Source organism: Hydrogenimonas thermophila, assembly GCF_900115615.1.
In the GTDB taxonomy this organism is placed as follows: domain Bacteria; phylum Campylobacterota; class Campylobacteria; order Campylobacterales; family Hydrogenimonadaceae; genus Hydrogenimonas; species Hydrogenimonas thermophila.
This window is the reverse complement of the sequence record NZ_FOXB01000005.1, coordinates 1-57,671: the sequence shown is the minus strand read 5'-3', so window position 1 is coordinate 57,671 and position 57,671 is coordinate 1. Positions and strand designations below refer to the sequence as shown.

56 protein-coding genes are annotated in these 57,671 nt (G+C 33.9%); 28 read left to right on the top strand and 28 right to left on the bottom strand.

The features are described from left to right. Positions 1-18: 18 nt before the first annotated feature. The 3 genes from kdsA to BM227_RS02890 are packed head-to-tail and all read right to left on the bottom strand — an operon-like array spanning position 19 to position 2,481. A complete protein-coding gene (kdsA, locus tag BM227_RS02900) occupies positions 19-828 on the bottom strand; it encodes a 3-deoxy-8-phosphooctulonate synthase (RefSeq protein ID WP_281244292.1) in 810 nt (269 codons plus the stop codon). Between the two features lies 1 nt (position 829). Further along, positions 830-1,678: a DMT family transporter gene (locus BM227_RS02895; protein WP_092911154.1), complete on the bottom strand. Its 849-nt coding sequence runs from the start codon at positions 1,676-1,678 to the stop codon at positions 830-832. Between the two features lie 44 nt (positions 1,679-1,722). Then, on the bottom strand, positions 1,723-2,481 hold the full coding sequence (locus BM227_RS02890) for a DUF3108 domain-containing protein (protein WP_092911016.1): 759 nt from the start codon (positions 2,479-2,481) through the stop codon (positions 1,723-1,725). 78 nt (positions 2,482-2,559) lie between these two features. Between BM227_RS02890 and der the strand changes: the two genes are divergently transcribed. Beyond that, positions 2,560-3,951, top strand: a complete 1,392-nt coding sequence (gene der, locus BM227_RS02885) for a ribosome biogenesis GTPase Der (protein WP_092911014.1) — start codon at positions 2,560-2,562, stop codon at positions 3,949-3,951. Between the two features lie 13 nt (positions 3,952-3,964). Here der and BM227_RS02880 read toward each other — a convergent pair whose 3' ends face one another. Both BM227_RS02880 and BM227_RS02875 read right to left on the bottom strand, forming a co-directional pair. Beyond that, complete coding sequence (locus BM227_RS02880) at positions 3,965-5,671, bottom strand: potassium channel family protein (RefSeq protein WP_092911012.1); 1,707 nt, start codon at positions 5,669-5,671, stop codon at positions 3,965-3,967. 6 nt (positions 5,672-5,677) lie between these two features. Then, positions 5,678-6,055, bottom strand: a complete 378-nt coding sequence (locus BM227_RS02875) for a DUF6394 family protein (RefSeq protein ID WP_092911010.1) — start codon at positions 6,053-6,055, stop codon at positions 5,678-5,680. Positions 6,056-6,162: 107 nt separating this feature from the next. Between BM227_RS02875 and trpS the strand changes: the two genes are divergently transcribed. The 6 genes from trpS to BM227_RS02845 all read left to right on the top strand — a co-directional run bounded on the left by trpS (position 6,163) and on the right by BM227_RS02845 (position 11,813). Further along, the gene (gene trpS, locus BM227_RS02870) at positions 6,163-7,149 is read left to right on the top strand and encodes a tryptophan--tRNA ligase (protein WP_092911008.1); all 987 of its coding nucleotides are present in this window, start codon (positions 6,163-6,165) and stop codon (positions 7,147-7,149) included. Positions 7,150-7,154: 5 nt separating this feature from the next. Further along, positions 7,155-7,505 carry a DUF190 domain-containing protein gene (locus BM227_RS02865; protein ID WP_092911006.1) on the top strand — a complete coding sequence of 117 codons (351 nt, stop codon included), beginning with the start codon at positions 7,155-7,157 and terminating at the stop codon, positions 7,503-7,505. Beyond that, positions 7,505-7,885, top strand: a complete 381-nt coding sequence (gene crcB, locus BM227_RS02860) for a fluoride efflux transporter CrcB (protein WP_092911004.1) — start codon at positions 7,505-7,507, stop codon at positions 7,883-7,885. Before BM227_RS02865 ends, crcB begins: the two co-directional genes overlap by 1 nt. A gap of 27 nt (positions 7,886-7,912) precedes the next feature. After that, positions 7,913-8,128, top strand: coding sequence for a hypothetical protein (locus tag BM227_RS02855; RefSeq protein WP_092911002.1), 216 nt, complete (start codon positions 7,913-7,915; stop codon positions 8,126-8,128). Between the two features lie 100 nt (positions 8,129-8,228). Further along, entirely contained in the window at positions 8,229-9,473 is a 1,245-nt protein-coding gene (gene serS / locus BM227_RS02850) for a serine--tRNA ligase (RefSeq protein ID WP_092911000.1), read from the top strand. A gap of 9 nt (positions 9,474-9,482) precedes the next feature. Then, the gene (locus tag BM227_RS02845) at positions 9,483-11,813 is read left to right on the top strand and encodes a tetratricopeptide repeat protein (RefSeq protein ID WP_092910998.1); all 2,331 of its coding nucleotides are present in this window, start codon (positions 9,483-9,485) and stop codon (positions 11,811-11,813) included. Positions 11,814-11,846: 33 nt separating this feature from the next. On the opposite strand, the gene BM227_RS02840 is transcribed toward BM227_RS02845, so the two are convergent. From BM227_RS02840 to BM227_RS02800, 9 genes are all read right to left on the bottom strand, one after another. Beyond that, complete coding sequence (locus BM227_RS02840) at positions 11,847-13,397, bottom strand: 2-isopropylmalate synthase (RefSeq protein ID WP_092910996.1); 1,551 nt, start codon at positions 13,395-13,397, stop codon at positions 11,847-11,849. 199 nt (positions 13,398-13,596) lie between these two features. Then, positions 13,597-14,322 (bottom strand): CDP-diacylglycerol--serine O-phosphatidyltransferase, encoded by a 726-nt coding sequence (gene pssA, locus BM227_RS02835; RefSeq protein ID WP_092910994.1) that lies wholly within the window; start codon positions 14,320-14,322, stop codon positions 13,597-13,599. Further along, a complete protein-coding gene (locus tag BM227_RS02830) occupies positions 14,309-14,938 on the bottom strand; it encodes a phosphatidylserine decarboxylase (protein WP_092910991.1) in 630 nt (209 codons plus the stop codon). The genes pssA and BM227_RS02830 overlap by 14 nt, the downstream gene beginning before the upstream one ends. Further along, positions 14,938-16,941, bottom strand: a complete 2,004-nt coding sequence (gene ftsH, locus BM227_RS02825) for an ATP-dependent zinc metalloprotease FtsH (protein ID WP_092910989.1) — start codon at positions 16,939-16,941, stop codon at positions 14,938-14,940. Before ftsH ends, BM227_RS02830 begins: the two co-directional genes overlap by 1 nt. Before the next feature lie 2 nt (positions 16,942-16,943). Continuing rightward, a complete protein-coding gene (locus tag BM227_RS02820; protein WP_092910987.1) occupies positions 16,944-17,774 on the bottom strand; it encodes a 50S ribosomal protein L11 methyltransferase in 831 nt (276 codons plus the stop codon). Next, a complete protein-coding gene (locus BM227_RS02815; protein WP_092910985.1) occupies positions 17,774-18,151 on the bottom strand; it encodes a chemotaxis response regulator CheY in 378 nt (125 codons plus the stop codon). The genes BM227_RS02820 and BM227_RS02815 overlap by 1 nt, the downstream gene beginning before the upstream one ends. 60 nt (positions 18,152-18,211) lie before the next feature. Further along, the gene (hisA, locus tag BM227_RS02810) at positions 18,212-18,919 is read right to left on the bottom strand and encodes a 1-(5-phosphoribosyl)-5-[(5-phosphoribosylamino)methylideneamino]imidazole-4-carboxamide isomerase (RefSeq protein WP_092910983.1); all 708 of its coding nucleotides are present in this window, start codon (positions 18,917-18,919) and stop codon (positions 18,212-18,214) included. Positions 18,920-18,940: 21 nt separating this feature from the next. After that, entirely contained in the window at positions 18,941-19,552 is a 612-nt protein-coding gene (gene hisH / locus BM227_RS02805) for an imidazole glycerol phosphate synthase subunit HisH (RefSeq protein WP_092910981.1), read from the bottom strand. Positions 19,553-19,565: 13 nt separating this feature from the next. Then, positions 19,566-20,465, bottom strand: a complete 900-nt coding sequence (locus BM227_RS02800; RefSeq protein ID WP_092910979.1) for a PDC sensor domain-containing protein — start codon at positions 20,463-20,465, stop codon at positions 19,566-19,568. A gap of 122 nt (positions 20,466-20,587) precedes the next feature. On the opposite strand from BM227_RS02800, the gene BM227_RS02795 reads away from it, so the two are divergent. Genes BM227_RS02795 through BM227_RS02755 form a run of 9 tightly spaced genes read left to right on the top strand, consistent with a single transcriptional unit; the run spans position 20,588 to position 28,495 of the window. Continuing rightward, on the top strand, positions 20,588-21,508 hold the full coding sequence (locus BM227_RS02795) for a hypothetical protein (protein WP_092910975.1): 921 nt from the start codon (positions 20,588-20,590) through the stop codon (positions 21,506-21,508). Beyond that, positions 21,462-22,451 (top strand): hypothetical protein, encoded by a 990-nt coding sequence (locus BM227_RS02790; RefSeq protein WP_092910973.1) that lies wholly within the window; start codon positions 21,462-21,464, stop codon positions 22,449-22,451. The genes BM227_RS02795 and BM227_RS02790 overlap by 47 nt, the downstream gene beginning before the upstream one ends. Beyond that, a complete protein-coding gene (locus BM227_RS02785) occupies positions 22,448-22,858 on the top strand; it encodes a hypothetical protein (RefSeq protein WP_092910971.1) in 411 nt (136 codons plus the stop codon). Before BM227_RS02790 ends, BM227_RS02785 begins: the two co-directional genes overlap by 4 nt. After that, a complete protein-coding gene (locus tag BM227_RS02780; RefSeq protein ID WP_092910969.1) occupies positions 22,855-23,382 on the top strand; it encodes a hypothetical protein in 528 nt (175 codons plus the stop codon). The genes BM227_RS02785 and BM227_RS02780 overlap by 4 nt, the downstream gene beginning before the upstream one ends. Next, entirely contained in the window at positions 23,366-24,175 is an 810-nt protein-coding gene (locus BM227_RS02775; protein ID WP_177201962.1) for a PDZ domain-containing protein, read from the top strand. The genes BM227_RS02780 and BM227_RS02775 overlap by 17 nt, the downstream gene beginning before the upstream one ends. Beyond that, positions 24,162-26,009, top strand: a complete 1,848-nt coding sequence (locus BM227_RS02770; RefSeq protein ID WP_092910965.1) for a type II secretion system protein D — start codon at positions 24,162-24,164, stop codon at positions 26,007-26,009. The genes BM227_RS02775 and BM227_RS02770 overlap by 14 nt, the downstream gene beginning before the upstream one ends. After that, entirely contained in the window at positions 25,996-27,510 is a 1,515-nt protein-coding gene (locus BM227_RS02765) for a GspE/PulE family protein (protein ID WP_092911152.1), read from the top strand. The genes BM227_RS02770 and BM227_RS02765 overlap by 14 nt, the downstream gene beginning before the upstream one ends. Positions 27,511-27,512: 2 nt before the next feature. Next, the gene (locus BM227_RS02760) at positions 27,513-27,980 is read left to right on the top strand and encodes a type IV pilus modification PilV family protein (protein WP_092910963.1); all 468 of its coding nucleotides are present in this window, start codon (positions 27,513-27,515) and stop codon (positions 27,978-27,980) included. After that, the gene (locus BM227_RS02755; protein WP_092910961.1) at positions 27,977-28,495 is read left to right on the top strand and encodes a prepilin-type N-terminal cleavage/methylation domain-containing protein; all 519 of its coding nucleotides are present in this window, start codon (positions 27,977-27,979) and stop codon (positions 28,493-28,495) included. Before BM227_RS02760 ends, BM227_RS02755 begins: the two co-directional genes overlap by 4 nt. Positions 28,496-28,570: 75 nt before the next feature. Here the strand turns inward: BM227_RS02755 and BM227_RS02750 are convergent, their stop codons facing one another. Continuing rightward, positions 28,571-29,599, bottom strand: coding sequence for a hypothetical protein (locus tag BM227_RS02750; RefSeq protein ID WP_092910959.1), 1,029 nt, complete (start codon positions 29,597-29,599; stop codon positions 28,571-28,573). Between the two features lie 212 nt (positions 29,600-29,811). On the opposite strand from BM227_RS02750, the gene BM227_RS02745 reads away from it, so the two are divergent. Continuing rightward, positions 29,812-31,794: a S8 family peptidase gene (locus BM227_RS02745; RefSeq protein ID WP_092910957.1), complete on the top strand. Its 1,983-nt coding sequence runs from the start codon at positions 29,812-29,814 to the stop codon at positions 31,792-31,794. A 174-nt stretch (positions 31,795-31,968) separates the two neighbouring features. Here the strand turns inward: BM227_RS02745 and BM227_RS02740 are convergent, their stop codons facing one another. Continuing rightward, complete coding sequence (locus BM227_RS02740; protein WP_092910955.1) at positions 31,969-32,364, bottom strand: VanZ family protein; 396 nt, start codon at positions 32,362-32,364, stop codon at positions 31,969-31,971. 131 nt (positions 32,365-32,495) lie between these two features. Here BM227_RS02740 and BM227_RS02735 point away from each other — a divergent pair, with 131 nt between their 5' ends. The 6 genes from BM227_RS02735 to BM227_RS02710 all read left to right on the top strand — a co-directional run bounded on the left by BM227_RS02735 (position 32,496) and on the right by BM227_RS02710 (position 41,464). Further along, entirely contained in the window at positions 32,496-34,676 is a 2,181-nt protein-coding gene (locus tag BM227_RS02735) for a TonB-dependent receptor (RefSeq protein ID WP_177201960.1), read from the top strand. 142 nt (positions 34,677-34,818) lie between these two features. Continuing rightward, positions 34,819-37,125, top strand: coding sequence for a 4Fe-4S binding protein (locus tag BM227_RS02730; protein ID WP_092910952.1), 2,307 nt, complete (start codon positions 34,819-34,821; stop codon positions 37,123-37,125). Beyond that, a complete protein-coding gene (locus BM227_RS02725) occupies positions 37,118-38,098 on the top strand; it encodes a 4Fe-4S binding protein (RefSeq protein WP_092910950.1) in 981 nt (326 codons plus the stop codon). Before BM227_RS02730 ends, BM227_RS02725 begins: the two co-directional genes overlap by 8 nt. Beyond that, on the top strand, positions 38,085-39,392 hold the full coding sequence (locus tag BM227_RS02720; protein WP_092910948.1) for a double-cubane-cluster-containing anaerobic reductase: 1,308 nt from the start codon (positions 38,085-38,087) through the stop codon (positions 39,390-39,392). Before BM227_RS02725 ends, BM227_RS02720 begins: the two co-directional genes overlap by 14 nt. After that, positions 39,392-40,183 carry an acyl-CoA dehydratase activase gene (locus BM227_RS02715; RefSeq protein WP_092910946.1) on the top strand — a complete coding sequence of 264 codons (792 nt, stop codon included), beginning with the start codon at positions 39,392-39,394 and terminating at the stop codon, positions 40,181-40,183. The genes BM227_RS02720 and BM227_RS02715 overlap by 1 nt, the downstream gene beginning before the upstream one ends. 318 nt (positions 40,184-40,501) lie before the next feature. Then, positions 40,502-41,464, top strand: coding sequence for a hypothetical protein (locus tag BM227_RS02710; RefSeq protein WP_092910944.1), 963 nt, complete (start codon positions 40,502-40,504; stop codon positions 41,462-41,464). A 9-nt stretch (positions 41,465-41,473) separates the two neighbouring features. Here BM227_RS02710 and BM227_RS02705 read toward each other — a convergent pair whose 3' ends face one another. The 9 genes from BM227_RS02705 to BM227_RS02665 form a co-directional block, all read right to left on the bottom strand. Next, the gene (locus BM227_RS02705) at positions 41,474-42,514 is read right to left on the bottom strand and encodes an AI-2E family transporter (protein ID WP_092910942.1); all 1,041 of its coding nucleotides are present in this window, start codon (positions 42,512-42,514) and stop codon (positions 41,474-41,476) included. 52 nt (positions 42,515-42,566) lie between these two features. Further along, positions 42,567-43,907: a sodium ion-translocating decarboxylase subunit beta gene (locus tag BM227_RS02700; RefSeq protein ID WP_092910940.1), complete on the bottom strand. Its 1,341-nt coding sequence runs from the start codon at positions 43,905-43,907 to the stop codon at positions 42,567-42,569. Positions 43,908-44,006: 99 nt separating this feature from the next. After that, positions 44,007-45,821 carry a biotin/lipoyl-containing protein gene (locus BM227_RS02695; RefSeq protein WP_092910938.1) on the bottom strand — a complete coding sequence of 605 codons (1,815 nt, stop codon included), beginning with the start codon at positions 45,819-45,821 and terminating at the stop codon, positions 44,007-44,009. An 18-nt stretch (positions 45,822-45,839) separates the two neighbouring features. Further along, positions 45,840-46,070, bottom strand: a complete 231-nt coding sequence (locus BM227_RS02690) for an OadG family protein (protein WP_092910936.1) — start codon at positions 46,068-46,070, stop codon at positions 45,840-45,842. A gap of 82 nt (positions 46,071-46,152) precedes the next feature. Then, positions 46,153-47,019 carry a 1-aminocyclopropane-1-carboxylate deaminase gene (locus BM227_RS02685; protein ID WP_218147903.1) on the bottom strand — a complete coding sequence of 289 codons (867 nt, stop codon included), beginning with the start codon at positions 47,017-47,019 and terminating at the stop codon, positions 46,153-46,155. A 22-nt stretch (positions 47,020-47,041) separates the two neighbouring features. Continuing rightward, positions 47,042-48,118 carry a class II fructose-bisphosphate aldolase gene (fbaA, locus tag BM227_RS02680; protein ID WP_092910934.1) on the bottom strand — a complete coding sequence of 359 codons (1,077 nt, stop codon included), beginning with the start codon at positions 48,116-48,118 and terminating at the stop codon, positions 47,042-47,044. Between the two features lie 17 nt (positions 48,119-48,135). After that, a complete protein-coding gene (locus BM227_RS02675; RefSeq protein ID WP_092910932.1) occupies positions 48,136-48,954 on the bottom strand; it encodes a peptidylprolyl isomerase in 819 nt (272 codons plus the stop codon). Between the two features lie 60 nt (positions 48,955-49,014). Then, the gene (locus BM227_RS02670) at positions 49,015-49,728 is read right to left on the bottom strand and encodes a YebC/PmpR family DNA-binding transcriptional regulator (RefSeq protein ID WP_092910930.1); all 714 of its coding nucleotides are present in this window, start codon (positions 49,726-49,728) and stop codon (positions 49,015-49,017) included. A 74-nt stretch (positions 49,729-49,802) separates the two neighbouring features. After that, positions 49,803-50,336 (bottom strand): Uma2 family endonuclease, encoded by a 534-nt coding sequence (locus tag BM227_RS02665; protein ID WP_092910928.1) that lies wholly within the window; start codon positions 50,334-50,336, stop codon positions 49,803-49,805. A 100-nt stretch (positions 50,337-50,436) separates the two neighbouring features. Between BM227_RS02665 and nth the strand changes: the two genes are divergently transcribed. Continuing rightward, a complete protein-coding gene (nth, locus tag BM227_RS02660) occupies positions 50,437-51,084 on the top strand; it encodes an endonuclease III (protein WP_092911148.1) in 648 nt (215 codons plus the stop codon). Here the strand turns inward: nth and BM227_RS02655 are convergent, their stop codons facing one another. Both BM227_RS02655 and BM227_RS02650 read right to left on the bottom strand, forming a co-directional pair. Further along, the gene (locus BM227_RS02655; RefSeq protein WP_092910926.1) at positions 51,085-51,540 is read right to left on the bottom strand and encodes a host attachment protein; all 456 of its coding nucleotides are present in this window, start codon (positions 51,538-51,540) and stop codon (positions 51,085-51,087) included. It lies immediately after the preceding gene. A gap of 51 nt (positions 51,541-51,591) precedes the next feature. Next, a complete protein-coding gene (locus tag BM227_RS02650; RefSeq protein ID WP_092910924.1) occupies positions 51,592-52,872 on the bottom strand; it encodes a M20/M25/M40 family metallo-hydrolase in 1,281 nt (426 codons plus the stop codon). Between the two features lie 60 nt (positions 52,873-52,932). Between BM227_RS02650 and BM227_RS12620 the strand changes: the two genes are divergently transcribed. Then, on the top strand, positions 52,933-53,163 hold the full coding sequence (locus tag BM227_RS12620; RefSeq protein WP_143089681.1) for a hypothetical protein: 231 nt from the start codon (positions 52,933-52,935) through the stop codon (positions 53,161-53,163). A gap of 5 nt (positions 53,164-53,168) precedes the next feature. On the opposite strand, the gene BM227_RS02645 is transcribed toward BM227_RS12620, so the two are convergent. Further along, complete coding sequence (locus BM227_RS02645) at positions 53,169-55,154, bottom strand: EAL domain-containing protein (RefSeq protein WP_092910923.1); 1,986 nt, start codon at positions 55,152-55,154, stop codon at positions 53,169-53,171. 457 nt (positions 55,155-55,611) lie between these two features. Here BM227_RS02645 and BM227_RS02640 point away from each other — a divergent pair, with 457 nt between their 5' ends. The 3 genes from BM227_RS02640 to BM227_RS02630 form a co-directional block, all read left to right on the top strand. Then, positions 55,612-56,781, top strand: coding sequence for a methyl-accepting chemotaxis protein (locus tag BM227_RS02640; protein ID WP_092910921.1), 1,170 nt, complete (start codon positions 55,612-55,614; stop codon positions 56,779-56,781). Positions 56,782-56,935: 154 nt separating this feature from the next. Beyond that, on the top strand, positions 56,936-57,361 hold the full coding sequence (locus BM227_RS02635) for a nitrate- and nitrite sensing domain-containing protein (RefSeq protein ID WP_092910919.1): 426 nt from the start codon (positions 56,936-56,938) through the stop codon (positions 57,359-57,361). A 33-nt stretch (positions 57,362-57,394) separates the two neighbouring features. Further along, positions 57,395-57,671 (top strand): transposase family protein (locus BM227_RS02630; RefSeq protein ID WP_143089680.1); only part of this gene is annotated, 277 nt, incomplete at its 3' end.

Genomic DNA, 57,671 nt, shown 5'->3' with positions numbered 1-57,671 from the left:
TTTTGCTATTTTACCATACTACTGCACTATTTCTCTAATAGCTTTAATCTGTTCAATAAGCTTTTCCAACTCTTCCAATCGTACCATATTTGGACCATCGCTTAAAGCAGATGCCGGATCAAAATGTGTTTCAAAGAAGAAACCATCTACTCCGGTTGCTGCAGCTGCACGAGCTAAGTAAGGAACAAATGAGCTGTCACCGCCTGTTTTTCCACCCTGCCCTGGCATTTGAACACTGTGAGTAGCATCAAAAACTACCGGTGCAAACTTTCGCATAATAGGAAGAGAGCGCATATCTACAACCAAGTTTCCATAACCGAAAGTAGAACCTCTTTCAGTCAACCAGACACCCGCTTTTTTACTTGTTTCATAATCGCACGTTTCAAAACCTCTGGTTTTAAGAACTTTAAGTACAGAATACTGCATATCTGCAGGAACCATAAACTGTCCCTTTTTAATGTTCACAATGCAGTCAGTCTTTGCTGCTGCTACCAACAAATCTGTTTGACGACACAAAAAAGCGGGAATCTGTAAAACATCGACAACTTCACTGACTCTTTGAACCTGATGTGATTCATGTACATCTGTCAATGTTTTGTATCCAAACTCTTTTTTTATCTCTTCAAATATCTTCATTCCCTCTTCAAGACCTGGTCCACGGTAACTCTCTAGTGATGTACGGTTTGCCTTGTCAAAACTGGCTTTAAAATAGAAATCTATAGTCTCATCTTCATCATACTTTTTTAACGATTCTGCAATACGAAAAACAGAGTCTCTACTCTCAATTACACAAGGTCCTGCTATTAAAATCATCTCATTCCTTTCTATACTACTTTTTTCTTGCAACAATAATCCCCGCAGTAACAATTAGAGCTATTCCTCCCCAAGTAATTGGATCAGGAAAAGGATCTCCAATTAATAATCCAACCATAATAGAAAATAGAATATTGCTATAACTTACTGCCCCAACAATTCCAGCCTGTGTTGCTGCATAAGCTTTAGTCATATATATTTGAGCAAGTGTTGCAAACAGCCCCAGCATAATAATATATCCCCACTCTACTCCTGATGGCATAACAAAAGAAGCAAATAGCATATCAAGCTCTTCTGTTGCTACATATGGGGAGAGTGCCATTAAAACAAGTGGTCCAACAGTACCTACGCCCATAAATGAGAGAACAATTGCACGTGTATCGTAATACTGTCTTAATTCTCGCACCGCTGTGTATGCAAGTGCTGCTCCTACTCCGCTGAAAATTCCAAGCCATGCAGTTTTATCTAACATCATGCCAGTTGGCTTTGCTATTAAAACAATGCCGATAAAACCTATAGCAAGAGCAAGCCACCCACGAACACCCAGTGCCTCTTTCAAAAAGATCCAAGCAAACAGAGCTGTAAATATTGGTGAAGTTTTTGAGTATGTCATTGCATCACCCAAAGGGATATGACCAATATTGTAAAAGAATGCCAAAAGTGCCAAAAAGCCCATCAATCCTCTAAAGAGAAGTAAAAATGGCTTTCCACCGGTATGTGTCATAGGTTTTTTAAGAATAGTAGCAGCTACTAAAAAAAAGCCAAAGACATTGCGAAAAAAGACTACTTCAATAGAAGGAAGATGAGAACTCAACATTTTTGCAAATGCACCCATTAATGCAAACATTAAAGATGCAAAAAGCATATACCGAACACCGGCATCAATTTTTAAAAGTCTTGCTTTCACTTTCAGTTGTGCTTAGAAAACTGAGTCAAGTTACCGCGAATATCGCCAAACATAATAACATCTTTTAAAACTGCTTTTTTAACTACAAAATCTGGTCTCAATCCAAGATACAACTCTCCACCTTTAGAGCCAAAAAGCTTTTGATAAACAGTTACTTTAAGATAACAGGAAGCTTCACCCAATAAATCTTTAACCTTTTTAATATCATCACCAACTACAGTAGAAACCCGAACATTTCCACTGTTTTTCTGTGCACCTACAGCTTTTAACATCTTATCAAAAGGCTTTTGGCAGTTTTTTAAAATAGTCTTTACATTGAAATAGAGTGAAATTATATCATTCTCAGCAAAATAAGGAAGTATGCCACTGCTTTCGCTTTCTAATTTGCCATCTCTAAATCTTTCTTCTTTATACTCAATTTTTTTATCTTTTCTATTAAATGTATAGATTTTAATACGCTTTTTACCCTTACGGCTTATATCTTTACGAAAAACATCTGGTCTTAATGTACCATCAGGCATAATGGTACCTTCACTCTCATACACTTCAACACGTCCTCCGCTAAGAACCTTTGCCAAACCTGTAGCATATGCTATCATCTTTATCTTGTAATGACCATCTTTTTTTACAAGTCTAGCCTCAGACTCACCCATTTTACCAAAAATTCCATACTCTATCTTATATTTGGCATCAATAGTTTCAGCCTGTAAAATCGATACTAAAATAATTAAACTTGCTAACCATTTCATAACTTTACTCATACTATTTTCCTTTAATCAGTGTATTTAAACATAATATTTGATAAAATCCTATTAAATTCTTGCAAACAAAAGAGAGAGATGAAAAAAATAGCAATTTTAGGACAACCAAACGTAGGAAAAAGCTCACTTTTTAACAGATTCGCAAAACGTCGAATAGCCATTACTTCAGATATGGCAGGAACAACACGTGATGTAAAAAAAGAGTTAATAGACTTTGACGGCAAAGAGGCAGAGATAGTAGATACCGGCGGAATAGATGAGAGCACAGAGCTGTTTCGAAGTGTAAAAAACAAAGCAATAGAAGCAGCAGAAATTGCCGATATAATCATCTATATGGTAAATGGAAAGAGTTTGCCAGATGGTCGTGACAAACAGCTCTTTTACAAACTTCAAAGCCTTGGAAAACCAATAGCATTGGTAATCAATAAAATAGATAATGATAAAGAGGAAGAGAGAGCCTGGGAGTTTAGTGAATTTGGTGCACAAAACCAGTTTGCAATCTCTGTATCACATAATCGTCGTGTAGGTCAATTGATAGAGTGGATAAAAAGTCATTTGGATGAACCTGAACTTGTTTTAGAACTTGATGATGAAGATGATGCATTGGAAAATCTCATTTCCCGTTTTGATGAAAGCGGTACTCTCAAAGAAGAAGAGAACCTTAATGAAATCGGCGTTGCTATCATAGGACGTACCAATGTTGGAAAAAGTTCTCTTCTTAACGCACTGCTGGGAAGCGAACGTGCTGTTGTAAGTGATGTTGCAGGAACTACAATAGACCCTGTTGATGAAAAGATTATAGTAAAAGATAAAACAGTTACTTTTATAGACACTGCTGGTCTGCGTCGTCGTGGAAAAATTCAAGGTATTGAGCGGTATGCATTGGGTCGTACAAGACAAATGCTGGAAAAAGCAGATATTGCTCTGCTGGTATTAGATGCAAGCGCACCTTTGAGTGAACTTGATGAAAAGATTGCAGGACTTGTAGATGAGTACAAACTTGGCTGTATAATTGTTCTAAATAAATGGGATGAAGCTTTAGGAACTTATGATGAAATTGTAGAGGAGCTGCGCTACCGATTTAAATTCCTTAGTTGGGCACCAGTTATAACTGTATCGGCAAAATCGAAAAAGAGAGTACATAAAATCACCGATATGCTTTTAAAAGTTTATGAAAACTATACTCGTCACATTCCTACACGAGAGCTTAATGATGTTATCAAAAATGCTACAATCAAACACCATATTCCAAGTTTTAAAGGAAAAGCTGTAAACATACTGTTTGCATCACAATATGAAATCAAGCCTCCTAAAATAGCACTAATATCAAATAGACCAAAAGGAATTCATTTCAGCTATATACGCTATTTAAGCAACCAAATAAGAGAAAATTTTGATTTGGAAGGAACACCTCTGATTCTTATTCCTAAAAAACGTGGAGAAAGAGAAGAGGATAACAGTGAAGATTAAGAGCTAACTTATTTTAGCACTTAAATTTCAACATTAGCTTCCGGGCAATGGGTAGCTCACACTCTTTGCCTTTCAATACATAGTAGAGTTCATAAATATTTTCCATAATGTACTCTACATCTTCAAAAGCATCTTTTGTACCGGCTATCAATACTTCATCTCCAATTTGTATTGGAATATTTGGTTCAGGAAGTAAAATCTCTTCCTCTCCCCTTCTAATATATAAAATTAACAGCGTATTGCTCTTTGTACAATCATCTCTTCTTCTATACAAAATGGAGTATGGCAACTCCTCTTTTCCCTCTTTTAAATACTTAACAAGAGCATAAGCATGATTTTCATCTATTACTGTCTCCAGAGTTTCAGGATTATTATTAATATGCTCTTTTAAAAGAGTAATAACACGTTTTCCCCACTCTTCACCTCTGTAACCCATTAAACGTATAAATCTGTCTGCCAAAGGTCTTGCAATAATATTGTAAGTCTTTTTTACCATTAAAGTTTCTATCATAATTACACGATTTATTTTGGCAGCTTTAAAAACAATACTATCATTCAAACGATTTTCACGTGCAACAGTATAGATCTTTGGATTGATTCTCTTTGCAGCCATTATGATTGAAAGATTTAACAAGTCATCTTTTGTTGCAGCAATTATACAAGATGCTTCTTGCACATCTGCCTTTAAAAGTATCTTCTTATCATCAGCATCTCCAATGATCACCTTTTCACCACGCTTAGCTTTCGCAGCTTTTTCAGGACTAGCTTCAATAAAAACATAATCTATGCCTGCACGTTTTAGACCAACTTCCAGTGCTGTTCCCATACGGCCATAGCCACAAACTATATATTTTCCGCTTTTTGGAAGGCGATCTTTTTTTCTTAGAACTAAAGGATCGCCATATAACCACTGTTCAAGCATCAAAAGAGATGGTGACTTCAGTGCCAAATAGATACGTTTTGCAACTATTTTAAAAGGGTTTTCAACTATATCAGCACCTATTGTCTTAAGGTTTTGTGCATACTCCTCTTCTGTAGCTTCAACAATAACAGTTACATTTTTATTCATCAATTTTGCAGAGAGAGCAACTTGCAAATTCATTGCATCATCATTAAAAAGAGAAACAACAGCCTTGCAATTATGTTTATGGATTCCCGCTATTCTAAAGACTTCTGGGTCTTCAACATCACCGACAAGTGCAGGAACTTCAATAGCATAATTTTGCAAAGAGAGCATTTTGATCTTATCTTCATTTTTTTCAATAACAACACTTCTAATGCCATCAACAGTTAATCTGTCTATAATAGCTTTGGTCATAGAGTTATAACCAACAAAGATAATAAAAGGATCTTCCATTTTTCTTATTTTTCTTTGAAATTGAGCCAAAGCTATCTGTGCAGCCAATACTTTATCTTGTACTAATGAAATTATTGAACCTATAGCATAGAACCAACCTACAACAGTCAGGTAGATACAAAAACCTACCCATAAACGCTGAGGATATGTAAACTCATATGGTGATTCTCCAAACCCTATAGTTGTTGCCATATAAGATACAAAGTAAAATGCATCAAAAAAGCTTAAATGGTATGTATTACCCTGATCATCAACACCAGGAATGAGAACCATTCCAAGAATTGAAATAGAGAAAGTCACAACCAATACGTACATAGGAGTACGCATACGTTTAATGATCAGATATAATGAGTTATTTTGCAACGTATGTTACCTTTTAGATTTTAGAACATCACCTGTAAAGAGTATAACTGAAATAATATTTGCCAACAATGCACCGCCAGAAAAAGAGATAATAGCAGTTACCGTCTCTACATTCATTCCAGTTACATACTCACCTAATGCCCATATAGATGCAGCTCCAATCAACTGTATGTCTGCAACAAGACTAGTAGCAAGAAGTACCGCTCCAAGCTGTGTTTTATCTCCAAGTTTATAGATTGTAGCAATCAAGTTTACAACAATTGCAGCAAAAAGTTCATATCTGTTATGCTGTTCAAGCACTGAAGGGTCACCATAAAAGAAACCAAAATTCAGTGTAAGAGCCATAATAATAAAAAAGCCTGAAATGACTTTCTCTAAATTCATAAGAAAACCCTTTTTAAAAATTTGTGTCTAATTTTAATCCGATGCAAATTAAACCCTTCTAAAATGATGATTGGCTATAATTGCCAAAAAAATTTTAAGGATGTTTGATGCGAATTGTCAGCGGCATGCGACCTACCGGAAAACTTCACCTAGGACACTATTTGGGTGTTTTAAAAAACTGGGTAAATTTACAAGAAAATAATGAATGTCACTTTTTTGTAGCTGACTGGCATGCTCTGTCTACAAGCTATGAAGATAAACTGAACCTACGCCTTTTGGGAAAAGAGTTAGTAAAAGATTGGATTGCTGCAGGTATAGACCCTGAAAAGAGCGCTCTTTTTGTACAAAGTGCCATTAAAGAGCATGCAGAGCTGTATGTTCTTTTAAATATGATTACCCCTCTTGGATGGTTGGAGAGAAACCCTACATATAAAGATCAGTTGGCACAAATGCAACATAAAGATATACATACTGCTGGATTTTTAACATATCCTGTACTTCAAGCAGCTGATATCATACTTTATCAAGCCGATGTTGTACCTATTGGAGAAGATCAAAAACCTCATTTAGAGATTACAAGAGAGATTGTTCGCCGTTTTCATCACCTCTTTAACTGCGAAGTATTTAAAGAGCCTAAAGAGATGCTGACACAAACATCCAGACTTCTTGGATTGGATGGAAGAAAAATGAGCAAAAGTTACAATAATGCTATTTTCCTTTCAGATACTCCTGAAGAGGTATGGCAAAAGCTTAGAGGTGCAAAAACAGATACCCAGCGTGTACGACGAAATGATCCGGGCAATCCTGATGTTTGTTTGGTATATGACTATCATAAAGCATTGACTGATAATGCTACAGTAGAGCAAATAGCAAATGAGTGCCGAGCAGGTACAATTGGATGTTTTGACTGTAAAAAGATTTGTGCCAATAGCATAGAAAATCTACTAGAGCCAATGAGAGAAAGACGTGCAAAACTTGACGATGATACTATTGATGGAATCATAGAAAAAGGAAATAAAATCGCAAAAGAGGAAGCTGCAAAAACTATGGAAAAAGCCAATAAAGCAGTTTTTGAAATCTCTTGTGAAATATAAAAGTTATGAAACATTACATAGGTAAACGAAAATTACTTCGCATCTATATTGGCAGTGAAGATAAACTAGATGGCAAGCCTTTATGGGAAGTGCTTCTATCAAAATGTAAAGAAAACAGTATTGCCGGTGCAACAGTCTATAAAGCTGTTGCAGGCATAGGAGCTCACTCTGAACTGCACTCATTTAATATTTGGAGTTTAAATCAAAAACTGCCTCTTGTTATTGAAATAATAGATACCGAAGAGAAAATAGACTCTTTCCTTGATTCTGCAGATAAAATTATTGAAGAGGGATTAATGACAATCAGTGAGGTAGATGTTGTATCTTACAAGCACAGTTGTAAGGAAGATTTTTAATGCAACTGTCTCTTCTTTTAGCTATAGGTACCGGTGGATTTATAGGTGCAATATTACGCTTTACCATTAGCACTTGGATACAAAAACTATTTTCTCCCCTATTTCCTATAGGAACACTGACTGTAAATATTTTAGGCAGTTTTATTATAGGCTTTATGGCTCTTTACTTTGAAAATGTTATCTCTCCTCATCAAAAAGCACTCATTATAACCGGTATGCTAGGAGCACTTACTACATTCTCCACATTTTCACTAGAGACAGTAACAATGCTGCAAGAAGGGCTGTGGGGTAGAGCTTTTGCTAATATTACTCTTAATACATTTTTATGTATTTTAGCAACAACCATAGGAATGACACTTTTTAAGCGCATATATGGATAATTTAACAAAACAAAAAAAGGAGAGTCCATGTATACAGTTAACATTGAAAAAATGTGTGGTTGTGCAAAACAAGATAAAGAGCTTAATCTACCTCAATCATTTGAATCAGCAGAAGAAGCAGAATATACTGCTCTTAAAATTGCCAATCATATGAATAAAGATTACTGCAAAAAGCACCGATTTCATATAGAAAAAGAGGAAAATAACTTTACAATTAAGCTTGAACTATCTTGTAAACAGTAATTTTAACGAATAAACAGAGAGACTATCGTTTCAACAATATGAATATAATCTATTTTTGAGTAAAATAGAGCTAATAAAAATATCTATATTAAGGAAACGCATGGTCGATCTTCGGCAATTAGAAAAAGAGTTCGATACCGTTGCTACTTCTCTAAAACGGCGTGGTATCGACGAAAAACTGCTAGAAAAACTAAAAATAGTCTTTGAAGAGAAAAAAGGTGTTCAAAAAAGATTAGAAGCTGCACAGGCTGAACAGAACCAAAAAAGCAAACTCTTTGGTCAATATAAGCGTGAAGGTAAAGATATTACCGAACTTCAAAAAGAGGTTGCTGAAAATAAAATTCGTATATCTGCTTTAAACGATGAACTCCGTACTCTTGATGAGAAACTTTTAGAGTTAGCTGCAACTATTCCAAATATACCAGACAATGATGTACCAGATGGAGTTGATGAGTCAGATAATGTTGAAATAAAACGTGTTCTAGAGCCAACAACTTTTGACTTCAAACCAAAAGAGCACTGGGAGTTGGCTGAAGCAAATGGTTGGATAGATTTTGAACGTGGTGTCAAAATTGCAAAAAGCCGTTTTAGTGCACTACGTTTTATGGGTGCAAGATTGGAAAGAGCTCTTATAAACTATATGCTAGACTTCAACCGTGAGCGTGGATTTGAAGAGGTTTATGTACCATTTATGACAAACGAAGAATCTCTTTTTGGTACAGGCCAACTTCCAAAATTTGCAGATGACCTATTTAAAATTGAGGGTGAATCTTTATATATGATCCCAACTGCAGAAGTTCCTCTTACAAACCTCTTTCGTGATGAAATCCTAAAAAAAGAGGATCTGCCTCTAAAACTTACTGCATATACTCCTTGTTTTAGAAAAGAGGCTGGCTCTGCAGGACGCGATACAAGAGGAATCATCAGACAGCACCAGTTTGACAAAGTTGAACTTGTATCTATTACTACTCCGGATCAAAGTGAAAAAGTTTTCAATGAAATGGTCAATTGTGCATCAGAGCTTCTAACTTCACTTGGTCTGCCGCACCGTCATATGCTTCTTTGTGCTGGAGATATGGGATTTAGTGCTGCTAAAACAGTTGATCTTGAAGTATGGCTGCCAGGACAAGGCAAATATAGAGAGATCAGCTCAATCTCAAATACAAAAGATTTCCAAGCAAGGAGGGCAAAAATCAGATACAAAGATGAGAAGAAAAACAGATTGGTGCATACACTTAATGGCTCTAGCCTTGCTGTAGGTAGAACACTTATAGCTATAATGGAAAATTACCAACAAGCAGACGGTTCTATTACTATTCCAGAAGTATTGAAAAAGTATCTGTAAAGATTTGTCATGGCTGAGGAAGAAGAAGAGGTAATCATTATTGAAGAAGACGAGTCTGATGAGTCTTCAAAAGATGATGAATCACTTCAAAACCAAGATGATGAAAAGAAAAAAAAGAGGCTTATACTCATAATAATTGGAGTAATAATATTAGTTTTATTAATATTATTGCTTATTTTTTTTATAAAAAATAATAACAATAAAAGTGAAATAGGTAAATCTACAGATGAACTTGTTTCAAAAATAAAAACTGCTGAAAAAAAATCAATCGTTAAAATAAAATCTCAAATAGAAACCATGATAAAAAAAGCAAATATTTTATATGCCCGTGGCAATAAAAAAGAGGCTTTAAAACTTTTTGAACAGATTGCAACTTACAGTGAATCTATATCAAACTACAACCTTGGTGTGGCACAAATGCGCAAAGGACGCTACAAAGAAGCAATTGACTCTTTTAAAAAAGCTATTCAAAATAATGAAAATCAATGTATCAGTGCATTAAATGCAGCAGTATGTTCTCTTCATTTAAAAGATAAAAATCTATTTTCGTACTATATACAAATGGCTGAAGCCTATCTTCCCGATACATACAACTCTTCTTTATACAGCTATCTATTTGCTTTAATAAATTACTATAAAGGCAACTACTATGATATTCTAAGTGCTATCAATCATTCTACTACAAACAGCTATGCATATGAACAAAATCATATTGCAGCTGCATCTTATCTTATATTATCTTATCCTTTGAAAGCAATTGATCATATTGAAAAAGTTGTAGGACCGGATGATTATCTTATTTTAGGACAAATGTATGCAAGAATTGGAGACTATTCATTAGCGGCAAATTACCTTAAAAAAGCACTTACAAACTCTAACTATCCACTGCAAAGCAAAAAATCATTAGCACTTGTCTATCTTAAAAACAGAATGACTTCAAAGGCAGCAAAACTGCTAAAAGAGCTTGAAAGTGACTATAAAGAAAAGGTTAATGAGGTATATCCAATTCAAACAAAATTATCTTCTGCAGTTACAGATGTTGATGCAGCCCAGCAGAAAATTTCACTCAATGAGTTGATAAAAAGTCCAACTTCATATAAATTAATCTTTGAATTTGCACCATTTAAAGTTTTTAATGCAACACAAACTCTTAATTATATTAAAAAGGGAAATGCTGCAATTTATGTAGATGAAGAGGAAGAAGCTTCAAAGTATCTCTCTCGCAGTTCTAGTCTATCAAGAGCAAACCTTATGATTTCAAAAGCTATCAAATATGCAATAGAAAATCGTCTTTTAAAAGCTAATGAGATATTTAACAAAGCACTTAAGCACTATCCAAACCACTCTATTTTACACTATAATCTTGCATTAACATATGCCAAACTAGGAAACTATACCAAAGCACATGAACATTTTTTAAGAAGTTATCATTTGGATTCATCAAATTTTCTTTCTGGAATTTTTTCTCTTTTTTGTGAAGCATTAATTCACAAACATATTCCTCAAGTAGAAAAATTTTTACAAGAAGATTTACGTAAGTTTATAGACCCTACAACTCTTCAACTATTTTATCAATCACTATTTTACTACTACAAAGGAAATATTACTGCAGCATCTAAATGGCTTGATTCAAAACATGAAAATCGCCCAATATTCTTGATACTAGATATACTTATAGCATCAAATCTAGGCGATCACCATCGCGCAAAGCTAAAAACTACAATTTTGTATAACAGTATGCCAAGAAATGTCATTACCAATATGCTAAACCTCATAATGATGTCCAATGAAACAGACATTAAGACATTTTCAGCAAAAGCAATAAATTACTTAAAGCATCATACTATCGATTTAAATTCTGTATATTATGGAAGCACATTTATTCGTGAAAATTTTATTCTTTTACGATTTATAACTGGTACGTTATATCCATTTGTCAAACAGCTTGAAGAGCAATTAATGAAAGAGACTGAAGAGCCATCTGGAATTATTGAAGCATTGGCTCAAAGCAATATCTATCTTAAACGATTTGAAGAGGCTTATGTTCTATTTAACCAACTGGTTGATCAATACAAACATCAAGACAGCAGAACACTCTTTCTTGCAGGAATTGCAGCAATTGGATCTAAACATACTGCAAACGCTGTAGCACTCTTTGAACTTGCAAAACTGGAAGATCCAAATAATTATGAAAGCCGATACGCTTTGGGGCTTCTATATCTTGAACAAGAAAACATAAAAGCAGCAGCCATTCAGTTTGGAAAAATTCCTGACGGCATATTTCAATCTAAGTTTTTTGATTTTGATATTGTAAAAAAAGAGTTAAGAGCTAGGAATTAAGAGTTAGGAAATGCGCCCAATGGGGCGCAAAATTTAAACTCCCTCACAACTATCTATTTGACAATCTGAAGGAAGCATAGAGAGGTAACTGTTTAAAGCTCCTATATATGCCTTTGCACTTGCAAGCATTGTATCTATACTTAATCCATGTCCTATAACAGCACTTTTACTATCATCAAACTGTACATTGACAACAACTTTTGCCAAAGCATCTTTGCCCTGACTAACAGCTTCAACTCTATAATCTTTTAAAAGTCCTGTGTGTCCGCTTATTCTATCTATTGTTTTAAAAATTGCATCTATTGTACCATCACCTATACCTGCATCGGTAATCTCTTTATCATTATGTCGTATGGTAACAGCAGCACTTGGAACGCCAGCAGAGCAGTCTGCTATTTGAAGTCCAACCAATTCAAAAGTTTGTGGAATATTTGTAATCTCATTGGCAATAAGCATTCGTATATCATCATCAAAAATCTCTTTTTTCTTATCTGCAAGAACTTTAAACCGTTCAAATGCTCTGTTTAAATCCTCCTGACTCAAATCAAACCCTAACTCTTCAAGTCTCTCTTTAAAGGCATGTCGTCCAGAGTGCTTACCTAAAACGATTCTATTTTTCTCTAAGCCGATATCTTCGGCTTTCATAATTTCATATGTCTCTTGACACTTAAGAACACCATCTTGATGAATTCCACTCTCATGTGCAAAAGCATTCTTACCAACAATTGCCTTGTTAGGTTGAGGCTCTATGCCTGTAATTGCAGATACAAGCCTGCTTGTAGGATATATCTCTTTTGTATTGATTCCTGTTTCAACAAACCCAAAAACATCTGAGCGTGTCTTCATAGCCATAACAATCTCTTCAAGAGCAGCATTTCCGGCACGCTCTCCCAAACCATTAATGGTACACTCTATCTGTCTTGCTCCATTCATTACAGAAAAAAGAGAGTTAGCTACAGCAAGACCCAAATCGTTGTGGCAATGAACAGATATAATTGCTCTGTCACCAACATGCTCATGCAACTCTTTTATCATCTCCCCCAACTCTTGAGGAAGTCGGTAACCTACTGTATCTGGAATATTTAAAGTAGTTGCACCTGCTTCTATGACTGCATCTAAAATCTCTTTTAAAAATGGCATTTCACTACGCCCGGCATCCTCACAGCTGAACTCCACATCATCTGTAAAACTCTTTGCAAGTTTAACAGCTTCTACTGCACGCTCTATCACCTGATCAGGTGTCATTTTAAGCTTATGTTCCATATGAATAGGGCTGGTAGCTATGAATGTGTGAATTCTTTTATTAGCTGCATCTTTAAGAGACTCTCCAGCTTTAACAATATCTCTTTCAACTGCTCTAGCAAGTGAACAGACAGTGCTCTTTTTTACAACTTCACAAATTCGTCTTATTGCATCAAAATCTCCAGGACTTGCAGCTGCAAACCCTGCTTCAATAATGTCAACACCAAGACGCTCAAGCTGAGCTGCAATTTTAATCTTCTCTTCTGTATTCATAGATGCACCAGGGCTTTGCTCACCATCTCTTAATGTGGTATCAAATATATAAACTCTCTCTTTTTGCATTGTATATCCTTGAGTTATTTTTTTGTATGAAAATAGTATTTTAAAAAATTGGTATTAGAAGAAGAGGTGCAGAAGTGTGTTTTTAATCTCTATTTTAGGTAAGTATTTGATCGCTTTGATCCGACCTATGTCGGTTCCAAACATAATGTCTCCTCTTTTTAAATCTTGTAAGTATACCATATAATATAGCATAACAGGATCAAGAATGCAAAGGCAGCTTTTTTCTAGCAAGAGTATAAACAGCTCTTACAACTCCCCACAACATATAGAGTGTAACGATTAGCGTAAAACCTTCAACAGGATATAGATACATCAAAGATGAAAAACTAATTAGTGCAATTAGAATCTTTGTCAGCATTGGTTTTTTTAAATTTATCTTTTTAAAACTTGGATACCTAATATTGCTTACCATCAATAATGAAATAAAAAGTGTTCCAACAAGAAGAAGCCAGTTATAATTATTCAGTGAGTCATATCTTAGAAACATTAAAACCCAAATCGATACAAATATAGCAGCAGTTGGAATAGGAATACCTATGAATACGGTAGGATCAACATTTGGACTCATTACATTAAATCGGGCAAGTCTGATTGCACCAAAAATTATAAAAAGTGCCATCACAAGAGTACCAAACTTGCCATAATCTTGTCCAACATAAAAGTATAGAAGCATAGCAGGAGCAACACCAAATGCGACTATATCGGCAAGTGAGTCAAACTCAACACCAAATTTACTGGTTGTATGCGTTAGTCTGGCAATTCTACCATCTAAACCATCAAATACAAGCGAAAGAAAAATCAACCAAGCAGACTTTTCAAAATCTCCATTAATAGCAGCTGTAATCGATATTACAGCTGTAAAAATTGATGCTGCAGTAAAGAGATTTGGGAGCAGATAAATAATCTGAAAATTACGCGATGTCATCTCGTCCGTAAGCTATAACAGAATATCCGCCTAATACTTTATCACCAAAAGATACTTCAGTTTTTACATTTTCAGGTAACTCTATCTCTATTACACCATCACTCATCTGTAATTGAAATTCTCCGGCAAGAACTCTCTCTTTTTGTGAAAAAGATGCAAGTCCCCAAGAGTAAAAGCCACATTTAAGAGATATATTTACAATATCATCTCCCCATTGATAAGAGATAGTTGCTTGTTCATTTAAATCTTTAGCTTTAGGATCTAACTTATCAAGAAAAATTCCTCGTCTTATATCTTTTACCATAACTGAACCATTGACAGGAGCACGAACAGCACTTGAGCCGAATAGACTCTTTTCAATTGTAATAACTGTCTTTCCATTAACCTGATTTACTTTGCTTACAACACCATCCACTGGTGCAATAACAGCTGAAGAAGATGTTTCAAAAGGAGTGCGCTCAGGTATATAAAAAATATAGCCGGCTATAAAACTAATAGCCAGCAAAAATAGATTTAAAATTACTTCATCACTAAAAATCAGAATAACTAAAGTTATACCCCATAATGGTATAAGAAATTGCCACCCATTTGGGAGGAAAAAGCCGTTTTTAGTCATTATTTATCCCTCTTATCATCACCCTTTTCATCATCTTCACCCTGATCTTTTTCAAGAAGTTCATCTTTCAAACTCTCTTTGTTCGCAACCAGTTTTGTAGGAATCCCCTCTTTTTTTTCAAACTCACTGATTATTTCACGAACTTTTGTACCTTCAATAGTTTCTGCTTTAAATAACTCTTTAACAATTTCCTCTATTGCTTCAGAGTACTCTTTAAGTCTATTCACTACATGCTTATAACGCTCATCAAGAAAGTTTTTAATAAACTCATCTACTCCCTCGGCAGTTTTGTCGCTGTAATCTTTTTGACTCATTCCATTACCAAGGAAGAGGTTTGTCTGTTTTTCAAGAACCATCAGTCCAGCTACATCACTCATACCATAAAGACTTACCATAGCTTTTACAATATCTGTAGCTCTCTCCAAGTCATTGCTTGCACCAGTTGAAATCTCTTTTATAAAGACCTCTTCAGCAGCTCTACCACCAAGAAGAGTATCTACTTCAGCAATCAATTCATGTTTTTGCATCAAATATTTATTCTCTTCAGGTGTATTTAGAGTATACCCCAATGCAGCAAGACCACGAGGAATTATTGAGACTTTAGAGACACTCTTTGCACCAGGTGTTGTTTCAGCAATCAATGCATGACCACTCTCATGGTATGCAACTATATGCTTCTCTTTTGGTGAAATTCGTCTAGACTTCTTCTCAAGACCAGCAATTGCTCTCTCTACTGCTTCAATAAAATCTTCTTGCTCTACTTGATCTTTATTTTTTCGTCCTGCAAGCAAAGCAGCTTCATTAACTATATTTGCAAGGTCAGCACCAGCCAATCCGGCAGTAAGTCTTGCAATCTCTTCAATACTTGTATCTTCAGACATTTTTATATGTTTAACATGTACTTTTAAAATCTTAATTCGTCCCTCAAAATCAGGTTTATCTACAAGAACCTGACGGTCAAAACGTCCAGGACGGAGTAGCGCAGGATCAAGAACTTCAGGGCGGTTTGTAGCCGCTAATACTATAATAGGTGTATCTGAACTAAATCCATCCATTTCAGCTAAAAGCTGATTAAGCGTCTGTTCACGCTCATCATTACCACCTATTTGACCATTTGCAGCACGACTTTTACCAATAGCATCAATCTCATCTATAAAAATAATAGCCGGAGCATCTTTTTTTGCCTGTTCAAACAAGTCACGTACTCTTGCAGCACCAACTCCTACAAACATTTCAATAAAACTTGATCCACTTACAGAGAAGAATGGAACATCAGCTTCCCCTGCTACAGCTTTTGCTAGAAGTGTCTTACCAGTTCCCGGAGGTCCTACAAGTAAAACTCCTTTAGGAATTTTTGCTCCAAGCCTAATGTAACGCTCAGGAAATTTAAGAAACTCAACTATCTCCATTACCTCTTCTTTTGCCTCTTCTACACCGGCAACATCATCAAATTTGACATTAGGCTTTTCTGCATTTACCAGTTTTTTGGCACTGCCCATTCCTAAAATTCCGCCACCCATGCTTTTTTGCATACGGCTTGCAAGGAACATCCAGATACCAAAAAAGATGAGTATTGGAAGTACCCAGCCAAAAAGTACCTCTCCAAGCCAGTTACTTTCTGAGTATCCGCTGTACTCAACACCCATCTTATCAAGTAAAGGAATAAGAGTATTGTCTTCACCAACTTTTTTAGCAATATAGAGGATCTTAAATCCACCCTCATTTGAAACTGCTTTTATTAATGTCTGACCAATTGAGACATATTTTATTCGTCCCTCTTTGATCATCTTTTTAAGATCGCTATACGGAATAGTCTTTGTTTGTGTAACAGGTGCCGCTCCAAATGCAGTCTGATTTTGAGAACCAAACTGCCCCTCTTGTGTTCCTATAAAACTTTTAAAAAGTATTATGATAAGCAGAGAAAAGATCGCAAATGTAAGCAGAGGATTTTTATTGAAAAAATTCTGGTTATCTGGATCTTTTTTTGGATTGTTGTCCGCCATTTTTATCCTTGTTTTCTATAAATTTTGGTTCGCCACTCATTTTTGGCGATTGTCTCTATGAGTTCAAGTTCAGAAAAAACTTCCTCAATAGAACTCTCTTTTGTATCAAGTATTCCTGAAAGTATCAATAATCCATTATCTTTAGTACATTTTTTTAAGTCTTTTGCAATCATACGCAATACATCAGCTACTATATTTGCGGCTACAACATCATACTGCTCTTTTGCAGCAGGAGCTGAACCTTCCCATATATTACGTATAGATTGATTATTTAGAGCAAAATTTTTCTGTGCATTTTCAACAGCTAAAGGATCTGTATCACAAGCATCTACTATTGCACCAGACATTGATGCAGCAATACCAAGTATCCCGCTACCACAGCCAACATCTAAAAACGTATCTTTCTCTTTTACATATTTATTTATTGCTTGCAGACAGCTGGCAGTAGTTTCATGGTGACCTGAGCCAAATGCCAATGCAGGATCAATCATTATATTTCTTTTTCCATCTTTTGGTGCTTCCCAGCTTGGATATACATAAAAATCACCCACTTCAACAGGACGAATTGCTTCCCGATATTTAGAGATCCAATCTATATTCTCTTTAGACTCAGTTACAGTTTTTACACTGATTTCTTTTCCAAACTGCTTAGAAAGTGCTTCTGCAAACTGTTGCACTCCCCATATAACATCATCCAGCCTCTCTTCAGATCTAATAATCAGTGAATTTTCAGTAATCTCAATAGTGTCTGGAAAAATAGTCTGTAGAAAATCTAAAAAGAGTTCTAAATGCGCTGACGGAGTAACCGTCAGCTCTGTATAGGTGCCCTGCATCAATCATTTACGCCAAGAACGGCTTCAAGCTTCTCTTTTAAAACTTGAGGAGTAAAAGGTTTAACAATATAGTTATTTACTCCTGCTTTAAGTGCAGTAATAACCTCTCCTTTACCACCTTCAGTTGTAACCATAATAATAGGAATATCTTCAAAAGAGCCATCTCCACGTACTTTTTTTACTAATTCAAGTCCATTCATATTAGGCATATTCCAGTCTGTAATCAATACGCCTATTTCATCTTTATGCTCTTGCATCAATTCCCAAGCTTGAACTCCATCTTCTGCTTCCAGAAGATCTTTATACCCTAATCGTCCTAATGTATTTTTAATAATACGTCGCATTGTAGAACTGTCGTCAACAACCATGATTTTCAATGCAAATCCTTCTTATCTAAGTTTGTAGAATATATTGCTCAATTTTAACACTCAGCTCATTTAAACAAGTTTAAAGGCCTCACCTAAATCAATCAATCCTTCATAAAAAGCTTTGCCAACAATTACACCAGCAACTTTGCCAGTATTTTTCAGTACCAATATATCATTAATACTCTTTAGACCACCACTTGCAATAGTATCTATACCACTTGCCTCGGCAATGCTTATAGTAAAATCGACATTTATTCCAGAAAGTGTACCATCTCTTCCTACATCAGTGCAAATAATTGCTTCAACACCGCAGTCAGCAAAAGCTTTTGCAAGCTCAGTAGCCTTCATTTCACTAACTTCTGCCCACCCTTCCACTGCAACATATCCATCAATTGCATCAATTCCAACAGCTATAGGATACTTTGCAGCCATCTCTTTAACAAAATCAGGATTTTTGACAGCAATTGAGCCTAAGATTAGTCGATCAATTCCTAACTCAAGATAACGTTTTATTGTATCTTCATCTCTAATGCCACCACCAAGTTCTATTTTTAAAGAGGTATTTTCTCTAATTTTTTCAATCTGTTCTAGATTTTTTGGTTCTCCTGCAAATGCACCGTTAAGATCAACTATATGTAGCCATTTAGAACCCATATCTTCAAATGTTTTAGCTAACTGCCAAGGCTCATCACTGTAAATTTTAGCACTATCCATCAAGCCTTTTGTTAGACGAACAGCTTTGCCATCCTTTAAATCTATTGCAGGCAATATCTCCATTAAAATTCTCCATCATTTATTTTACATCTGTACAAAGTTACTCAATATCTCTAATCCATTCTCATGAGACTTTTCAGGGTGCGGCTGAATACCAAAAATATTACCATTTTGGACAGCACTTACAAACTCATATCCATACCACGTTTTACCTATGGCATACTCATCTGTAGTTACTGCATGAAAAGAGTGTACAAAATATAGATAAAACTCTTTTGGTAAATTTCTAAATATAGGCGTATCTTTCTGTACAAAAAGCTCATTCCAACCCATATGTGGGACTTTATGAGGTTTATTAAACATATTATCATTAAACGGTACAACTTGACCTGGAATAAGGTTAAGCCCTTTATGCTCTCCAAACTCTAAACTTTTTGAAAAAAGAAGCTGCATTCCCAAACATATTCCAAGCATTGGTTTACCGCTTTTAGCAAACTCTTTAACTGCTTCATCCATTCCATTTTGACGCAAATGCTCCATTGCATCGCCAAAAGCCCCTACTCCTGGAAGCAAAACTTTGTCATAATTTTTTACATCATTAGGTTCTGAAACAACTTTAGACTCAGCTCCAATTTTTGCCAATGCATTTTGAACACTGGCTAGATTTCCCATATTATAATCAATTATTGCTATCATAAACTCTCTTTAATTATCGCTCTTTTCTGATACTTTTTAAATAAAATGAAAGCCCAAAAAGAAGCATTGTTACACCGGCAATCAAGTAAACAGCATATACCAATTTTTCAGGGTCGATTATAGCGAATTTAAAGACTAGCATCAATGCTTCTATAGCCAGTGCTATAATAATTGAGCCTAAAAAGCGAACCATTGTTTTATGTATATCGTCTGCCTCGCCTTTCCTATGCTGCCCAAGCACTTCCTCTTCAAAGATGGCTTTTACCAAATCAAAAATAGCAAGTGAAAGAGTTAGCAGAATGGTTGCTTCAAACATCTCTTTTATATCAATATGCAATATATTAAACTCTGCTACTATAAAACTTTTAACACCATTAATAAAAAGAATAACTGCTACACCAAACAGTGCTACAGAAAAGGCTGCATAACAATATTTTGTAAAACGTCCAAAAGCTGTCTCTCCAGAAGAGGGGTGAACCATATGAAGCAGCTTATCTAGTGGTATATCTGCACATACAACATATTGAAGCACACCTTTTTCATTGTAAACCGGATAAGCAGCTGTTACAACCAACTTTCCTTCTATTCTAGAAGGATAAGGATCAGTTAAAATACATCTTTTTTCTCTTACCGCACGATAATAGTAAGCACGGTCTGCACGATTTTCACCTTCACCTACGCGATAACTACTATTAGTACTAATATTGTTTATAACCTGTTGACCCTTTGAATCCAAAACATAAAAAGCATCGATCTCATTAACCTCTTTTTTTATTTTTTTAAGGGCAGAGGTTATTGTATTTAAAGTTACTTCTGGAGTACGGTTAGGAATATTGCGTGATAACAGATAGCATAAATATGCCCGTGCTTTAGGTCTAATTTCACTAAACTGCTGTATCTCTTTTATAACCATTGAATTATTACCTTAATTATGAGATAAAGTAAGTAATTATATCTTAGATTATGTTCAAAATCAAAAAGTTAAACCATCTTTCCTTATATGTTATAATTTTGTAAATAAGAAAGGGAGTTTTTTTGTTATTAAAAAAATCAGATCGCCCTGCAGTAGTTTTGCTAATAACACTCTTTTTTATTGTTGCACTCGGCATAACAGTAACTGCAATAATGACACAAAGTGAATACTTTCTGCGTAAAGTAAATGCAACAAACTTTTATACTGAATCAAATCTGATTTTTAATGATTTAAAATCAATATTAAAATCTGAATCTAAAGATATTAATGACTCTTTGGGTCTATATATGCTGACATCACTTCCGCTTATTTTAAATGATGAAAAAAGTGGTATTCACATAGAGATGAACTGTAAAAGCGGAGCTTATGGATTTAACCCAAATTGTTTGGGTAAAAACATAGATTCAGCAGAGTTTCACAAATGCTACGATATAGTTTTTGCTCTATTTAATTCATTAAAAATAGCAGATCCAGAAAAACTTATTAGCACTATAGCTGACTCTATTGATAGTGATGAGCTAGAACGGTATATTGAGACAGAGATAGTGATAGAAGATCCATGGTTCAAACAAGGACCTATAGAGAGTATGGATCGTTTTAAAAAAATTGTTCGTTTTTATGCGCTTAAAAGCGAAGATTATAGAGCTTTAAATATACCGTGGGAAAGATATTTTAGTTTTAGAAATAAAGAGATCGACTTTAATTATATTGATCCAACTTTAGTAGCAGCCATTTCACCAGAAATTGACTCTGGTAGTTTGGCAAATTTAAAAGCTAAAGGAGACATATTTCCAGTTGAAAAGTTTGAAGATGCTGGAATATCTGGAAATGCAAAAAATGATCTAACAAAAGCAGGAGTAAAAACATATGTACCACTCTTGCAATGTTCAATTGAACTGACACATAATGATAATTGGAGCAGAACTGAATTTTATTATGATATTAAAAAAACTTCAATCAAATATTCAAAAACTATTTTTTAAAAAGAAAGCCAGTTCAGAGAACCTAAAATTTGTAGACAAAGGGATGAACAACTCATCTCTGCAAAATTGTACTGGACTCATACTCTCTACATCTTTTTATTGGGTAAAAAAAGAGCAGTTACCTGTAAAAAAGGTTCATGAAGCAAAAAAACTGCTGCCTGCTATTTTTGATGGCAGTCTGCCAGATGGAAACTATAAATATATTGCTGAATATGCAGAAGAGAGCGGATGGTTTTACATCTATGCATATGATGAAGAAAAGATCGCTGAATACCTAGAGTCTATAGGTATTGACTTAACTAAGATAAAAAGATTCTACTTTATACAAAGCTTTATAAAACTAATAGAAAAACCTGTTGATCTAAAAAACGGATACTCTCTTGTTAATGATAATGGCATTATCTGCAAATTACCTTCTGAGTTTATAGAAGATAGTGTATCATTAGATGAGTTTTTAAAACTTGCTTCAAATTATAAAGCTACTAATATCTACATATCAAAAAGACTCCCTTTCTCCGTTGATCGTTCAAGTATATTAAAAATATCTGCCGCTCTCTTTATTGCTGCTGTAATTTATATAGTTGAATATACAACATATTATAAAGCATATAACAAACTAGTATTGGAAAATAAAAATTTATATGAAGCTTATAACATTCCTAAAACTGGCTACCAGCGTCGGGCACGTATAAAAAAACTGGAATCAATAAAAGATGAAATTATTTCAAAGAGACAAATCTTTTCAAAATTGCTTCGAATACCACTAAATAGAAAGTATGAATTTATTAGAAAATTAACACTTTCAGATAAAAGAGTCTCTATTGAGATCTCTTTGCATAATGACAAAAATGCAGAAAAAATAAAGAAGTATCTAGAAAAAATATTGACCCTTAAATCTATAAAAGTAAAATCTAAAATAATGAAAATCAAGGCAGAGATATGAAATATATTCAACCTTACTGGTATCTCTTTGCCGCTTTGTTAATTTTAATTCCAGTAGCATACAAATCTCATATGATTCAAGAAAAGATAGTTGAAACTGAAAATGTAAATGCTAAACTTGAATCAATTGGACGCTACATAAAAGCTCTAGAGAAAAACTATAATACACCTGAAAAAAACAGGAAAAAGTTAATCTCTTTATTGAAAAAAGTTGAAAACAGAAAAGATGTTAAAATTGAAAAAAATATAAAAAGAACAAAAGCAAATTTCAAAATTAGTGGAATTAAAAAAAGTGATTTAGATATGCTAGTAAAAGGAATTTTTAACTCAACTATGAGAGTTAAACGTATAGATATTGATAGAACTGATACAAATATAACCCGCATTGAAGCGGAGGTAATATTTTGAAACGTTTAATTAAAATTATTGGCTATATAGTTTTTACAATTCTGATTACTATTGCTCTTTTACCAAAAGTTGATTTATATTATAAATTAGAACAGATATTGAAAAAAGAGCATATCATTTTATCAGATGAAACACCATCAGATAAAATATTTATTTTTTCAGTTAAAGATATATCTCTTTTATATGATGATATAACTGTTGCAAATATATCTGATACATCACTATTGCCACTGTTTTTTTACAATAAACTTACAATAGAAAATATTAAGCTTGATAAAACAATGAAAATATTTTTTCCTGAAAAAATTAATGAAGCAGTAGTAACGTACTCTATATTAGATCCTCTAAATATTCATCTTGCGTCAAAAGGTAATTTTGGAAAAGCAGTAGGAACTTTAAACTTAAAAACAAGAAAGTTACACATTGTACTTACACCATCAGCAAATATGAAAAAAAACCATGCCAATACACTAAGCATGATGAAATCAATAAATGGACAATATATCTATGATAAAGCTCTCTGAAAATAGCATATCTTTAATATTTAGATTAATTATCATCTTTGTTGTCATAAAAGCAATAATGGTTGGATTACTTATGACTCTACCACATACTGGTGTAACTAAAATAACTGTTCCTGATGTTACACCACCATATACGAGATTTAATATAAAAAATGCTTTTTATACTACAAACAGCAAAACAAAAAAAGAAGATGTTAAACCAAAACAGCCACTCTATAAAATTGATGATATGGAACTTACTGGTATATATATGGAGTCTAAAAAGAGTGGTTTTGTAGTCTTTTATGATAAAAAAGATAAAGAACAACACATACTTTCTGTTGGGGAAACATACAAAGGGTACAAATTAGACAGTTTGTCAAAATATGAAGCTATATTTATTAGAAACAATCAACACTACAAACTCTCATTTAAAGATGACAGCTCAATTCCAGTTGAACCAAAAAAAATATTAACTCAAACAGATGAAGAAGAGCCAGTACGATTAGTACCTAAAAATCTGGTTAAAAAGTATAGTACTGACTTCAAAGCAATCTGGAAAGATATATCGATAAAAGAGATCATAAAACATGGTAAAATTGCGGGCTTTAAGATTCAATCAGTCAAAAAAGGTTCTGTTTTTTCACAACTTGGATTGCAAAAAGGAGACATTATTGTTGAAGTTAATGATAAACCTATAAAAACTTATAAAGCAGCATTTGATATTTATAAAAATATTAATAAATACAGAGATCTTAAAATAAAAATATTACGCAACGGAATTGAAAAGGAATTCAACTATGAAATATATTAAAATCCTACTTTTGTCACTGCTATTAAACTGCTCTCTAATTGCAAACAATACAAAAGATCAAATAATTATAAAAAAACCAAATGAAAATGTAAATATTAATATTCAAAATATGAAAATTGCAGACTATATAAAACTAACAGCAAAAATTATTAAAAAAAATATCTTGTTAGAAGGAAAAATTAACGGTAGTATAGACTTTATCTCTACTGTACCGGTAAAAAAACGTGAAGTAATGGATATATTACTTAATGTTCTTGCAACTAAAGGTTATACCATAGTCAAAGATGGCGATATTTTAAGAGTTATAAAACTTAATGAAGCTGTAAAAAATGCTCTACCAATTGTTACTACTGATAGTGAATTGTCTAACAACCATCAAATGGTAACAAAAATCATACCAGTAAAAAACCAGAATGTTGACGTAGTAGCAGTAAAAGTAAGACATATGATCTCAAAGGGTGCAAAACTTGTAACTTTTAAAGAGAAAAACTTAATGATTTTAAGTGATTTCCCTAAAAACATAGAGACAATAGAAAAAGTTATTGACTCTCTTCAAAAAGATACAAAAAAGAGTTTGGTTATTGTAAAACTAAAAAATCTGCCTGTAACAACTGCAAATACTCAAGCTACAAAAATTGCCTCTACTCTATTTAATCCAAGAGTTGAAGAAGACAAAATTACTATATTACCTATGAAAGAGACAAAAAGTTTAACAATAATCGGTCGTAAAGAGAATATAGAAATTATAAAAAAGTTGATTGTAAATATGGACAATGAAGCAACTCCAATTGAACAATCAATGAGAGTTATACCACTTTATAACAATGATGTAAAAGTACTCTTTAAAAGCATTATGGACATAGTAAAAAGTAAAAAATATGATGATCAGCGTATGCGACCAACTCTCTCTATGGATATTGGAACAAACAGTATAGTAGCTATTGGTCCAAAAAGTGAACTAGATATGGTAGAAGATCTTATAAAAACGATGGATAAAGAGAAGATGCAAGTCTATGTAATGGCTCGAATTATTGAGATCAGTAAAACCAAAGCTGCTCAGATTGGTGCAAAATATGGTCTACAAGCAGGAAAAGCTTCTAATGCAGGGTTGTTTACACTTGCAGCAAATTTTGGCGGTCCAACTGTTGCATTAGATGGAGCATTAGCAAGTATGATCTCTATACCTGTTTTAAGTGAAGGATTAGCATTAGGAAGTGCTATAGACTTTTTACAAACACATGGTGCTGCAGATATAATTTCTGAACCATCTATTTTATGTATAGATAACAAAGAGTCAACAATTTTTGTAGGACAAACACAATCAATACTAACAAGCACTTCAACAGCAACATCGACAACAGATTTACCTGTAAGCACATACAAACGTGAAAAAATTGGTTTAAAACTGAGCGTAAAGCCAAGAGTTGCAAATGAAAAGAAAGTTACTCTAGAAATAACAGCATCCATAGAAGATGTACTTGGATCAACTGGTACGACTACAGGTACACCTACAACACTAGATCGTGAGGTAAAAACAGTTACAATAGTACAAAATGGTGAAACAGTTATACTTGGCGGACTAATTAAAAAGAAAGAGTCCAATAGTGTTTCTAGAGTGCCTCTATTAGGATATATCCCAATTTTAGGTCAACTTTTTACCCATGACACAACTGACTATGATAATGTAAATCTTGTGATTACTTTAACACCTTACATAATTCCTTCTTCAAGCTCACTTTCAGAGTTGCGTGAAAAACTAACAGAACTTCAAAAATTGAGAAGCGAGTATTATGAAAAAGCTGTTGAAAGGCTCAAAAAACATGCTGAAGATTGAGCCTTATCACGATATAAGCCTTGAACCTATAGATGCTGAAGGCATAGATATTGATCTAGCAATCAAACATTACGCCTTACCAACTAAAATTAATGATGAAAAAGTAATAGCTGTAAATAGCCGATACCTTTCTCAAGCTATAAACTTCATAGATGTACTTAACATTAAATTACAACCTAAGTTTATAGATGAAGAGTCTTTTGACAAACTCTACAATCGATACCTTGAATTAAGAACTGACAGAGCTATAGAGTCTTTCCAAGAAGAGTCACAAGATGAAATAGAAGAGGAAGAGCTTTCACTTACAGAGTTTCTAAAAACATCTTCAGATATTTTAAATGCAGAAGAGTCTGCACCTATTATTAAATTTGTAAACTCTCTTTTTTATCAAGCTATTAAAAAGAGAGCCAGTGATATACATATTGAGATACACGAACATAAAGGATCAGTCAGGTTTCGTATTGACGGTACATTGGTTAATCATGTTGACCTTGACAAATCAGTTACAAATCTCATAATCAGCCGTATTAAAGTTATTTCTAACTTAGATATCAGTGAAAAGCGTATTCCTCAAGATGGTCGTACGCAAGTCATCATTGCTAAACGTACTCTTGACATAAGGGTTTCTGTTCTTCCTACATACCATGGCGAAAGAGTAGTTATGCGTATCTTGATGGAGAGTGAATCAATACCTCATCTACCAGAGCTTGGTTTCCCTCCTGATATTGTAGAAGGACTTGAATCACTTTTGCGCTATACATATGGGATCATTCTTGTAACCGGACCAACAGGAAGCGGTAAATCAACTACGCTCCACTCTTTTTTGCAAGAGGTAGCAACACCTGAAAAAAATATTATTACCATAGAGGACCCTGTAGAGTATAAAGCAGACAATATCAATCAGATTCAAGCAAATCCAGCCGTTGGACTAACTTTTGCAGCCGGCTTAAGATCTATTTTAAGGCAAGACCCCGATGTTGTTATGATCGGAGAGATTCGTGATGCCGAAACTGCAAAAATTGCTATTCAGGCTGCATTGACAGGTCACTTGGTATTTTCAACACTCCATACAAATAATGCTACATCAGCCCCTTTACGTCTTACAGAAATGGGAGTTGAACCTTTTCTTGTCTCTTCCGCCCTGCTTGGCGTTCTTGCCCAAAGACTTGTAAAACAGCTTTGCCCTCACTGCAAAAAAGAGGACACACTTGCTGAAAGCTATGCGAAAGCTTACGATCTGCCATCTGGTGCTAAAATTTTTACTGCTGAAGGGTGTCCACATTGTAATTACACAGGTTATGTGGGCAGAAAAGCTATAGCAGAACTCTTTATGCTTGATAATGATGCCAAACATGCATTAAAAGAGGCAAAAGATGATACTGACCTTAGAGCATATATGAAAAATAGAGGCATCCCTACACTCTCTGACTATCTAAAAACTATGCTTTTGCAAGGTGAGACTTCACTTGCTGAAGCAGTACGAATAGGTATGAATATTTAACTATGCGCCCTGCTTTCACTTTAATGGAGGTAATGGTCGCTGTCCTCATTATATCTGTTACACTTGGGGCAATGTTGCAAATAACGCACAATGCAGGCTTCATCTATGAACGTGGTAAAAATAGATCTGAAATTCTACCTCATGCTTCACTGGCTTTTTCAAATCCTTTAGAAGAGCATCCAAGTGAAAATATAGATATAAAATCTATTGCAGAATCGTTTGGTGTCAAAGATGATGATATTTTAGATATTTTAAGAAAAGCTGAACCAAAACTTGAGAGTGAGCTGTACAGTCAAATTGATCTTTCTGAAATGGATGATGATGAAAATGAAGAGATGTTGGAAGAGGACGATGCAACACAGAACCAGTCTCTTAGTATTGACATCTACAGATTGGTTTATAAAGAAAAAGATGGTAATGCAGTAAGCATATTTAGGCTTAAACTACTGAATGGAATAAATAAACAGTGAAACAAAAAATGCGCCAGGCTTTTACCCTTGTTGAATTAATGATTGCAATCACACTGACAGCCCTCTTACTTACCCTACTCTACAACACTACAAATACAATTACAAAAAGTGGAGAAAAGTATTTACAAAAAGAGGAAGAGCTAATAAGAAATGTACAAAAAATTCAAAAACTCATAACATTAGATCTTCTTAACTCAGATATAAACTCAACATCAATCTCAAATATAGAACCTAGTGAACCATCAACTATTCTAATTCATACATCAAATTCACTTCACGATATAGAAACCCCTTGGGTATTGTATAAAACAACTAACGACAATAAACTGCTACGCATAGAGTCTCCATACAAACCAAAACTTCCATTAACTCAACAATTTTCACCAAACATTTTTGTAGATCTGATCTGTAACAAAACAAAAAAATTTAATATTTACAAAACAAAGAGTGAATTTCTTGTAATATTTCAATGCCAACAAAACAATCCGGTAATTTTTAGATTAACTCTTCAGTGATAACCATAAACTTTATTTTAGTTTTACTGCAGTTATCTAATAGCAATCCCAATATTAATAGGATCGCTAGTTTTTTTAAAGCTTATTAAATACTTTGTCAAGATGTTTTTCAACCCAATCAAGATCATCTTTTCCAATTACCTTTTTCCATCCAAATTGTCCTTTTAGTAGATAATTTCGATCTACATATACTTTTTTTCCTGTTTTCATATCTGTAATAGTAAAACGGTTTGCCGAGCTTCCAGGTCTTTTACTAAAAAGCATAGTTGCTACACCAAGAGCTGCTGTAGCCCTACCTGCTCCGCTATATCCTATATTAGATAAAGTACCTCCAAAATTTGTAATACTTAAGCCAACCACATCAGATAAAATAGCATATTTTCCCATCTCATCTGATTCAACAGATGTTTTCAGCCATTTCTTTACAAACTTTTTATCCTCTTCTGGCATCCCATCATATTTATTAGGATACAGATATCCTTTTGTTTTGAGTATTTCATACTGTGCACCATTAGTAGCTATCCTATGCCAAGGATGATCAAGATATTTAGAAACTTTATACTTTAACATTCCATATCTATGGAACAATTGCATCCCTTCATCAGGATTAATCTCGAGTGCATCTACAACCATTGCAAAATATTTTGCATATGGCACATCTTTATTATGTGCAGCTGCTATAAGATCTTTATAGAGAGGTTTTTCTTTTAAAGGAACTTCTTTTCTTTGTCTGTATAGTATAGAGATACTATCATATGAAGTATCAGTAGTTGTGTAAAATCCACATGCCAAAACCTCAACATCCAAACGATAATCCGCTTCATTAGGATCAGATACTATCTGAAACCCTTTATCTCTCAATACAACCAAAGCTTCAGGCGTAAAGTCGCACTGCATAATTTGATCATATTTAACAACTGCTGGAGCAAGACCATTCCATACCGCTTGATAAGGCTTAATACCTTTAAACTTTTCAGGTGTTTTGGAATGCACATAGATCTTTGGAGGCGTTTTTGCGCTTGCAATTTGGCTCATCGCAGATGAGCAACCACTAAAACCTAAAGCCATAATCCCTGCAATAAGCAGAAAGAGTATTTTTTTCATTGTCTCTCCTTTATTTTCAGAATTGTAGCAAATAGTTTGTTTAAGTTATTTATATACTTGAAAAAAATATGTTTAATTATTATATTGTGTATCTTTTACATACTATTACAAGAAATAGCATGTAATCTGTTTGAATAATTTATATAAATTTCAAATAAACACAAGATACTATAAAATATAATTGATTTTACAAAATTAAACAAGGACTAAAAATGCGTCTTTTTGTACTCTCTCTATTAACCCTCATAACCACCCTAACCCTAAACGCTGATCCGGGTTTCTTTCGTGGTGGTAAGCGTATAGAGTTAACACCTGATGATTCAACAACTGTTATAGCTCCAAGAACTGTAAATGGTAGCGATAGAGGAATTCTAAAAAGCTATAAAGGAACTGATGGTAGAACATATAGCCTAAATGAAAAACTCTTGATTACTTTTAATAAAGATGTTGCAAAAGATGAGGGTGAAAGAATCGTAGAGGATAACGGATTAAGTGTCGTTAAATGGATAGGTAACACCTTAATAGCTAAAGCAGCAACTCCAGATGAAGCACTGGAAAAAATAGATATCCTTCTTAAAAATGAAAAAATTAAAAGAGTTGATCCAAACCTTAAAAGTGAAGTTATCCAAAATTCCGTATATAATGATGTAAATATTACAGGATGGGTACATCCGTTCTATGGTATCAACATTGAAACTATCGTTGATGATAAAATAACAGGAATATTCCCTGATCCTGCAAACGCAGGACACTGGTTTGCTTATAATGATGGAACAGACTATTACACATTAGAAAATGAATTTGGCTCTTACTATGTAGAATTTCAAAAAGATATAGATTGCGACATTCTTGAAACTTGGGTAATGGGATATAGCGGTAAAAACGTAAAGGTTGGAGTGATTGAAGGCGGTATTGATCCATACAACCCTGATTTGAGTTTTGATTATACTTGGAATGTAGCTGCACCTGATAGAAGAGAGAGAGATTTAAGAAAAGATATTTACAGTTTTGATCATGGCACTGAGGTTGCAAGTGTAATAGTTGCCAAACATAATAATGACTTTGGAATAGCAGGGGTTGCCGAAGATGCCGATTTGATTGCAATTGACGGTTTTGACGGTTATTCAGAAGATTTATTAGAGGCATTAGATGTGCTTGATAAGAAGAAAGCAAGAGTAGTAAACTGCTCTTGGACAACTGGATGGATTACTGATACAGTAATTGAGAAGATGAGAGATATGTCGTTAAATGGTGCTGATGGCAAAGGGGTATTGTTTGTTTTTAGCTCAGGAAATGAAGGTGTAGATTGGAAAGACACAAGCTTTATAGCCACAGACAAACCTGCTTATGAATATGCAGGCGGAATCCATGTAGGTGCAATTTTTGGAGATGGCAAAAAAGCCAATTACAGTGTATATGGCGGTGGTCTTGACTTTGTAGCACCGTCAAACTTTTTAGTAACAAACCCTAATTATTTGAATGAAGATTATTCATCTATTTGGGGTAGCGGAACTTCACTTGCCGCACCTGTTGTAACGGGAGTAGTAGCTTTAATGCTTGAAGCAAACCCTGATTTAACCCGTAATCAGATTGTAGAGATTTTAGCTAAAACAGCTAAGAAAGTAGGGGATTACGATTATCAAATCCACCCTCGTGCAAATGTTACAGCAGATAATTATGTAAACAACTTCCATGAAGAGCCGTGGGATATAGATGAGAATCTAACTAACTACACTTGGAATAATAAAACAGGATATGGCTTAATCAATGCCGAAGCTGCTGTAAGAGAAGCATTTGCATTGAGAAAAAAACTCCCTGATGAAGAGACTTTAAATTTATATGATCTTCCTTTGGCAATGATAGAGTCGGTTAGTACAGATACACCAACCCAAACCTGCGAACCTGAAGTTATAACTGAAACGGTAACAGTAACAGTACCCGCTGATGTAAACGAAACAGAATATCAACTAAACCAAAACGATATAGATAGTCTAACAACCGGTTGGCACTTAATGGGAGTAGGTGTAGATACAAATATAAGCACATACTCAAACGCAAAACTCTTTTGGGCATATAAAGATGGTAAATGGCAAGTATATTCACCTGATGAAACACTATCTGAAACAATAAAATCATCTGGATATGACGAACTTGAAACTGTTCCTGCAAAAAGAGGGGTATGGGTGCTTAAATAGTGCCTGTGCCTTTGATCATTTATTTGTAATTTTTATTAATCCATTTGAATCTCGACTATATATTATTTTGCAAAAATGTACAACCTGTAGAAATAAAATGGTGATATATTCTAATCTATTAAATAAATTTGTATATAGGGAAAAGTATTTTTAGAAAAACATAAATATGTTACTCTATTTTTTATAACTTTTTTCTATATAAAGTTTAAATATTGTTGCCAAAAAGATCCCTGTTCCATCAGCTAAAATATCAAAAAATGAACTCTCTCTGTTTGGAATGAAGTGTTGAACAACTTCAATAAAAATGCCTATAAAAAGCATCCAAAACCATACCAGTTTAAAACCTTTTTCGTATGCATATATAAACAGATTTGTAAGTACAAAAAATGCCAATGTATGCTTATATTTGTCAGCATTTTCAAACTCTGGTCCAACACTAACATTTGGGGCAAATGCAAGATAAAAGATTACAATTAGAGTTAACCAAAACAAAATCTTATATAGATTTCTGCAATGTGCAGATGGCTTAGTTACCAAATTTTTAATATGCAAACAATCCAAAAAACTCATCAATAAATCCTGTTAAAAATTTTTAGAAATATACCATAAAACTCAATAATTGATACTGTTTCTTAAGTTAACCTTTACTTAACAGTGCAATGTTAATATTTCACTTTGAGTTTAATTCACGGAGTAAAGTTATGAAAAAAAGCTATCTACTGGCAGGACTTGTACTATTTTCTTCTATTGCAGCGGCTGAAGAGATCTCGTTAGATACCATTCGGGTAGAGTCTTCAACTATTGAAGATATAGCAACCGACAAAAGAACCGAAAGTTCTACTGTAAATATCATAGATGAAGAGACTATAGAAAAGATTGATCCTAAAAATATAAATGAACTTTTACAGACAGTTCCGGGAATTACTGCGGATCTTAGGAATGGTGACATTGTTGAAATCCACATTAGAGGTATAGCACAACAAGAGTTTATGTGGGAAGATACTGGAGTTGCAATAGTTATAGACGGTGTTCCTGTACTTCAAAATGGAGGAAAAGTAAAATTCAATCTTGATGAAATTGAATCGATTAAAGTTATTAAGGGAAGTGCTAGCTATCTATATGGACAAAATGCTCTTGCTGGAGCAGTAATTATTACTACTAAAAAAATTAAAGATAAAAATGGCTTTGAAGTAAAAGCTGAAGCAGGTAGCGAAGAGTACAAAAACATTAAAGCAAATGTATATAAAGGGACAGAGGCCTACTCTTTTAATATTGGAGCAAACTATAGATATGATGGTGGATATTGGGATAGAACTGAAAATGAGACGAAATCTGTCAATGGTAAATTTCAATACTACATCGATGATATGAGTGATATTACTGTAGGAGTTGATATTACAAGAAAATATGAAGAGAGTGACAGAGGAAGTGTTACCGGTGTAACTGCAGCAGAAACAAATCCAACTGGTACAGATGGAGATTGGCCTTGGAATCATGACTATTATACAGATTTAGATAAGTATTTCATTACTTATAGTAAAGATTTTGACAATGGGGCAAACTTAAAAATTAATTCATACTACTATAAAGATTTATATGATTATGAATCTACTCCGTATGATAACACTGGAGATGGAAATGATGACTACTATGCTAAAGATAATAATGAAGATATAAAACAGTATGGCGTAAAAACTGAATTTAGAGGAAAAAAAGATAAATTAGCATATATGATAGGTGTAGATTTAGGGAAAAGGAAATCAGAAGATTACTCTTATACAAAAAAAGATTATACTGATAGCAGAGGATATGATCAATATGCTGGCGAATGGGAAGATGAATTACTAACTGAAAATAATTATGGAGTTTACGGAGAAACTAAATATAAAATTACTAATAATTTTACAACAACAATTAACTTAAGATACGACATAAATAGATATAAATATGAAGAAAATGCATATTCATTTAGCAGTCGCTCATCTTCTTGGGAATATGATAGTTTTGATGAAACTAAAACTTATAGAAATACAACATATAGAGCTGGAGGAGCATATAATATAAATAAAAATAACACACTATATGCAAATATCTCAACAGGATTTAGAAACCCAAGAATTAAAGAGTTATACAATGGTGAATTAGGTTGGGGAAGTGCTGAGAATAATTTTGATTTAAAAACAGAAAAAACTATTACCTATGAAGTTGGAATGAAAGGAACCACATTTCTTAAAGCAGAATATGAAGCTTCTATTTTTGTTACAGATACAAAAGATATTATAAGTAAAGTTGATGGAACATATAATTGGGATAGTGACTTTTATGATAATGTAGGAGATGCAAGAAACAGAGGTTTTGAACTAAGTTTAAAAGGGAAAGCTAAAGAAAAATTTTCTTACAGTATCGCTTATACATATCTTGATGCTTATTATACTTCACACTTGCCTTTTACTGTTGATATATATGCTGATGCTGATAATGACGGAAAAGATGATGATAATGGAGAAAATATTACCTATGACATTACAGGCAACCAACTTCCAAGAGTACCTCATCATAAAATTGATTTAATTGTAAATTATAAATTTTTACCTAAATGGAACTTGATGACAGAACTTTATGCTCAAAGTAAGTACTATGCAGATGAGACAAACCTTATAACAATGCCTGGCTATGGAAAAGTAAATATGAGAGTAGATTATAAGCCTATAAAAAATCTCGAATTCTTTGTAAAAATAGATAATATTTTAGACAAGCAATACTACAGAACAGTATATCTATATAGTGATAAAAATAAAGATGGCAAATTCGATGCAGAAGATGCAAGCATCACAGTTGATCCGGGTAGAGTCTTTTATGCAGGTTTGAAATATCGCTTTTAAGTCTCAAACCCTATTTTCGGGGATAGGACTTTAGTCCTATTATATTTTTCAAAGAACTCAATTTATGGGACTTAAAGTCCCAACCCCTGATAATTGCCGAGACTTCTGTCTCGGTGTAAAAACTTAAAAAAGAGGGTCTGCTATGGTCAACTTCATAAAACGTGATGGCAACGATCTATTTAAAAACCGTTTTTTCCGTTTTATTTTTAAGAATAAAAAGTTTGTTTTTACTCTACGCATATTGGTTGCATTTCTCTTTTTCTATGCCATATTTATGGGATTTTACAACCCTTCTAAAGAGAATATCTTCACAACAGCTCTATTTTGGGGAATATTTTGGCCACTTTTTATTGTAACTACCCTTCCAACCTTTGGACGCATTTTTTGCGGTATCTGTCCACACGGATTTCTTGGCAGATACATTACAAAAATCGGTTTGAAAAAGAGTATGCCAAAGTGGATGCAGAACCGTTTTATTGGGGTTATGCTGCTCTTTCTTGGATGGTGGGGTGTTTACTACATTTTCCCTGGAGTTTACCGTACACCTTTAGGAACTGCAACACTCTTTTTAGTAATGACGATTGTTGCTTTTACCATCTACTATCTTTACAAAGATATGAGTTATTGCAAATATATCTGCCCGATCGGTACGGCACTAAGAGGCTATAGCAAACTCTCTTTTACACAGTTTAGATCTTACAATAAAGCCTGCTCGGAGTGTAAAACTTTTGATTGTGCAAAATCTTGCCCTTACGGTTTAAGCCCTTTTAATTTCAATAAAAAGAGCTCTATGAATGACTGTACTCTTTGTATGGAGTGTTCACACTCTTGCGAAGCTATAGGCTTTAAGTTTGTAAAACCGGGCAATGCCATCTACCAAAAGTTTAAAACTCTAAAAGCAGAAGTTTGGGTATTTATACTTATTTTAGCCGCTATACCAATATCTATGGCATTTCACCATGGACTTGGTAGAAGCAACATAGGCGATCAGATGATATGGGTTAAAACAGCAGAGTTTTTTAAAGGGTTCATAAACTTTGGATCAATCGATCCTATTGGACTTTTTGCTTTTCTTTATGCAACACTCTTTACCGTAGCATCTGCTGTTATTGGAATGTGGATTGCATCCAAAATTTTGAAAAAAGATTTTAACACAGTCTTTTACACACTTGGTTACGCCTTTGCACCACTCTTTATTTTAGCTTCTATGGCCCACGCTTTAGAGTTTTTCTTTACATCAAACTCTGCTAGGATTGTTGAGGGATTTGCGTGGGGATTTGGAATGGATGTAGATGTAGATCCTCTTGCAAAGCGTGGTGACAAGTGGTTGATGTTCTTTCATATGTTTCGGTGGATAGCCGTTATTTGGGCATTTTATATTCTTTACAAGCGAATGGCATACATAGATGCACCTAAAAAGAGAAAGATTTTGGCTTATCCATTTGCAAGTCTGCTCATTATCTTTTTTATAGGTGTAAATCTTTACCGTAACTATGTGATAGATACATACGGCAGAAAAGCCCACCACAGAGGTGGAATGCATAACAGCAGATCAGTTGGTATGGTACCGGGACAAAACATAGAAATACCAAAAATTAAAGTCTCTATAAAAGATATTGTCTGGTTTACTGATCGTTTGCCGGTAAAAAATCCAAAAGCTTCAATGAAAAGTATGGGGCATCGAAGAGGAAATTTATATTTAAAAAAACTCTATTTGGTAAGCGGTACTCTACAACAACCTGCTTGTGTTGCCAATGTTAAAGGTACATTCTATACAGTAGACAGTAACAACAGCCTAAAAAGAGTAAAACCAAAATATAACGGGTGTGCAACAGTTGAACTAAAAATGTCTGAAAATGGATACTACAAAGCTTACTATCTGCAAAAAGAAAAGAGATATATCCGTATAGCAAAGTATGAATACAAGCATTTCAGACATGGCTCAAACAGAGAATCTTTAAATAAATTAAAACCTGAAACAGTAACAGAAATACCATTTGACATTATTCGCTTAAAATCAAAAGATGAGAAACCATACTATAGAGAGCAAAGCGGTGACAAAATCACTTTTAAAGTAGTCAAAGATGGAAAACCTATAAAAGGTGCTGAAGTTACAATAACCACAGAGCTTGGCTGGCAAAAGCATTTAGTAACTGGTAGTGACGGTACTGTCTCATTTAGACATATTAAAGATCACTTTGACAATGGTAAAAGAGTAAACAGATATTTTAGAGAAAACTACATTATAGCGGCATACTATAAAAGCAGTGACGGTAGAGAGTATGTCATAACGCAAACAAGTCAGTTTATGCCTTCAAGAAGTGAGTACCAATCTAAAGGTTATGCACTAATTATAGCAATAATTTTACTCATAGCCCTTGTAGGAGGAGTTGCAATCTATAGATATAGAACTCACAAACCTTTTAAAGAGGTGATTTTAGATGAGTAAACTGTATGAGAAGATTCAAAAGTTAGATATTCGTAAACTGAGATTTTGGATACAGCTTTTAACATTTATTCTATTTGTCTATGGCGGCTATCTTGCCATAGATTTTGGAAGGGAACTTCCTATATTTTCTTGTGGATATAATGAAGAGAAAGGTGGAATGTGCTACTTTATGCCACTGCAACACCAACTTGCAAGACCATATGAGAGACTCTTTAGTTTTGCAAGTATCGGTGTTTTAACAGCTTTTTTAACCTTTTTAGTATGGTTTATTATCTTTAACAAAGCTTGGTGCGGTTATGTCTGCCCGTTAGGAACTTTGCAAGATTGGATAACAGCAATAAGAAAAAGATTACATATTCCATACAGCAGTTACAGCGAAAATACATATAGACATTTAAAAAAGATCAAATATATTTTTCTCTTTATTGTCCTGATTTTTCCACTTCTTCTTGGATCTGGTATTTTAGATGGTGAGTGGAGAGGTGCATTTTGTAAAATGTGTCCCGGAAGACTCATAACACCAATGTTTACCGGCGATTTCAGCCAATGGAGCATAGACTTTTCAAGCAATACCGCCATATTTTTAACAGCATTTGGCATTGCATTTACCATACTCTTCTTTGTAGGTTCATTTCTAAAAAAACGTTTCTTCTGCTTCTTTTGTCCAATGAGTGCAATGCACTACATTTTAAGCCCTTTGGCAATTTTAAAACTTAAAAAGTCAGGAGACAAATGCACAAAGTGCGGAGACTGTTACAGAGTCTGCGATATGCAGATAAAAGATATTGCAGATGATGTAGAGAGTACAAATATTTTACGAGATGACTGCATACTCTGCTTAAAGTGTGTAGCGGCTTGTCCAGAAGAGGATGCCCTGCGTTTAGACATTGTCAATATGGCACTGTTTCGCTCTACAAAAGGTGGGTTTGCAAAACGTATGGGTTTTGAAGGAGAGTTTGATGCAAAAAAATGATACACCTAAAAAGTCTCAAAAAAGAGCAAGAAAGATAGAAGACTTTAAAGCCCGTCACAAACGTCACAAGGCGATGGAAGCTGTTAAAGTGTTAGATGAGATCAAGTATGGTTTTGCAGATCCTTTAGAGTCTATGAACTACTTTTATGATCTGTTTGATAAAGTCTATTGTCAAGATAACAAAGAGGTTGTAAATAAACCTGTCATAGGAACGCTTTGCATTCAAATTCCTTATGAAATCATCTATGCGTTAGATGCTGTTCCTCTGCGCCTTTGCAACGGTCACCATACAGATGAGCAAAACGGTGGTGAATTTATGCCGGCTAAATCATGTTCGCTTGTAAAAGCAACACTTGGAATGCTTCAACAAAAGAGTTTTCCTTTTAGAGATAGAATAGATTTAATTGTTCATCCGACTACTTGTGATCAAAAAACAAAATCTATCTCTACCGTTGAGGAGATGGGATATGATGTTTACCATATGGAGTTTCCAAGGGTAAAAGAGAGTGAAGAGAGCAGAGAGTATTGGCGACGCTCTGTTAGAAAATTTACAAAAGATCTATCTAAAGAGCTTGGACAAAAACTTACAAGAAAAAGAGTTAAAGAGGCAATAGTCAAAGTAGGTAAAGCTCAAATAGCTTATCACCGTTTAAATGAGCTTAGAAAACTTGAATCAGTACCGATTCTTGGGAAAGATATATTTCTTATTACCAATGCATTCTTTTTTGATGATATTGAGCGTTGGACAGAGATGACCATCAAAGTTTGCGAAGAGGTTGAACAAAGGGCAAAAGATGGATTTAATGCTGCAGGCAGAAGATCACCTAGAATACTCTATACAGGCTCACCTCCAGTCTTTCCAAACTTGAAACTTCCATTGATGATAGAGCAAGCAGACGGAATAATTGTAGCTGACGAAAGCTGTTCTGCAAATCGCCTATTTAACGATATGGTCTCTGTAGATGAGTGGTTTTTGTACGATATGGTCGATGCTATTGCAGACAGATACCTAAAAGGATGCACCTGCCCTATTTTTACAAGAAATGATGATAGAAAAAGGCGACTCAAAGAGTTGGTAGAGGCATATAACATTGATGGTGTGGTCTATCAATCATTTGCAGGATGCCAAGTTTATGAGATGGAGCATCGATCTATTCAACAAGAGATGGAAAAGATTGGTATTCCTATGCTATATGTCGAAACAGATTACAGTCCTGGTCAAGGCGGGCAACTATCTACACGAATAGAAGCTTTTATAGAGTCAATGAAAGTACGTAAAAGAGGGAGTGTTTAATGTCTTATTATGCTGGTATCGATATAGGTTCTACTGCCATAAAGATAGTCATTATAGATGACAATCAAGAGATTGTAGGTAAAAAAGTTTCCGGAAGCGGAAGTATGTTTTACAAATATGCAAAAGAGAGTCTTGAACAGTTAGTTAAAGATATTGGAATAGAAAGAGATGATATTGCCTATATTGTAGCTACAGGGTATGGTCGTAAACTCTTTAAAGAGGCAGATGAGACAATAAGCGAAATAACGGCAAATGCCATTGGTGCTAAAAAAGCTGGTGAAAAGTTTGGAAAAGTAAGAACTATCATAAACATAGGAGGTCAAGACTCTAAAGCTATCAGTTTAGATGAAAATGGAAATGTTGTAAACTTTGCTATGAATGATCGCTGTGCCGCTGGTACAGGTAAATTTTTAGATGTAGCTGCCGCCAAACTTGAAATTGATGTAGAAGAGCTTGGAGAGTATCACTTTAAAGCAAATGGAACACCACTATCTATAAATAGTACTTGTGCTGTCTTTGCTGAATCTGAAATTATAGGACTGTTGGGTAATGAACACTCAAAAGAGGATATTGTAGCAGGCATACACTTCTCTATAGCAAAACGCATCATACGACTTACTAAAAAAGTAGGCTTGAATGACATTATCTACTTCGATGGCGGACCAGCACTAAATGCTGGACTTGTTGCCGCCATTGAAGATGAACTTGGACGAGAATTGGCAATTCCAAGCTACCCTCAAATTACCACTGCGTTAGGAGCAGCACTAATGGGAACATGGGTAAGTACCTGATCAAAAGTAATCCAGATTAATTGCGAGACTCTTGTGCTTGCACTCTCTGTGAGAAAGTCTCGACCCCTTGTTTGGGGATGGGACTTTAGTCTCAAAAAATTATTGGATTTATTTTGAAGAACTACTTATCTATATAGTTATTAATGCTTTGTTACAAAAGATTTTTAAGTCGGCTTCCGCCGATAAATCTGTCCTCAACAATACATAAAATTTTTCTATCGAAAATATTAAATTTCTTATACATTTGCATCTTTTTTTTCTTAATCTAATGTATAATGATTAAAAAGTATATTTTGATGACTTAGAAAGAGGTTCATTATGAACTTTCAACTTATTAAAGTGTTGAGTATAATTATATGTTTGTCTGCAGCATTGGCAAATGATACAAATAGTTCTATAGATATACTACATAAAAAAGTTAGTAATTTAATTTATGAAACTTCAAGAACCATAGACTCATTTTTTGGTAATAACTATAATGATATAAAAGTAAAAAATGGTTCTTACTTGCAAACTTCACTTGATTCATACATGGAATCAGGGCAATCATTCCAATATCGTTTCAATATAAAATATCGTGTACATCTGCCTAAAACACAAAAAAGGCTAAATCTGATTTTGGAAGATTTTAAAGATACAATCTCAAAAGATCAATCTAACAGTGAAACAGTTTTAGACACTGCAAATAGTAATGATTATATTATAGGACTTCAACTTCAAACTCTTGATACTAAATATACATCAATTACTTATGGGGCAGGTATAAAATTTGGCTCACTATCTCCTGATCCATATCTAACTATAAAACTTAAAAAGAAGCTTTACTTTCCAGCAAACTGGGAATGGACACTATATGAAAAAATAAGATTATATTTAGATGCGGGGGTAGATAATATAATTGGATTTAATCCAATTAGAGTAATAAACCCATACTTAAAACTCTCTTTTCCAAATTTTTACAGATATATAGAAGATTTAAACAATAAAAATGAGATCGTTAACTCTATGGTTTTAGATCAATATATTGGAAATAAGAGTGGATTGAGTTATATTTTTTCAATATATAGCAGTGGGGACTCAGACTCTACATTTAAATTACAATATTACTATACAGGATTGTCATTTATGCATTATTTTGAAAAAAACTGGATTTTTTATCGTATTGAACCAGGGTTAATTTTTAGAGAATCATCCAATTTTGCTACACATGGACGTATTATGTTTCAAATTGGATTAAAGTTTGGAAAAATTGATATTTTTAACAGAGAACAGTTCCAGTAAATAATTTTTCTATACTCTTTTCTTATTATCTTTAACAATATCACTTAAAAGTACTGCTATCCATCTAGTTGAGTCAGAAGTTTCAAGGGCAAATTTTACCACCATAGTCAATGGAACTGCTAAAAGCATTCCAACCTTTCCAAAAACCCATCCCCAAAATACAAGTGATAAGAATACAACAAGTTCAGATATCTCTAAACCTTTACCCATGATTTTAGGCTCTAAGATATTTCCAATAACCACATTTATGACTATAAACCATCCTGCTATCCATAAAGCATCTGCATAACCTTGAGTAGCAAGAGCAATAAGAACAGGAGGAATTGCTGCTATAATTGAACCTATTACAGGAATAAAATTCAGCATAAAACCTCCAAGACCCCATAGCAGTGGATATGGAACATCAAATGAATATAGTACAGCTGAAATCCATATACCTGTTAATAAACTGGTAAATGCTTTCAATGTAAAATAGTGATTTAGTTTCTCTGTAAAAAGATCTATTCTATGTGCTAACCCTGGTGATCCATTCTTTTCTAAATACTCTATTTTTGTTTTTATAGAGAATGATTCTAATAACATAAATACAACGGTGAAAAATATAAGAAATGAATACGATAACATCATAGAAGCATTTTTAACAATAGAAAGAGCAAAAGTAAAAATTCTTTGTGGCTGAAGCATTGAAAAAAATAGTTCTTGATCTATATCTATACCAAGATCTTTTAAATGCATTATCCATAGTTTTAGATTTTCAACCATCAAAGTTTGCCAATGCTCAGAATTTTTAAACAAATCTGCCATTTGACTTGTTATTAAACCAGAGATTGAGATAAATAATAGAAAAACAAAAATAATGACCATAAAAAAAGCCACCATTTTAGGAATGCCTTTTTTTATAAGCCATCGCAATAGTGGCATTAAAAGAAGTGATATAAAGATAGATAATAAGAATGGAACAATCAAAGAGGCAGAATACTTTAATCCTGCAATTATAACTACTATAGAAGCCAATGCAACAATTGTATGATAGACTGATGTTTTTGTCATAGGCTTACTTCATTTTCCACTTCACCCAATATGGGCGAAGTAGATTTTTAAATTAGTTAAAGATAGAGATTAAAACACCTGCTGCAACTGCAGAACCAATAACACCTGCAACGTTTGGACCCATTGCATGCATTAAAAGAATATTTCCAGGTTTAGCATCCATACCAACTTTGTTTACAACCCTTGCTGCCATTGGAACTGCAGAAACTCCAGCAGCACCAATAAGTGGGTTAATAGGTTCTGACGAAAATTTATTCATCAATTTAGCCATTAAAACACCTGCCGCAGTACCTACAGCAAATGCAACAAGACCAAGAATTAAAATTCCAAGAGTATCACCTACAAGGAACTTCTCTGCTGCAAGTTTTGAACCAACACCAAGACCTAAAAGAATTGTAACTATGTTGATCAAAGCATTTTGCATTGTATCACTTAGTCTGTCTACAACACCTGACTCTTTTGCAAAGTTACCAAATGTAAATGCACCAATAAGAGGTGTTGATTCTGGTAATAAAAGAATACTAAGACCAAGAACGATTAATGGTAAGAAAAGCTTTTCAAGTTTATGTACTTTTCTTTGTTGCTTCATAACAATGACACGTTCACTCTCAGTAGTCAATGCCTTCATAATTGGAGGCTGAATAACAGGAACAAGTGCCATATATGAGTATGCAGCTACAGCAATTGCACCCAATAAGTCAGGAGCAAGCTTACTTGCTATAAAGATAGATGTCGGACCGTCAGCACCACCAATAATTGAGATTGCCGCACAATCTTGAAGTGAGAAATCAAATAGTGGTGTAAATTGGCTAAGTGCTGCTGCACCTACCAACGTTCCAAAAATACCAAACTGAGCCGCACCACCAAGAAGTGCTGTTTTAGGGTTTGCAAGCATAGGACCAAAATCTGTCATTGCCCCAACACCCATAAAGATAAGTAGCGGGAAGAACTCATTTGCTATACCGGCATTGTAAATTACTCCCAAAAATCCGTGATCGCCAGTCATATTTGCCATTGGAATATTAGCTAAAAGACCACCAAATCCTATTGGAATCAGTAAAAGAGGCTCAAACCCTTTTGCAATAGCGAGGTAGAATAGTAGAAGGGTAATACCTATCATAATAATACGACCCCAAGTTTGATGGAATGAGCTTACCTTCTCTTCCTCGCCATTTACAACATTATCTTGAGGTGTTGTAAATGCATAAATACCTGTAGTCTTATAGAATGATTTCAACAGTTCCCAGATACTTTTATCATGATTCTCTGCTTGTTGAGCACTTTTTGTCACTTCAGTTGTATGTGAAGGTGATGCTGCATGTTCGCTAGCAACAGCATTACCTGCAAAAAGTGCAAAAAACAGCAGCAGACCTGCTATGATACTTTTTTTCATACTTAAAAATCTCCTTTTTCCTGAAGAAACTTCAGTAAAAACATTATTGAAATTTGCTCCCAACAAAGCTGCTGCTTTGAAGGGAAAACTTATGCATTACTACTCTACCAATGCTAGAATCTGCCCCTCTTGTACTGCTTGATTTGTAGAAACATTAATTTTAGCAATTCTTCCTGCTTTAGGAGATGGAATATCTATCTCCATCTTCATTGCTTCAAGAATCATAATTACTTCACCCTCTTCTACAGTATCACCTGGGTTTTTAATAATTTTCCAAACATTACCAGGTACTTGAGCTGTAACTTCTGTTAAACCTGGAGCATTTTCTGCAGGAACTTCAGCTTCTGATGCAGGAGCAGGAGTGCTTGCAGCCTCTTTTACTACAATTTCACCTTCACCTTCAGCAACTTGAACATTGAACTTCTGACCATCAACTATAACTGTATATACACCTGTTGCGCTACTCATAGATCCACCTTCTTTTTTATTTTCTTCTTCTTGATCTTTTTTACGTACCATTAATGGTGACTCGCCTTTTAAGAAAGCGATTCCTTTCTTATCGCAAGCAGCTGCGATAAAGATATTCTCTTCTGTTGTTTCAAGTCCCTCATCTTCTAGAACTTTTTTCCAATGAGCGATTGACTTAGTTTCATCACGATCTGCTATGTCTAAAGGATTCTCTTTTGTTGGCTCAAGCTTAAGCTGTTCTGCCGCAATCTTTACAACTTCTGGATCTGGTTCAGTAGGTGTTTTACCAAAATATCCAAGAACCATACGTCCATAACCAGGAGCTATCTTCTTCCAAGGACCAAACATTACGTTATTGAACGCTTGTTGCCAATAGAACTGAGACACTGGTGTTACAGATGTACCATAACCACCTTTTTCAACAACTTCTTGCATAGCACGGATTACTTCCGGATATTTATGCAAGATTCCACTGTCTCGCATCATTTGAGTATTTGCAGTTAATGCTCCACCAGGCATTGGAGAGAATGGAATTAGAGGAGAAACTTGTGTAGCTTCAGGTGGAATAAAGTAATCTTTCAAGCAGTCAGCTAATACTTCTTCATACTTAAGTACTTTCTCTAGCTCTAAACCACCAAGATCATATTCGCTACCTTTAGTTGCGTGAAGCATTGTAAGAATATCTGGTTGGCTTGTACCACCGCTAACAGGATGAGCTGCCATATCTATACCATCTACACCTGCTTCTAGAGCTGCAAGATAACAAGCAACACTAACACCTGCTGTTTCGTGTGTATGAAGGCGGAGATGTGTTCCTTCAGGAAGAAGTTTACGAGCCATTTTAATAGTTTCGTAAACTTTGTTTGGATTAGATGTACCACTTGCATCTTTAAAGCAGACACTGTCAAACGGTAATCCTGAATCTAAAATACGTCTCAATACTTTTTCATAGAAATCTGCATCATGTGCACCGTAACATCCAGGAGGAAGGTCCATGATAGTTACAACAACTTCATGCTTAAGACCATGCTTTTTAATACACTCGGCACTATATGCTAGGTTATCTACGTCATTCAAAGCATCAAAGTTTCGAATTGTAGTTGTACCATGCTTTTTAAATAGTTTGGCATGAAGGTCAATCATTTCACGACTACCGGTATCTAGCATAACCGTATTGATCCCTCGTGCCAATGTTTGAAGATTTGCTTCTGGACCTACAGTTTCACGGAACTTGTCCATCATGTCAAATGCATTTTCCTGTAAATAGAAGAAAAGGCTCTGAAAACGTGCACCACCACCAAATTCAAAGTGAGTAATACCCGCTTCTTTTGCTGCTTCTACCGCCGGAAGAAAATCCTCCATAAGGACACGACCGCCGAAGACAGACTGAAATCCATCACGGAAAGTTGTATCCATTACATCGATATACTTTTTCTTTTTCGCCATAAGGTTCCTTTGAAATCTTTATTTGCCGAGATTTTTATGGTGCTGAATAGCTGCAATCACAGCAGCAACCTTCTTCTTATCAAGCCCAGATGATTTATTGCCAGCTGGTTCAGCCGGTTTTTCAGGGAAATATTTGGCAATCAGTTTTGCTTGAAGTTGCAAAACCAAAACCATAGTGTAAAGAAATACAAATACGATTCCCATTCCAAGAATCATATACTTGAAGCTTTCTGCTACCATGTTTTCCATTGTAAACCTACCTTATTGTAGTATTCGATAATTTTAAAACAGTTTTACTTTTAAAAGATTGAATATTGCATATTTTTTCTATTTAAAGAAAGCCTTTGTAGCGATATTGCTCAATTTGGGAGATATTACCAATTACACCGCCACTGTGAACATATAGTATTGGCTTTTTAAGAGTATTGTAGCTATCTAGTAATTCCAGCCACATTTTAGGTGCATAAACAAGATCAAACTCTATTCCAGCATCTTTTAAAGAAGCCCAGACATCAAGGTACTCCTTTTTAGGTTTTGCAAATGGATGTTTAGGTAAATTCCCTAAAATTTCAGGAAGATTCTCTCCATCTGGTTCAAGACTTTTCCATTGAGAAATAAGTGTATCTCTGTCTCCTACTACAGGTGTAGTAACTACGGAAATCTCTTTAGGCAAATATTGTCTTAAATAAAGAGCTGTAGTTCCTGTACCACTTGGAGTAGCTACACTAAAAGAGTCTATACCATTCTCTCTTTTCCAAGATAAAATCTCTTCAGCTAAAATGCGTACACCCTCTTTTGCCAATTTACATGCACCACCTTGCGGAACAAAAACTGCATCTTCAGAAATGTTACTACGAACCCTGTTTATATGATCATAAAACTCTAAATGTGGAATCTCTACTATTTTCATACCAAGCTCTAGTGCCAACTTTAAATTTCCACTAGGAGCATCTTTTAACCACTTTGGCATCTTCTTCACATAGTAGATAAACTCCCAACCTTTTAAATCGCACAAATAGGCAATGGAGAGCATTGCATTCGATTGAGCACCGCCAAAACTAATGAGTGTAGAAAATTCTTTAGGATCAGTTTGTAGTAATGGGTAGAGTTTTCGTAACTTGTTACCGGAAAAACGCAAATCTATGAGTTCATCACGTTTGACGAACCACTCTTTGCCTTTCCAAAAAAATTGATCCACCCGAGAGGGTGGAAAGTTAATCTTAGTAGCGATCAACGCAGTTTAAGTCTTCAAAAGCAACTTTAAGTCTTTCGACCATAGACTTTTCACCTTCACGCAACCACTTTCTAGGATCATAATATTTCTTATTTGGTTTATCTTCACCTTCAGGGTTACCTATTTGTCCTTGTAGATAGTCATGATACTTCTCTACATACCCTTTTACACCAGCCCAAAATGCCCACTGGGTATCTGTATCGATATTCATTTTAATTACACCATAGCTGATTGCATCACGAATATCTTTTAGTTCAGATCCGCTTCCTCCGTGGAAAACAAAATTAACAGGCTTACTTTCTGTCTTAAACTTCTCTTCAATATATTTTTGAGAGTTGTCAAGAATCTCAGGACGTAAAACTACATTTCCAGGTTTATAGACTCCGTGTACATTTCCAAATGATGCTGCAATTGTAAAACGATCGCTAATTTTGCTCAACTCTTCATAAGCATAAGCTACCTCTTCAGGCTGAGTATAGAGAAGTTTGTTATCAACATCTGTATTGTCAACACCATCCTCTTCACCACCTGTAATACCAAGCTCTATCTCAAGAGTCATTCCCATCTTGCTCATTCGCTCAAGATATGCTTTACAAGTCTCAATATTCTGCTCAAGTGGCTCTTCACTAAGATCAATCATATGTGAACTAAAAAGAGGTTTACCTGTCTTTTCAAAATGCTTTTCACTTGCTTCAAGCAGTGCATCGATCCAAGGTAAAAGTTTGCGTGCAGCATGGTCGGTATGTATAATAACAGGAACTCCATAAGCCTCTGCTAGCATATGAATATGTTGTGCTCCGCTTATAGCACCTAAAACTGCTCCTTTTTCAGAATCAAGCCCTTTTCCAGCATTGAAAGCTGCACCACCATTGCTAAACTGAATGATGATTGGAGAGTTAACCTCACGCGCAGCTTCCAAAGCTGCATTAATAGAGTTACTTCCTACTACATTAACAGCAGGAAGTGCAAACTCATTTGCTTTTGCTATCTCAAAAATTTTCTGAACATCATCTCCAGTGACAACACCAGGCTTTACAAAATCTGAAATTTTAACGCCCTTCATACTTACTCCTCATAAAATTACTGATATTTAATCTTTGCTTTAGATCTAAGACCTTTAGCAATCTCTTGTATTTTATCTTTAAATTTTTCCATTTTCAGATTTTGTTTAATTCTATCTTTTACCTGTTCAAAAGGAACAGTTTGTGCTGGGTTTTTCTCTTCAACATAGATAATATGGTAACCAAATTGTGTTTTAACAGGTTGTTTTGTAAATTCTCCTGCTTTTAGAGCAAATGCTGCATCACTAAATGGTTTAACCATTTGACCACGACCAAATGTTCCCAAATCACCACCGCGTGATGCACTTGGTCCAGTAGATTTAGTTTTTGCAAGCTCTTCAAATTTTGATTTTAGTTTAGACTTAGGAGTTTTGCTCAACTCTTCAATAACTTTTTTTGCTTCTTCTTCTGTTTTTAAAAGAATATGGCGAGCATGAACACTCTCTGGACGCTGGAATGAATTTTTATGCTCTTCATAAACTTTTTTTGCCTCTTTGTCACTTACTTGGATCTTATCAAGCTCTTTTTTCATCCATATATCAAGTGCAAGCTTCTTTTTAAGCTTATCAAGAGCTTCTTTATACTCTTTACTTTTTTCTATTCCACTTTTAAGTGCTTTTTCTTGAAGAAGTTGTTGCTCAATTATTTGATCTAAAACTTTTTTCTTAATGTCATCAGGAAGTGCATCATATGTTGTACGCGCACCCATAGAGTTAAGTACTGTTTGGACATCCTCTTTTGTTATCTTGTGACCATTAACAGTTGCCAATGTGTCTGCAGCTGGAAGAGAAAGAGCCAATGTTGCGGCACTTAAACCTGCTAAAATAATTTTTTTCATCTTTTTCCTTTTGTGATTGAGTTAAGAAATTGTACTAAAACATTGATTAATAAAAGTTAATCACTCCATATTGTGATAAACATTTTGGACATCATCATCTTCTTCCAACATATCTATTAGTTTCTCAACTTTTACAGCAGTCTCATCATCAACATCTATTGTATTTGTAGCAACCAAACCTACTGAACTTTCCAATATGTTTACACCAACTTTTTCAACAGCTTGTAAAAGAGTATCAAAATCTGCAGGTTCGCTCTCTATGACTAAAACCTCATCAAACTCTTTAATGTCACTAGCACCGTTATCTAAAGCAGCTTCCATAACTTCATCATCTTTGTCACTTCTCTCTACTGTTATGATACCCTTTTTTTCAAACATCCAAGAGACACTTCCACTTGTACCCAAACTTCCGCCAGATTTGTTAAATGCGTGCCTAACAGATGCAACAGTGCGGTTTTTGTTATCAGTCATAGTTTCAACCATTATCGCTACACCACCTGGACCATAACCTTCATAGGTAATCTCTTCATAGTTAACACCCTTTAGATTACCAGTTGCTTTGTCAATGGCTCGTTGAATATTTTCAGCTGGCATAGAGACAGCTCGAGCGCGCTCAATTGCCAAACGCAAAGCTGCATTTGTATCTGGATCGCCTCCTCCAGCTTTTGCCGCAGTAGTTATGTCACGAACAGCTTTGGTAAAAAGTTTGCCTTTTTTAGCATCCTCTTTAGCTTTAATATGCTTAACTTTCGACCATTTGTTATGACCTGCCATAAACATTCCTTCTTATAAAGAATTTGAGCGTATTATACCTTTTATAAAATATAATTTTGTTGATTAAACACTTTTTACTCAAACATCTCTTTAACATCAACTTCCATATCAAAACACTCTATTTCCATCTTATCATCAATGCCATAACACCCTATATAGTGATATTTTTTACTCTTTAAAAGGAACTTGTCTACTGTTTTTGCTTCTGGGTCAACTAAAAAATAGTTTAAAACTCCACACTGCTCGTAAAGATCTTTCTTTACTGTTTTATCTTTGTATGCTGTTGATGGACTTAAAACTTCAAATATAGCACAAGGAAGCTCTTTTTCATTGCAGTAAACTAAAATATCTGGCTGAACTACATTTATACTACCTGCACACTCTAGTTTTAAGTCAAATGGAGCAACTCTTGGAAAACAATTTGTCTCTTTCTTTAAACTTTTAAAAAAAGATGCAATATTTAAAACAACATCTTGATGAATAGCACTAGCACCTGCCATTGCATATATATGACCAAAAATCAGCTCATATCTCTCATTTTCCGGTGTTGTCTGGACAATTTGTAGATAATCTTCATAACTATAATTCGCTAACTCTCTTGCACCCATCTCATCATCCTTTTAAAGAGTACGATTTTTGCACTATTCTATCTAAAAGCTCTATTTTATGTCAAAATACACAAAAAGTTTTTTTGACGGAGATTTTTATATGAAACTTGCAACAAAAAAAGAGATTGAAGAGATTAAACAACGTTTTTTAGAACACTACCCTGACTCTGTTACTGAACTTAACTATAAAAATCTGTATGAACTTCTAATAGCCGTTATGCTCTCAGCACAATGTACAGATAAACGTGTTAACATAATTACACCGGCACTTTTCAAAGCATATCCTGATGTCTCATCACTAGCAGTTGCAGAGCTTGATGATGTAAAAGAACTTATTAAAACTTGCTCTTTTTTTAATAATAAAGCTAAAAATATTATAAAAATGGCTCAAATGGTGATAGAAAAATACAATGGAGAGATACCTCTAGATGAAAAAGAGCTTGTTAAACTTCCTGGTGTTGGACAAAAAACTGCAAATGTTGTAATGATTGAATACACCGGTGCAAACTTAATGGCAGTTGATACCCATGTCTTTCGTGTTGCTCACAGGTTGGGATTGAGTAAGGCTAAAACAGTAACGGAAACAGAAAAGGATCTTGTTGAAAAATTCAAGACAGATTTGCATCGCTTACATCAGGCAATGGTTCTGTTTGGGCGTTACATTTGTACAGCTAAAAACCCCAAATGCGACAAAGATTGTTTTCTAACAGATCTTTGTAAAAGCAAAGAGAGTTTTAAAGCTAAATGATTAAATCTTCTTCTTGAAGATTTTAATTAAATCGATTTTGTCTGTTTTTACCAAATCTTTTTTTACTCCTAAAAAAAGAGTCTCTTTGGCAGATTTAGACACCTTTTCCAAAATCTGATCATAAACTGTTTCTGAAGCTCCTAAAAACCATTTTTGCACCTTACCCTGAGAAACAGTTTTAGATATATCCTTTGCAACTGTCTTTATAATATCCTCTTCAATATTTTTAATAAGCTCATGATTTTCACCTTGATTACCACCTTTAAACCTACCTGCTTGATCACTCACTAAATCATGAACTTTCCAGTGAGAAAGAAGATAATCTTTAGTCTCTATCAAATCAAGTTTAATATTTTCACTTTTTGAATCTGCCTCAGCCTCTAAATCACGTGGAGCAGCTCTATATATTTTCATCTCTCCCAAATCACTTACAATTACAATGTCACCAACTCTCATTGGGTCTCCTTTTTTTCATATGAGACCCATAATATCTTATTATTGTGGAACCTATATGTCCTTAATGACTTGTTCTATAATATTCAATACCTTAAAAACAGAATCAAGATCAACACGCTCACGATCTGAATGCGGATCAAGGATAGTTGGACCAATAGATGCAATTTTTAAATTTGGATATTTTTGGGCAAAAAGAGCACACTCAAGTCCGGCATGAATAGCTGCATATGATGCGTTAGATACCTTTGTCTTACAACATTCAAGAACTTTTTCACTAAATTCATTTACTACCGGGTCCCAAGCAGGATATTTTCCATCAGTTGTACAAGAGTAACCAAGTAATTCCCACCAGGCGACTGTTTGCATAGTAAGTGATGCAAGAGTATCATTGGACATTGAGCGTCCAGATAGCGATATGCAAATCTCATCTTCAATCTTTACTGTTGCAAGGTTTATACTTGTATGAGGTAAGCCAAGAGAAGTGTTCCACTCTCTAACACCATGTGCAAAAGATAAAAGCTCTGTAGCAATTTTTTTACCATCTTTCAAAATTTTAGCAGGTCGATTTGAAAGAGGAGTTGCTGGTACATAACTGTTTTTATTATTAAGAGCTATTCCATCAGGCAACCATACAATAGCTTCAGCGTATCTTGGTATAGAGTTTATACGCTCTCCACCCTTTATATTAGCAACTCTCATTTCAGGATTTTCATAAATTACTCGACAAAGTTCTGTTATGGCATTTGGAATATTGTCTGCTATATTGACACCTGAGTGTCCACCAGGTCCGCTAGATTCCAGCAAAAACCAATTTCCATCCTCCGGGGCACTCTCCCACTCCAAAGCCTTTTTAACAAAAATATCTTCTCCGCCTGCACAACCTATGTATACTTTTCCCAACTCTTCACTGTCAAGATTTAGCAAGTATGGCGTATTTATACTCAAAGATAGTGCCTCTGCTCCTATAAGTCCTATCTCTTCATCATTCGTAAACAAAAAGTCTGCTTTAGTATTGTTTTGTATCAAAAAGAGCATCATTGCAACACCTATGCCATTATCTGCACCAAGTGAACTATCTTTTGCAAACATCCACCCATCTTTTTCAATTGGTTCAATATTTGGAGCATGTCCTATGCATACCATGTCATAGTGAGCTTGCAGTGTAACTTTAGCTTCTTTGGCTCTTACCATTATATTGCCTGCATCATCTGTTTCAACACTGTAGCCAAAGCTTTTAGAAAAAGAGACTATAAAATCTTTTAACTCTTTTGTATTACCACTGCAATGAGGTATTTTACAAATATCTTTAAATATATCAATTACATTTTGCATTTTGACTCCCAGTAAATTTATAACCTGAGTTTTAAGATATGAAAGTATATAATAAAACCTATGAATAAAATTTGCATTTACATAATATTTATATTATTGTTACTATCATTACAAGGGTGTATATATTTCCATGAAGAAGGAAATGGCATTCATCGATTTGGTGTAAGTACTCATAAGTACAGAGATTGCGTCGAGTATTATGATGCTGCCGGAGTTTATCATCGTGACTGTAATGAAGATGTAATAGAGTATGGTTTTACACCTACTATTCAAATAACTATTGGTGAATAATAAATTTAAATACTCTCTATATTTTCCATAGGCTTTCCTATATAGTAACCTTGTATAAAATCGATACCCATATTTTTTACTTCTTCCATTATCTCTTTACTATCTACATATTCAGCTATAGTTTTCAGTCCTAATTGATGAGCAGTCCAAACAATAGATTCAACAACAACTTTACTGTTTTTATCTTTACTAATATTACGAATTAATGAACTATCAATTTTTATATAATCTATGTTTAATCTTATTACATAGTTATAGTTAGAGTAGCCACTTCCAAAATCATCTATTGCTATCTTAGCTCCTATCTCTTTTGCTTCTTTGATAAATTCACTAATTAAATCAAACTCATCAATCTCTTCTGTCTCCAAAATTTCAAATATTACACGATTTGGCTCAGGAAAAGATTTAAGTAACTCCAAAATATAATTTTTTGTAGGAAGATCTGCTATATCTTCCATAGACAAGTTTAATGAAAACTCATACGGTTTTTCTCTCATATAAGTCATTGCTTTTAAAACAATTGTTCTAGTCATTTTTAAATATAAACGAGAGTGTTTAGCAGCACTCATAAATTCGCCAGGTGAGTAGATAGTGCCATCTTCACCTTTAATACGTACTAGCGTTTCAAATTTTCTTGGCTTATCAAGTCCTACCTCCAAAATAGGTTGAAAATATGTAAGGATTCTATCATCTTCAAAAGCTTCTTTTAATTTTTTTGTCCACTCAAGCCTATCTCTATATAGCTCATTCTTACCCTCATTTTCATCTTTGTCACTCATAAATTCAATAGGTCTATTATTATCTTTTGCAAGTTGAAGAGCTATTGAAGCTTTTTCTATCAACCTTTTTTTCCCTTTTCCTATACCACAATGAACAGAAATGTATATTTCCCCACCTTCATAATCAATAGGTTCATAATTAATCTTTTCAAGAAGCTCAAGAAGCTCAAAAAGATCTATATCTCCCTCTTTTATCCAAACAATTTCATCACCACCAAGCCTAAATACTTTTCCTGATTCATCTATAGACTCAACTATTCTTTCAGCAAGAGAACAAATAACAAAATCACCTACTTCATAACCGTAAAAATCATTTAAATCTTTTAATCTATCTATATTAAATAAAACTGCTGTAGGAGAGTCTATATCTTTTAAATAGTCTCGTAAAGCCATAAAATTTGGTAAACCTGTAAGCGTATCTGTATATGAGTTTTTAATAGATTTATCATAATAGAAACGTATTCTTGAAATTAAATGGTTAAAAACTGCCACCATTTTTCTTATTTCCAATATTTTACTGTCAATTGTAATGTTTTGATCTATTTTATTACTTTGAGCAATTTGTTCCATTTTCTGAGTAAATCTAGTTATTGGATCTACCATTTTTTTTGTAATTACATAGTAAAATACAGCGAATATTATTATAATAAAAATCAATAAGAAGATTAAAAAGTATGTTATCATTTGATTTAAAGGTATAGATATGTCATCAGATGAGAACTTGATATCAAGTACACCATTAACATCCCCTATTTTTGTATTATAGTGACAGCTTATACACTCTTTTTTTACTTTTATCGGATAAATAAATCTAACTTCAGAACCATCATTGTTAATATAAAAAACCTCTTCTCCATTCATAGCTTTCTTAATTAAAGAATCAGATTCAACAACTCTTTTTTCATCTTTATATTCACCAAAAATTTCTGCTACTTTTCTACTTCTGTAAGACTTTATAGTAAGTCCTTTATGCATTCTATTTAATCTATTTATAATTTTTTCAAGATCCTTTTTTCCCCATCCCTCTTGCATCTTTACCATCATAATTTCAAAAATAAATTCACTTCGTTGCTTTGCATCATTTTGAGCTAAATTTGTTAAAGCTATCTCTTTTATTAATAAACTAAACAATATACCAGCAAATAGACTCAAAAATAGTAGAAATATAATTATTCTTAAAGCTAATTTTTTATTTGAAAGAAATTCATTCATAATATTTGCTCACTCCAAATTATTTATTATCCTAAATTTTTAGTTAATTTATTTAATTATATTGATAACAAATTTTTAATTAATAGTGCCTGAAGCTTTCCTGCCTCTTATATTACATATGTTAAAATAAAACCTTTGATTATTTTGTCTAAAATAGTACCTAATACAATATTTCCACACAGTTAAACCATTTTTGATAAAAAAATAAAACTTTTATTTATTGATTACAACTCTATATATTAATAATAAATTATTATATTATAAATATCGTTTTAGTTAAGTATAATATATCTTAAACTATCTATAATTAGCTATTTTAAATTGTAATTTTGTATAAATTCATAAATAAAATTTTAATTAGAAAACTACATATATTTAAGAAGAATTAAATAAAAAATACCGTTTAATTATGCTTGTGTTAGTAATCATGAAAAAAATAAGGATAAGGATATAACTTATGAATAAACACTCTATCTTTTTTGAGTTTAACTTAAAGCTCTTATATGTAAATATTGCTACAACTATAATTTTTGTATATATAAATAAAGATCAAGACATTATACAACTATTGGCAGAACACTCTATTGTAGCAATTTTAATACAAGTAGCAGCTTTTTTACTATTAAAAAAATATATCCTTACACCACTTAATAATATGAAGGCTATTGCAAAAGATTTAGCAGATGGAGATGGTGATTTAACAAAGAGGCTCAATATACATTCTAAAGATGAAATTGGTGAAGTCTCTCAATATATTGATCTGTTTATAGAAAAAATTCAAAGCACTGTTAGTGAAGCAAAACACTCTGCTAATGAAAATAGTACTATTTCATCAAAACTATCTATCATTTCAAATAATATTGAAAAGAAGACTGAAGAAGAGTTGAATATTATTAATGAAGTAAAATCTAGCGGCTTGCAGATGCAAAAATCACTTGAAGAGTCAGTAGCAATGGTTGAACAGACAAAAAAAGATTTAGAAAGTGCAAATGAAAGTTTAGACAAGGCAAAAGAGGATATTTATTCTATGGTATCAAATATCCAGACAAGTGCAGAAACAGAATCAATTTTATCAGATAAACTTAATCAACTGTCGAATGATGCTGACCAAATAAAAGGAATTTTAAATATGATCAGCGAAATAGCAGAACAAACAAATCTTCTTGCATTGAATGCTGCTATTGAAGCTGCTCGTGCAGGAACACATGGACGAGGTTTTGCAGTAGTTGCAGATGAAGTCAGACTACTTGCCGAACGTACACAAAAGAGTCTCGTAGAGATAGATGGCACTATCAGCATTATAATTCAAGGTATAAATGATGCAACTCAGCAAATGGTTAAATTTACTGAAAATGTACAAAATATGTCTGATAAGTCAAAAAATGTAGAAGTAAAAATAAATAATGCAACAAAATTAATGCAAACATCATACCAAACTGCAGATGCATCATATTCAAATGCATTAAGCCTGCAAAATGATACTAAAAAAATTGTAGAGAGTATAGAAACTATAAGTGAATACTCTATTTCAAACAATAATGGAGTAAAAGAGATAAATAGACTTACAGATAGCTTGAAAAATATGGCACAAAGTCTTACAGTTAAACTAAATCAATTTAGAACCTAATAAATACTTGTTATTTAAATCATAGACTCAAATAATATTTAAGTTAACTTTGACTAGAATTGTTATTCAATTGTTATTCATATGTCTGTATCAATAGTCAAGCATATTATTTAAGATAATGAAAAACTTTATTATGTAAAAAAGGGAAATAGTTATGAATCTACTATCAAAACTTACAATTAAAGGTAAAATGATCTTATTGATTATATTACCAACATTATCACTTCTATATTTTACAAGTGGTGATTTGAATGAGCATTTTAAATTTCAAAACAAGGTAGAAAAAGTCAAAGAGCTAGTTACACTAAGTGAAAAGCTTAGCCAACTAATACACGAAACACAAAAAGAGCGTGGAGCCAGTGCTGGATTTGTTGGAAGTAAAGGAAAAAAATTTGTCTCAAAGCTTCCTAAACAGAGAAAACTTACAGATAAACGTATTAAAGAATATCAAATACTTTTATCTTCCATTGATTTATCAAAATATTCACCTGAATTTAAACAGAAGCTTGATTTACTCAACAATGACTTAAAAAAGCTAAAAATAGCCCATTCCGATACTAAGGAATACTTTTTGCTATAAAGCCAAAAAAGTATATTTATATCGGGAGAAAAAATGGAGCCAGAATTATTGAAAATTTTAAAAGAGCATATATCAGAACAGGCAAGACCACAGGGGAGACAGTATAGTTTGCCGGTAATAATGTTTTTATCGATAATAGCTATATTAATGGGAGCAAAGAATCCAATAGAGGTATATAAATGGATGAAAGCAAACGCTAAAAGGAAGGAGATAAAAAAATTACTAGGAGTAGAGTTTATACGAATACCTGGGAGATCAAGATTATATGATTTTTTTGAGATAGTAGATAAAGATGAATTAGAGACAGCTT

Coding starts and splice junctions, on each gene's coding strand:
- BM227_RS02740 (WP_092910955.1), bottom strand. CDS start 32,364: ATGAGTTTTTTGGATTGTTTGCATATTAAAAATTTGGTAACTAAGCCA.
- BM227_RS02690 (WP_092910936.1), bottom strand. CDS start 46,070: ATGGAAAACATGGTAGCAGAAAGCTTCAAGTATATGATTCTTGGAATG.
- BM227_RS12620 (WP_143089681.1), top strand. CDS start 52,933: ATGAATAAAATTTGCATTTACATAATATTTATATTATTGTTACTATCA.
- BM227_RS02695 (WP_092910938.1), bottom strand. CDS start 45,821: ATGGCGAAAAAGAAAAAGTATATCGATGTAATGGATACAACTTTCCGT.
- BM227_RS02655 (WP_092910926.1), bottom strand. CDS start 51,540: ATGAGAGTTGGTGACATTGTAATTGTAAGTGATTTGGGAGAGATGAAA.
- fbaA (WP_092910934.1), bottom strand. CDS start 48,118: ATGAAGGGCGTTAAAATTTCAGATTTTGTAAAGCCTGGTGTTGTCACT.
- BM227_RS02820 (WP_092910987.1), bottom strand. CDS start 17,774: ATGCAGGGCACCTATACAGAGCTGACGGTTACTCCGTCAGCGCATTTA.
- BM227_RS02725 (WP_092910950.1), top strand. CDS start 37,118: ATGAGTAAACTGTATGAGAAGATTCAAAAGTTAGATATTCGTAAACTG.
- serS (WP_092911000.1), top strand. CDS start 8,229: ATGGTCGATCTTCGGCAATTAGAAAAAGAGTTCGATACCGTTGCTACT.
- BM227_RS02765 (WP_092911152.1), top strand. CDS start 25,996: ATGCTGAAGATTGAGCCTTATCACGATATAAGCCTTGAACCTATAGAT.
- BM227_RS02645 (WP_092910923.1), bottom strand. CDS start 55,154: ATGAATGAATTTCTTTCAAATAAAAAATTAGCTTTAAGAATAATTATA.
- BM227_RS02845 (WP_092910998.1), top strand. CDS start 9,483: ATGGCTGAGGAAGAAGAAGAGGTAATCATTATTGAAGAAGACGAGTCT.
- hisA (WP_092910983.1), bottom strand. CDS start 18,919: ATGGAGATATTGCCTGCAATAGATTTAAAGGATGGCAAAGCTGTTCGT.
- nth (WP_092911148.1), top strand. CDS start 50,437: ATGAAACTTGCAACAAAAAAAGAGATTGAAGAGATTAAACAACGTTTT.
- hisH (WP_092910981.1), bottom strand. CDS start 19,552: ATGATAGCAATAATTGATTATAATATGGGAAATCTAGCCAGTGTTCAA.
- BM227_RS02650 (WP_092910924.1), bottom strand. CDS start 52,872: ATGCAAAATGTAATTGATATATTTAAAGATATTTGTAAAATACCTCAT.
- BM227_RS02890 (WP_092911016.1), bottom strand. CDS start 2,481: ATGAGTAAAGTTATGAAATGGTTAGCAAGTTTAATTATTTTAGTATCG.
- BM227_RS02775 (WP_177201962.1), top strand. CDS start 23,366: ATGATAAAGCTCTCTGAAAATAGCATATCTTTAATATTTAGATTAATT.
- BM227_RS02675 (WP_092910932.1), bottom strand. CDS start 48,954: ATGAAAAAAATTATTTTAGCAGGTTTAAGTGCCGCAACATTGGCTCTT.
- BM227_RS02735 (WP_177201960.1), top strand. CDS start 32,496: ATGAAAAAAAGCTATCTACTGGCAGGACTTGTACTATTTTCTTCTATT.
- BM227_RS02715 (WP_092910946.1), top strand. CDS start 39,392: ATGTCTTATTATGCTGGTATCGATATAGGTTCTACTGCCATAAAGATA.
- BM227_RS02770 (WP_092910965.1), top strand. CDS start 24,162: ATGAAATATATTAAAATCCTACTTTTGTCACTGCTATTAAACTGCTCT.
- BM227_RS02710 (WP_092910944.1), top strand. CDS start 40,502: ATGAACTTTCAACTTATTAAAGTGTTGAGTATAATTATATGTTTGTCT.
- BM227_RS02665 (WP_092910928.1), bottom strand. CDS start 50,336: ATGGGTGCAAGAGAGTTAGCGAATTATAGTTATGAAGATTATCTACAA.
- BM227_RS02635 (WP_092910919.1), top strand. CDS start 56,936: ATGAATCTACTATCAAAACTTACAATTAAAGGTAAAATGATCTTATTG.
- BM227_RS02670 (WP_092910930.1), bottom strand. CDS start 49,728: ATGGCAGGTCATAACAAATGGTCGAAAGTTAAGCATATTAAAGCTAAA.
- BM227_RS02720 (WP_092910948.1), top strand. CDS start 38,085: ATGCAAAAAAATGATACACCTAAAAAGTCTCAAAAAAGAGCAAGAAAG.
- BM227_RS02895 (WP_092911154.1), bottom strand. CDS start 1,678: ATGCTTTTTGCATCTTTAATGTTTGCATTAATGGGTGCATTTGCAAAA.
- BM227_RS02800 (WP_092910979.1), bottom strand. CDS start 20,465: ATGGTTATAAAAGAGATACAGCAGTTTAGTGAAATTAGACCTAAAGCA.
- BM227_RS02760 (WP_092910963.1), top strand. CDS start 27,513: ATGCGCCCTGCTTTCACTTTAATGGAGGTAATGGTCGCTGTCCTCATT.
- ftsH (WP_092910989.1), bottom strand. CDS start 16,941: ATGGCGGACAACAATCCAAAAAAAGATCCAGATAACCAGAATTTTTTC.
- BM227_RS02865 (WP_092911006.1), top strand. CDS start 7,155: ATGAAACATTACATAGGTAAACGAAAATTACTTCGCATCTATATTGGC.
- BM227_RS02640 (WP_092910921.1), top strand. CDS start 55,612: ATGAATAAACACTCTATCTTTTTTGAGTTTAACTTAAAGCTCTTATAT.
- BM227_RS02785 (WP_092910971.1), top strand. CDS start 22,448: ATGAAATATATTCAACCTTACTGGTATCTCTTTGCCGCTTTGTTAATT.
- crcB (WP_092911004.1), top strand. CDS start 7,505: ATGCAACTGTCTCTTCTTTTAGCTATAGGTACCGGTGGATTTATAGGT.
- BM227_RS02700 (WP_092910940.1), bottom strand. CDS start 43,907: ATGAAAAAAAGTATCATAGCAGGTCTGCTGCTGTTTTTTGCACTTTTT.
- BM227_RS02730 (WP_092910952.1), top strand. CDS start 34,819: ATGGTCAACTTCATAAAACGTGATGGCAACGATCTATTTAAAAACCGT.
- trpS (WP_092911008.1), top strand. CDS start 6,163: ATGCGAATTGTCAGCGGCATGCGACCTACCGGAAAACTTCACCTAGGA.
- BM227_RS02875 (WP_092911010.1), bottom strand. CDS start 6,055: ATGAATTTAGAGAAAGTCATTTCAGGCTTTTTTATTATTATGGCTCTT.
- BM227_RS02830 (WP_092910991.1), bottom strand. CDS start 14,938: ATGACTAAAAACGGCTTTTTCCTCCCAAATGGGTGGCAATTTCTTATA.
- BM227_RS02790 (WP_092910973.1), top strand. CDS start 21,462: ATGATATTAAAAAAACTTCAATCAAATATTCAAAAACTATTTTTTAAA.
- BM227_RS02840 (WP_092910996.1), bottom strand. CDS start 13,397: ATGCAAAAAGAGAGAGTTTATATATTTGATACCACATTAAGAGATGGT.
- pssA (WP_092910994.1), bottom strand. CDS start 14,322: ATGACATCGCGTAATTTTCAGATTATTTATCTGCTCCCAAATCTCTTT.
- BM227_RS02705 (WP_092910942.1), bottom strand. CDS start 42,514: ATGACAAAAACATCAGTCTATCATACAATTGTTGCATTGGCTTCTATA.
- BM227_RS02855 (WP_092911002.1), top strand. CDS start 7,913: ATGTATACAGTTAACATTGAAAAAATGTGTGGTTGTGCAAAACAAGAT.
- der (WP_092911014.1), top strand. CDS start 2,560: ATGAAAAAAATAGCAATTTTAGGACAACCAAACGTAGGAAAAAGCTCA.
- BM227_RS02745 (WP_092910957.1), top strand. CDS start 29,812: ATGCGTCTTTTTGTACTCTCTCTATTAACCCTCATAACCACCCTAACC.
- BM227_RS02750 (WP_092910959.1), bottom strand. CDS start 29,599: ATGAAAAAAATACTCTTTCTGCTTATTGCAGGGATTATGGCTTTAGGT.